Here is a 55938-nt window from a genome sequence, read left to right as displayed (position 1 = left end):
CAATTGCTGGCCATGATGCCCTATTTCCAGATGGCCGTGGGGATGCGCCTGCATTTCCTGATCTTCGCGGCCCTGTCGGGCGTGCCGCTGATGGCGCTGCCCTATGCCAGCAAGGTGGCAGACCTGATCAGCGCCCTGGGGTTGCCGCGTCGTGCGGCGGTACCGGCGGAACGCAGCGGCCTGTTCCTGGCGGATCTCGACCGCCTGTGGGACGAGCGTCATCGCCAGCCGCCTGCGGTCGCGCCGCGCGTGGAGATGCTGAAGGCGGCGGCGCGGCGCACGATGCCCCTGGCGGCCGAGGTCATCCTGCCCAGGACAGGGGGCGGCCCCATCGTGCCGGTCTAGGAAGGGGTGCGGACAAAAAAAGGGAGGCCTCAGCCTCCCGTAAGTTCTCTTCGCATGAAGAAGGTTCTCGTCGCTTCAAATGGCACCTTCGCGCACGTATCGCAAGGATTAGACTGACGGACTATCCCTTTGCGCGGTCGGGTCAATAGAGCTTTCGTCCATTCAGCATCGTGAATGCCGCCGCGCCGATCCCCAACAATGCGGCCGTGGTCAGCCAGGGATGGCGCATGGCGCTGGTATAGGCGCTATGTTCCCTTACATGGCCCTGCCAGTTCGAGCGCTCGTAACCGTCCTTTCCCGGCTTGTAGAGCGCGTCGCCGAGGGGGCGGGGCTCGACGTCGGTGCGCTGCTGGCGGCCCATGGTGGCGGCCATCACCTTGTCCATCAGGCCGGGCGCCAGCTTGTTCATCGTGGTCATCATCTTCCCGCCGCCGCCTACCACCATATCGCGGGTGGGATTGGCTGCGGCGTAGAGGATCGCTTCGGCGACCAGATGCGGGGCATAGACCGGCGACGGCACGCGGGCGGGCTTGCCCATGTAGTTGCGGGCATGCTCGCGGAAGGGCGTATCGATGCCCGCGGGCTTGATCAGCGTCACGGAAACCGGCGCGTTGTCCTGCATCAGCTCGATCCGCAGGCCTTCGGTGAAGCCCATGACGGCGTGCTTGCTGGCGGAATAGGCGGCCTGTTCGGGCAGGCTGACCTCGGAAGCGACGCTGCCGATATTGATCAGCGCCCCCCCTGAGCGGCGCAGATAGGGCAGGGCGATCATCGAGCCATGGACGACGCCCCAGTAATTGGTCTCGAACAGCCGCCGGTGATCGCTGAGCGGCGTGCGGTCCAGGCGCCCGAAGATGGAAACACCGGCATTGTTGACCCAGGTGTCGATGCCGCCGAAGGTTCGCATGGCCGTGTCGGCGATGCGTTGCACGTCGCGGGGATTGGCAACGTCGGCGGGCACGTCAACGCAGCCGGGCCCCTTGCGCCGTAATTCCTCGGACAGGCGGTGCAGGGTTTCTTCGTCGCGGGAGGCGATGACGAGGCGGACGCCGGATTCAGTCGCCATGCGGGCGGTGGCGAGGCCGATCCCGCTGGTTGCGCCGGTGATCACCATGACCTGGCGGTTGAGGGGTTTGAGCTTGACTGTCATGAACGGCTTCCTGCTGGTGACGGCTCACTGGCCGAACACCTCTGCTGACCGAAAGGTTCTGGCGCGCCGCGAGGGAATGGTTGCGGCCGGGACCTTGTGCCGCCACCTTGAGGGGATCGGCCGGGATCGCAGCGAAGGAGGGAGTCATGGGATTGCTGGTGGAGGGAGTCTGGCAGGACAAGTGGTACGACACGTCTTCGACCGGGGGACGGTTCGAGCGGTCTTCCGCCGCCTTCCGCAACCAGGTCGAGGAAGGCGGCAAGTTCCCGCCCGAGGCCGGGCGCTATCACCTCTATGTCTCCTGGGCCTGCCCCTGGGCCCACCGCACCATGATCTATCGCAGCCTGAAGGGATTGCAGGATGCCATCGGCGTCACCGTGGTCGAACCGCTGATGCTGGAAAACGGCTGGGAGATCGCCGAAGGCGCGGACAAGGTCAACGGCGCCACCCGCCTATGGCAGGTCTATGTCAAGGCGGACCCGGATTATACCGGACGGGTCACCGTGCCGGTGCTGTGGGATTGCCGGACGGGCACCATCGTCAACAACGAATCTTCCGAGATCATCCGCCTGCTCGACCGCTGGCCGGGAAGCAAGGGGCCGCTCTTCCGTCCGCCGGAACTGGCCGAGGAGATCGATGCGCTGAACGACGAGATCTATCCCGCCATCAATAACGGCGTCTATCGCGCTGGTTTCGCCACCACCCAGGAGGCCTATGAAGAGGCCTATGATCAGCTTTTCGCCGCCCTGGACCGGCTGGAACAGCGTCTCTCCGACCGGCCTTTCCTATTGGGCGACAAGGTGACGGAGGCCGATTGGCGGCTGTTCACCACCTTGCTGCGCTTCGATCCGGTCTATTACAGCCATTTCAAGTGCAACCGGAACCGCCTGAGCGACTTTCCCGAGCTATGGGACTATACCCGGACCCTCTACCAGATCCCCGGTGTCGCCGAGACGGTGCATTTCGACCATATCAAGACCCATTACTACGCCAGTCACCGCATGATCAACGCCACCGGCATCGTGCCCAAGGGGCCGGAGCTGGATTATTCCGCCCCGACCCGCCGGAATGTGCCCTATTGGACGTAGAAAAGGGCGGTTCCGGCAACGGCACTGACGGCCAAAACCAGGATCATATTTGCCTTCAGTCGCCACAGGGCCAGGAAGGCGGCGACGGCCAGCAGCGCGGACGGCACATCCAGCGTGGCGGGATCGGGCAGCAGCAGGCGCAGGCCGAAACCGCGCCATTCGCCCACCTCGGCGAAAAGGACATGCAGCCCGAACCACAGGGCCAGGTTCAGGATGACGCCGACAACGGCGGCCGTGATCGCCGACAGGGCGGCGCTCAAGTTCTTGTTGCCGCGCAAGGATTCGATATAGGGCCCGCCCAGGAAGATCCACAGGAAGCAGGGGGCGAAGGTGACCCAGGTGGTGATCAGGGCGCCGAAAACACCCGCCACCATCGGATCAAGCATGCCGGGATTGCGGTAGGCGGCCATGAAGCCGACGAATTGCAGCACCATGATCAGCGGGCCGGGAGTGGTTTCGGCCATGCCCAGACCGTCGAGCATCTCGCCCGGCGCCAGCCACCCATAAGTGCCGACCGCCTGCTGCGCCACATAGGCCAGCACCGCATAGGCGCCGCCGAAGGTGACCACTGCCATCTTGCTGAAGAACAGGCCTTCCTGGACATAGACATGCGCCGGGCCCAGCACGGCGGCCAGCACCACCAGCGGCCCCAGCCACAGCAGCAGGCAGATCACGATGATCTTGATGGCCCGGCTGGTGGAAGGGCGCACATGATCCATGCGTCCGGCCCGGATGGCGGCATCGACGATGCCGTCGCTGTCTGCGCTGTCATGATCCTTGATGACCAGGAATTTCTCGGGTTTCCAGTTCTTGCCCAGGAAGCCGATCAGCGCCGCCGCCGCAATGATGATGGGAAAGGCGATGTCGAAGAAGAAGATGGCGACGAAGGCGCCCGCGGCGATGCCGTACATATAGCCGTTCTTCAGCGCCTTGGCGGCGATCTTCAGAACCGCCTGCACCACGACGGCCAGCACGGCCGCCTTGATGCCGTAGAAGATGGCCTCGACCAGCGTGACGTCCTGGAAACCGGCATAGAGGATGCTCAAGGCCAGGATCACCAGCGCGCCTGGCAGCACGAACAGGATGCCCGCCACCAGCCCGCCCAGCGTGCGATGCAGCAGCCAGCCGATATAGATGGCCAATTGCTGGGCTTCCGGTCCCGGTAGCAGCATGCAGTAATTCAGGGCATGCAGGAAACGGTTCTCGCTGACCCATTTCCGCTCGTCCACCACCAGCTTGTGCATCAGGGCGATCTGCCCGGCGGGGCCGCCGAAGCTCAAGAGCCCGATCTTGAGCCAAAGCCAGAAGGCGGTGCGGAAGGGGACGTGTTCGGACGGGGCCAGGGGCGGCGATTGCATCAGGAAGGCCTGCTCTTTCGGGGTAGGCGGACGGGGGCGGATATTAGACCGGTTTTCCTTTGTCTTAAAACGACTTTCGCCCCCAGGAAGAAGGGCCGTCCTTATCCCCCCGTCAGCGGCCAGAAAAACAGCAAGGCCGGCAGGCTGACCGCGATGACGACGATTTCCAGCGGCAGCCCCATGCGCCAGTAATCGCCGAAGCGATATCCGCCGGGCCCGAGGATCAGGGTGTTGTTCTGGTGGCCGATGGGCGTGAGGAAGGCGCAGGAGGCGCCGATCGCCACGGCCATCAGGAAGGCGTCGGGACTGCTGCCGAAATGATGGGCCGACACGACGGCGATGGGTGCCATGACGGCGGCTGTGGCGGCATTGTTCATGAAATCCGACAGCGTCATGGTGACGATCAGGATCAGGGCCAGGGCAATCACCGGCGAGCCGCCCGACAGGTTGTTGATGACGGTGTTGGCGATCATCGCCGCCGTGCCGGTTTCCTCCATGGCCGTGGCCAGGGGGATCATGGCGCCCAGCAGGACGATCACCGACCAGTCGATGGAATCGTAGAGATTGCGCAACGGCACCAGCCGCGTGATCACGAACAGCACGGCGGCGGCGGCGAAAACGATCTGGGCCGGAATACCGGCCAGGGTGGTCAGGGCGATGGCGGCCCCCATGATGGCGACGGCGAGAATGGTCTCGCGGCGCCGGGGGAATTTCAGGCCGCGCTGGACCAGGGGAACGCAATTGAACTGGGCGATGACGTCGGCCAGCCGGTCGCCGCGGCCTTGCAGCAGCAGGACGTCGCCCGCCTTCAGACGCTGGTCTCGCAACCTGTTCCAGGGCAGGCGGCGGCCCTGTCGGGATAGGCCCAGCAGATTGACGCCGAAGCGCGAGCGAAGCTGGATATCCTTGACGCTGCGCTGGTCCAGCGGGCTGCCCGGCCGCACCGCCACTTCCATCATCTCGATATCGGCGGCTTCCAGCGCTTCCTCGCTCATCTTGCGGTCGTCGACCAGCTTAAGGCCGTAGGCGGTGATGAAATCGGTCAGGGCCTGGGGTTCGGCCTCGACCACCAGGATGTCGTCGGCCTTGATGCGGCGCCAGCGGCTGGGCGCCAGGAAGCGTTCGTCGTCGCGCACCAGCCCGATGATCTGCCCGCCCACCTCCGCGAGTTCCTTCTCGAAAGCCGCCAGCGTCCGCCCGACCAGGGTACCGTCGGGGATGTAGATCTCGGTGAAGTAGTTGCCGACGTCGAACAATTCGTTGTCGGTCTTGCTTTGCTGCCTCGGCTTGGGCAGCAGCCGCCAGCCGATCAGGGTGATGAAGGCGATCCCGGCGACGACCACGCTCAGCCCCACGGGGGCGAAGTCGAACATGGCGAAGGGCGCCTTTCCGGCTTGGTCGCGGAAGCCCGAGATGATGATGTTGGGCGGTGTGCCGATCAGCGTCGTCATGCCGCCCAGGATCGAGCCGAAGGAAACCGGCATCAGCAGCAGACCGGCATGAATGTTGTTCTTCTGCGCGGCCTGGATCACCACCGGCATCATCAGCGCCAGTGCGCCGACATTATTCATGAAGGCCGACAGGAAGGCCGCCAGCCCCGACATGCTCAGGATCAGCATGGTCGGCCCCGCCTTCGCGGGCAAGGCGTGGCGCGCTAGGATGTCGATGGCGCCGGAATTGAACAGGCCCTTGCTCAACACCAGCACGGAGGCGACGGTGATGACGGCGGGATGGCCGAAGCCGGAAAAGGCTGTCTCCACCGGAACCTGCCCGACGGCCACGCCGGCCAGCAGGGCCATCATGGCAACGAGGTCATGGCGCCAGCGCCCCCAGATGAACAGCGCCATGGCCCCGAACAGGATGGCGAGAATCGCCCCTTGCGCGAATGTCAATGTTCCTCCCCCTCGCAGCCCCTGTATTCGGAAGATGTGGTGCCGCAAATATGCACCCGAGTGCGCCCCACTGTAAGACGTCCCTCGCGGAAGGGGGAGGATCAGGCCGCCGGGACGCGGCGGAGGAAGATCTTCACCACTTCATAGCCGACCATTCCCACCAGCATGGAACCGGCGAAGATCCAGGCCTCGGCAAGGCCCAGCCCCAACGCCGTCAGGGCCGGGCCGGGGCAGAAGCCGACCAGCCCCCAGCCCAGGCCGAACAGGATGGCGCCCAGCACCAGCGGGCGGTCGATCCGGTTCATTCCCGGTTCCTGGAAGTCCGGGACGGCAAGCGGCGCGCGGCGTTTCCGCCCCAGCACGAAGCCCAGGGCCGCCACGGGAATGGCCGTGGCCATGACGAAGGCGAGGCTGGGGTCCCAGTTCCCCGCCAAGTCGAGAAAGCCCAGCACCTTTTCGGGATCGATCATGGACGAAACCGTCAGGCCCAGGCCGAAGAGCAGGCCGGACAGCAGGGCGAGGAGAAGGGCGGCCATGGTTCAGGCTCCCAGCAGGTGACGGGTGACGAAGACGGTAAGGATGGCCGTCGCCATGAACAGGGCGGTGGCGGCCAGGGACCGGCGCGACAGCCGGGCGAGGCCGCAGACGGCATGGCCGCTGGTGCATCCGCTGCCCAGCCGGGTGCCGAAGCCGACCAGCAGCCCGGCGGCGACGACCATGCCCGGCGTGGCGGCGACGGTGGGCGTGGGGATCGTTCCGCCCAGCAGGCCGTAGAGCAAGGGGGCTGCGATCATTCCCGCGAGAAAGGCGGCGCGCCAGGCGGTGTTGCCCGGCCGGGCCGAAACGAGGCCGCCCAGAATGCCGCTGATCCCGGCGATGCGGCCGTTGCCGATCCACAACAGGGCCGCAGACAGGCCGATCAACAAGCCGCCGATGGCGGCGGAAAGGGGAGTGAAGTTTTCCATGGGCTTTCTACCGTTCCTGGACTTTTATTAAGTTTATCTAATATTTCGGCCCTGCCTGAAATACAAGCGGAATCGGCAATGATTGCTTTGCGGGCTTCTCCTCTGTTGCCTCCTGCCGCTGCTTCTGCAAGGCTGTGCGGCCGCTGCTGGTTCATCTTCCGGCAGGCGGGAAGGAGATGAGGAGAGAGAGATGAGGGGATTGAAGAAGGTTCTGCTGTCGGCGGTCGCGTTCGCGGCGCTGGGGGGCGTGGCGCAGGCGGCACCGGCGGAGAAGGTGAAGATCGGTCTGGTGACCACTCTGACGGGGCCGTCGGCGGTGCTGGGCCAGCAGATCCGCGACGGCTTCCTGCTGTCGGTGCAGCAGAATGGCGGCAAGATCGGCGGCATCGAAGCGGAAGTGATCGTCGTCGATGACGAGCAGAAGCCCGACGTGGCGGTCAACCGTGTGCGCGGCCTGATCGAGCGCGACAAGGTCGATTTCGTCGTCGGCCCGGTCTTCTCGAACATCGCCGTCGCCATGTTCAAGCCGGTGGTCCAGTCCGAGACCTTCTTCATCAGCCCCAATTCCGGCACCTCGAATTTCGCCGGCAGGGATTGCAGCCCCTATTACTTCGTCACCTCCTACCAGAACGACCAGATGCACGGCGTACTGGGCAAGCACGCGCAGAACGAAGGCCTGAAGCGCGTGGTCCTGATGGTGCCGAACTACCAGGCGGGCAAGGATTCCGTGGCCGGCTTCAAGCGCCACTACGAAGGCGAGATCGTGGACGAGATCTACACCTCGCTGGGCCAGCTCGATTTCTCGGCCGAACTGGCGCGGATCGCCGCCCTTCAGCCCGATGCCTTGTTCACCTTCATGCCCGGCGGCATGGGCGTCAACCTGACCAAGCAGTTCCGCCAGGCCGGTCTGGCCGACAAGGTGAAGTTCCTCTCCGCCTTCACCGTCGATGAAACGACCCTGCCGGCGCAGCGCGACGATGCCGTCGGCTTCTTCGGCGGCGCCAATTGGGCGCCGGATTTCGACAACGAACAGTCCAAGGCCTTCGTCGCGGCCTATGAAGCCGCGTTCGACAATGTGCCCGGCACCTATGCCATGCAGGCCTTCGACGCCGCCCAGCTTCTCGACAGCGCCGTGCGCGGTGTCGGCGGCGACCTGTCCGACAAGGACGCCGTCCGCGCCGCCCTGATGAAGGCCGATTTCCCCTCGCTGCGCGGCGAGTTCACGTTCAACCACAACGGCTATCCCATCCAGGACTTCTATCTGGTCAAGGCCGCCAAGCGTGAGGACGGCAAGTACCAGACCGAGATCGTCGAGAAGATCTTCGACGATTACGCCGATGATTATGCCGGGCAGTGCCGTCTGGGGAGCTGATCTTTCCACAAAGGATGTCGGAGCGTTTGCCCATCCTTCGAGACGGCCCTTCGGGCCTCCTCAGGATGAGGGCAGAGCATTTGGAATAGCCTCACCCTGAGGAGCCACGCAGTGGCGTCTCGAAGGGTGGGGCGGGCCCAAAGCGTTCCGGCTTTTTAAGGTTCAGGTGAAGGGAAACGCGCGGATGTCGACCACGCTGTTGGTGGTTCAGACCTTGAACGGGCTGCAATTCGGAATCCTGCTGTTCTTGATTGCGGCGGGCCTGACCCTGGTGTTCGGGGTCATGGATTTCGTCAATCTGGCCCATGGCGTCCAATACATGATCGGCGCCTATCTGGCGGCGACCTTCACCGCCTTGACCGGCAATTTCCTCTGGGGCCTGCTGCTGGCCCTGCCGACGGCGCTGGTGGTCGGCATCATCCTGGAGGTCCTGGTCTTCAGGCATCTCTACGAGCGGGATCATCTCTCGCAGGTGCTGGCGACCTTCGGCGTCATCCTGTTCCTGAACGAGGCGGTCAAGCTGATCTGGGGCGCGGCGCCGCTGGGCGTGCCGGTGCCCGAGATGCTGTCGGGCAATGTGGTGCTGATGGATGGCGTCCTCTATCCCGTCTATCGCCTGGTCATCATCGGCGCGGGCCTGGCCGTGGCCCTGCTGCTGTATTTCGGGGTCAATCATACCCGCGTCGGCATGCTGGTGCGGGCGGGGGCGAGCAATCCGCGCATGGTCTCGGCGCTGGGGGTCAATATCGGGCGGCTGTTCATGATTGTCTTCGGCTTCGGCGCCATGCTGGCCGGTTTCGCCGGGATCATGGTCGCGCCCATCCTGTCGGTGGAGCCGGGCATGGGCGACAACCTGCTGATCCTGGCCATGGTGGTGATCGTCATCGGCGGCATCGGCTCGATCCGGGGCGCCTTCATCGCCGCGCTGCTGATCGGACTGGTGGACACGCTGGGGCGGTCCTTCTTCGGCGACCTGCTGCGCCTGTTCATGCCCGCCGCCACGGCCAGCCAGACGGGCCGGGCCATCGCGCCGATGCTGATCTATATCCTGATGGCGGCCGTCCTGTTCTTCCGGCCCGCCGGCCTGTTCCCGGCGCGGCGGTGAGAAAGGCCGCAAGCATGAACGAAGCCGTCATTCCCTCCGCCGCCTTGCCCAAGGGCCCCTTCGGCCTGCGGCGCAATCTGCTGCCCGCCGTCCTGTTCCTGGCCTTCGCCCTGGCGCCGTTGGCGGTGGCCTTTGGGGCCGATCCCTTCTTCCAGTCGATCCTGATCCGGATCATGATCTTCGCCATCGCCGCCATTTCCCTGGACCTGATCCTGGGCTTCGGCGGCATGGTCAGCCTGGGCCATGCCGCCTTCATCGGCATCGGCGCCTATGCGGTCGGCATCCTCGCCTCGCACGGCATCGAGGAAGCCCATGTCCAGCTTCCCATCACTTTGGCCGTAGCGAGCCTGTTCGCCCTGGTGACGGGCGCCATCTCGCTGCGCACCAAGGGCGTCTATTTCATCATGATCACCCTGGCCTTCGCCCAGATGATCATGTTCTTCGCCACCTCGCTGTCGGCCTATGGCGGCGATGACGGCTTGACCATCTGGACCCGCAGTCAGGTCTTCGGCAGCGATATCCTGGGCAACCGGACGATCTTCTACTACGTCACCTTCGCCGTGATGCTGGGCTGCTACCTGCTGTGCCGGGCCATGGTCGTCTCGCGCTTCGGGCGGGTGCTGCGGGGCAGCAAGGAGAACCCGGTGCGGATGGAAGCCATCGGCTTCAGCCCCTACCGCTTCCAGCTCGCCGCCTATGTGATCGCCGGGATGATGTGCAGCCTCGCCGGTTTCCTGCTCGCCAACCAGGCGGAATTCGTCAGCCCGGCCTACATGTCCTGGCAGCGTTCGGGCGAATTGCTGATCATGGTCATCCTGGGCGGGCTGGGCTCGCTGCACGGCGCGGTGATCGGCGCGGCGGCTTTGCTGCTGCTGGAGGAAGGACTGGCCGGTTTTACCGAGCATTGGAAGATCATCCTCGGCCCGCTTCTGGTCCTCGTCGCCCTGTTCCTGCGCCAGGGCATCCTCGGCCTGCTGACGGGGAAGAAGAACAATGACTGACACACCCTTGCTGCGGCTGGATGGCCTGACCAAGCGCTATGGTGCCTTGCTGGTCACCGACAACGTGACGCTGGATTTCCCGGAAGGCGAATTGCACGCCATCCTGGGCCCGAACGGTGCCGGCAAGACGACGCTGATGCATCAGGTTTCGGGGCTGATCGACCCGGACGGCGGGCAGATCCTGTTCGAGGGGCGGGACGTCACCGCCCTGCCGATGCGCGAGCGGGTGCGCCGGGGCATCGCCCGGACCTTCCAGATCACCTCGATCCTGCCCGGCTTTTCGGCCCTGGAGAATGTGGCCCTGGCGGTGCAGGGGCGGTCGGGATCGAGCTTCCGCTTCTTCGGCATCGCCGCGTCCGAAAAGGCGCTGAACGAGGAAGCGGCCAAGCTGCTGTCGCTGGTCGGGCTGGGCGCGCGGATGGACATCCTGGCCGGGGCGCTTTCCCATGGTGAGAAGCGGGCACTGGAAATCGCCATCGCCCTGGCGACGCAGCCCCGCCTGCTGCTGCTGGACGAGCCCTTGGCGGGGATGGGCAACGAGGAATCGGCCCGCATGATCGAGATCCTCAAGCGCTTGAAGCAGGAGTACACCATCCTCCTGATCGAACATGACATGGATGCGGTCTTCGCCCTGGCCGACCGGGTGACGGTCCTGCTCTATGGCCGCGTGATCGCCACCGACACGCCCGATGCCGTCCGCGCCTCGCCCGAGGTCCGCGCCGCCTATCTGGGCGAGGATGCCGCCTGATGCTCTCTGTTTCCAATCTCGCCGCCGCCTATGGCGACAGCCAAGTCCTGTTCGACATTTCCTTCGAGATCGGCCAGGGCGAGGCCGTGACTCTGCTGGGCCGCAACGGTATGGGCAAGACCACCACGGTCAGCACCATCATGGGCCTGCTCAAGCCTCGCCACGGCATCGTGCGCTTCGAGGATGTGGTGATTTCGGGCCGCAAGCCCTATCAGATCGCCAGCGCCGGGATCGGACTGGTTCCGGAAGGACGGCAGGTCTTTCCCACACTGACCGTCGAGGAAAATCTGTATGCCACCTCGGCCAGCCGCTTCGGTCCGCCAAAATGGACGCTGGACAAGGTGTACGAGCTGTTTCCCCGGCTGAAGGAAAGACGTGGCAATCTCGGCTCGCAGCTTTCAGGGGGCGAGCAGCAGATGCTGGCCATCGGGCGCGCCCTGGCGACCAATCCCAAGCTGCTGATTCTCGACGAGGCTACCGAGGGTCTGTCTCCCCAGATGCGGGCAGAGATCTGGTCCTGCCTGAAGGCCTTGCGCGCCGACCGCCAGGCCATCCTGGTCATCGACAAGAATGTGGATGCCTTGACGGCCTTCGCCGACCGCCATGTGGTGATCGAGAAAGGGCGGGTCCGCTGGACCGGCACCAGCGCGGAACTGGCTGCCGATCCAACGGTGAAGGAGAGATTCCTGCACGTTTGAAACGGTGCGGGAATTAGCCCTCGAAGCCTTCCAGCACGATCTTGCCCTTGGCCTTGCCGCTTTCGATCAGGGCATGGGCGCGGATCAGGTTCTTGGCGTTGATCGTGCCGAAGATGTCGCTGAGCGTGGTGCGCAAGGTGCCGTCGTCGACGAGGCGCGAGACTTCCGCCAGAAGCTTGTGCTGTTCTTCGATATCGGCGGTGCCGAACAGGGAGCGGGTGAACATGAACTCCCAGTGAATCGACACGCTCTTGCGCTTCAGCAGCGAGATGTCGAGGCTGGCCGGATCGTCGATGAGGGCGAGGCGTCCCTGGGGCGCGATGCAGTTCGCGATCTCCGCCAGGTGCATGTCGGTATGGGTGGTCGAGAAGACATGGGCCGGGGCGCCGAGGCCGAGTGCTTCGATCTGCGCCGCCAGCGGCTTGCCGTGGTCGATCACATGATGGGCGCCCAGCGCCTTGCACCATTCCTGGGTTTCAGGACGCGAAGCGGTGGCGATGACGGTGACGTCCGAGAGTTTCCGGGCCAGCTGGATGGCGATGGAGCCGACGCCGCCCCCGCCACCGATGATCAGCACCGCCTTGGCGGCTCCGGGAATGACCGCATTCCGGATGTCCAGGCGGTCGAACAGGGTTTCCCAGGCGGTGATGGCGGTCAGCGGCAAGGCGGCAGCCTCGGCCCAGTTCAGCGAGGCGGGCTTCGGCCCCACGATCCGCTCGTCGACCAGATGATATTCCGCATTGGTGCCGGGGCGGTCGATGGCTCCGGCGTAGAAGACGGCGTCGCCGGGCTTGAACAGGCGCGCTTCGGGGCCGGTGGCGGTCACGATGCCGGCGGCGTCCCATCCCAGGACTTTCCACGATCCCGCTTCCGGCGTCGCCGTCTTGCGGACTTTGGTATCGACCGGATTCACCGAGACGGCGCGGATTTCCACCAGCAGGTCCCGGCCCTTCGGCTCCGGCTTGGGCAGGTCGATATCCTGAAGGGAGGCTTCGCCCGCGACGGGCGAGGGGGTTTGATAAGCTGTCGCACGCATGGCACGTCCTTTCGTTGATAAGGACGCAGATACGGAATATATGCGGAGTGCGCAAGAACGCACATTTTTCTACCATAGTATCAAAAAGGATACCGTGATGCCGCGAGTCCGCCACAAGAGTCTGGATTGCAGTCCGGGTTGTCCGGTCGAAGGCGTGCTGGCCCTGATCGGCGGCAAGTGGAAGGGCGTCATCCTTTACCACCTGCTGGAGGGGACACTGCGCTTCAACGAGTTGCGGCGGCGCCTGCCGAACGTCACCCAGCGCATGCTGACCAATCAGCTGCGCGAGCTGGAGGCCGACGGGCTGGTGATCCGCAAGGTCTATGCCGAGGTGCCGCCACGGGTGGAATACAGCCTGTCGCCGCTTGGTGGCAGCCTGTATCCCGTGATCATGGCCCTGAAGGACTGGGGCGATGCGCATTTCGAGCATCTGCCCACGCGGCAGACGGCGGCGCGGCGCGAAGAGGCCATGCCGGCCTGACGGGGAAGGGGACCCGGCGTTGCCGCCTCAGGGGCAGACGATCTGCTGGGCGACGGGCTGGGGAACGGGAATGTCCAGCAGGCAATGCAGGCCATCGGGGCGGAAACCGAGCTGGGCCTTGCCTTTCAGTTCATAGGCCAGGCCGTGCTCGATCAGCATGCGCCCGAAGCCCTTGCGCGAGGGGGGCTTGACCGGCGGGCCGCCTTCCTCGCGCCATTCCAGGCTCAGGCGCTGGTTGTCGTCCTGCAGGCGCCATGACACATGCACCCGGCCGCCGGGGCAGGACAGCGCACCGTATTTGGCGGCGTTGGTCGCCAGTTCGTGGAAGGCCATGCCAAGGGACAGGGCACCCTTGGGCGGCAGCGTGATCGGCGGGCCGTCGAGGGTGATGTTGCCGCGCTCCTCGTCCCAATAGGGGCGCAGTTCGGCCATCACCACGTCCTGCAGCTCGACGCCGGACCAACTGCGTTCGGCCAGCAGGTTATGGGTGGCAGCCAAAGCCTGGATGCGGCCCCGGAAGGTGCGCATGAAGCTGTCCAGGCTCTGGTTGCCCAGGCGGGTCTGGGCGGCCACGGACAGGACGGTGGCCAGCGTGTTCTTGACCCGGTGGCTGAGCTCGGCCATCAGCAGGTTCTGGTGCTGCTGGGCGCGCACGCGCTCGGTGATGTCCACCACCTCGATCACCGCCCGTCCGCCGTCATCCAGCGGCGAGACCGAGATCAGCACCGGCAGATGGCTGCCGTTGCGGCGGATCAGCACATCCTGGTGGTCGCGCAGGGGGCGGCCCTCGACGGCGCTGCGCGTCACCTCCCAACTGGCGGAATCGGAGGGGCTGCCGTTGGACAGGGTATGGTGCAGGCTGTCGTGCAGCGGTTTATCGGCGATTTCCTCGAGCACCCAGCCGGTCATGGCCTCGGCCGCCGGATTCATGAAGGTCGGCCTGCCTTCGCCGTCGAGCATGAACAGCCCCGCCGTGGCGTTGTCGGTGATGGTGCTGGTGATCTGGGCCTGGATGCGCAGGCGCTGGTTGGCTTCGGCCAGTTCCTCGGCCAGGGCGGCGCGCGCGGCGGCGGCTTCCATTTCGGCGCGCACCCGCATCGCCTCCATTTCCTTGGCGCGGAATTCCTCCAGCAGGCGGCGGTTCTGCTCCAGCAGGAAACGGCGGCGCGTCATGGCGCGCAGGCGGGCCTTCAGTGTCGCCGGCTCGGTGGCCGTGGTGACGTAGTCGTCGGCGCCCTGGCTCAGCAGTTCGGCCAGGGGATCGTCGTCGATCGGCCTTTCCACCACCACCAGCACCGACGGCGGCTGGTCGCCCTCGGCTTCCTTCGTCAGGCGGCAGAGTTCCATCCAGTCCATGTCGGTGAGTTCATGGCTGATCAGGACGTAATCCAGCCCATCCAGCAGGCCGACGGCCTCTTTGCCGGTGGTGCTGCGCAGGACTTCGCAGCCTTCTTCCGTCAGCAGGCCGGGTATCACTTCCTGTGCCAGGCGGCCTTCCCCGATCACCAGGGCGCGGGGGCGGCGCAGGCCGGTACCCAGGCGCAGGATATGCTGGCGCTGCTGGCGCGACTGCCGCAGCAGGTTGCGGACCCGCAGCAGCAGCAGGCTGGAATGGACGGATTTGGGCAGGAAATCGTCGGCCCCGCTATCCAGCCCCAGGCGCTGCGCGGCCGGGCTTTCGTCGGCCGTCAGCATCAGAACCGGGATGGCGATGGTATTGACGTTCAGCCGGATCTGGCGGCAGAGGTCGGCCCCGTCGATGCCGGGCAGGTGGTAATCGACGATGACGAGGTCGGGCAGGCTGCGGTTCAATTCGTCGAAGGCGGCCTCGCCGGTGGCGCAATGGGTGACGTCATAGCCCTGGCGCTCCAGGAACAGGCTGAGACGCAGGGCCTGGGTCGGGGAATCCTCGACAATGACGATGTGCTGTTTTTCACTCATTTACGTTTACGCCCCTCGCCGACGGTCAGTTGGCGGATACGCGGAGCGATGTCCGGCAACGGCAGGACTTCGCGTGCCGCCCCCAGGCGGCAGGCTGCCTGCGGCATTCCGAAGACGACGGCCGTGCTTTCGTCCTCGGCGATGGTCCAACCTCCGGCCTGGCGGAGTTCGAGCAAGCCGCGCGATCCGTCATCTCCCATGCCGGTCAGCTGCACGCCCAGGGCATGAGGCCCCTTGCTGTGGGCAACCGAGCGGAACATCAAATCCGCTGAGGGGCGATGGGCCCCCCAGGGCGGGGAGGACTCGAGACGGATATAATCCTCGACCAGGGTCAGATGGACGTCCGCCGGAGCCACATAGACAACGCCGGGCACCAATTTATCACCATTCGCGCCCATTTGCACCCGCAGCGGGGTGACTTCGTTGAGCCACTGGGTGAAAGCCTCGAGGAAACCGCCCAGCATATGCTGGACCAGAAGGATGGGGCGGGAGAAGTCCTTGCCCAGGCCGTCCAGGATCTGGACCACCGCCTGCGGCCCGCCGGTGGAGGCGGCGATGGCGACCACTTCGCAGCCGTCGTCCGGACAGGGCTGGTGGACGATGGGCTCGGCGGTGAGGCGCCGGCCGCGGATCTGGTGGACCACCTTGACCCGGCTCATCAGGACCAACTGGTCGCAGAGGCGTTTGGCGATGGTCCCATAGGCCCGGTTGCCCAATCCGACCGGCTTTTCCACGACGGTCAGGGCACCGGCGCGCAGGGCCTGCATGGCGATGTTCAGGTCGGGAGCGTGGATGTCGGCGGCCACCACCACGATGGGGGTGGGACGATGGGCCATGATTTCCAGCGTGGCATCGATGCCGCTCATGCCGGGCAGCCGGATATCCAGCGACACCACGTCCGGAGCCACGCGGTCGAGAATGGCCAGGGCTTCTTCGGCGGAACCCACCGCCGCCGCCACCTCCAGCCGGGGATCGTCGGAGATGATGTGGGCCAGGAGGGTCCTTACCACAGTCGAATCCTCGACGATCATCACACGTATTGGCTTCATATCAGCTGCCCGATGGTTTCGAGCAATTCCTTCTGGTCGAATTTACGTTTTACCACATAGGCATCGGCCCCGAGAGCCAGACCTTTGGCCTGGTCTTCGCGCCGTTCCAGCGAAGTCACGAGGATGACTGGGATCGACGACAAGGCCGGATCGGTCTTGATGGCTTGCAACAGGCCGAACCCATCTAGATGGGGCATCTGCACGTCGGTTACCACCAGGTCCACCGGTTCTGCACGCAACGAAGCCAGGGCTTCCATCCCGTCGACGGCGAGACGAACGCGATATCCATGGGCTTCGAGAATGCTTTTTTCCAGGGTTCTTGTGGTCAGGGAATCATCAACCACCAGGACAGTGGGAACCTTTTTGACCGGTGCCCGTTCGGATACTTCCAGCGCGGTAGCGGTGCGCCCGGCCAGTTGCATCAGGCGGAAGGGATTGAGCACCAGGGCCACGCTGCCGTCGTCGAGGATGACGCCGCCGCCCGCCGGGCTGGAGTCCAGCGGCAGGCCGCCCAGATCCTTCACCACCGCATCGCGCAGGCCCTCGAAGGCATCCACCGCAACGGCAAGGCGCCGCTCGCCCCAGCGCAGCACCACGAGATGCATCATCGCACCTTCCGCCTCGACATTGCTGCTCAGTCCCAGCAGCGAGGCCAGGGCGACAAGCTGGATCGGCCCCTCCGGGTTGGGCAGGGCGAGCGCCCCCTCGATGTGAAGAAGCTGGCTGCGCGGGATGCGTAGCAGGCGTTCGGCGCTGCTGGCGGGCAGGCCCCAGGAGCGGCCCTGCACACGCAGCAGCAACAGGCGCTGGGCGGTGGCCGAGAGCGGCACCAGGAGCACGAAGCTGGTCCCGCCGCCGGGCGCTTCCCGCGCCTCGGCGCTGCCATGCAGGCGCATGACGGCTTCGCGCACCACGGACAGGCCGATGCCGCGTCCGGACAGGTTGTTGACGCCTTGGCTGGTGGATAGGCCGGGGCTGAAGATCAGGTCGGCCACGCGGTCGCGGCTGATCGTCTCGGCTTCGGCGGGGGTCAGCAGGCCGCGCGCCGTGGCCGCTTCCAGGATGGCCTCTGGGTCGAGGCCTCGCCCGTCATCCTGGACCACCACCCGCAAGCGGCCCTCGACCGTGGACAGTTCCAGACGGATGGTGGCCGTTTCCGGCTTGCCCTTGGCCCGCCGCTCCTCGGGAGTCTCGACGCCGTGGCTGATGGCGTTGCGCAACAGATGCATGACGGGGGCCTTCAGCCCTTGCAGCACCATGCGGTCGGCTTCGACCTCCAGCCCGGTGGCCCGGAATTCCACCTGCTTGCCATGGTCGCGCGCCAGATCGCGGACCATCTTGCGGAAGCCGCTGAAGATGTTTTCCGCCGGGATCATGCGGGCGCGGCGGACTTCCTCGTGCAGGCTGCGTCCCAGGCGCTGGGATGACCACGAGACGGCGCTCTGGTGCCGCCGCACCTCGCGTCCCAGGCGCTGGGTCACGCGCAGGCGCTGTTCCACCCGGTCCATGTGCTGGGCGAGTTCGGAGCCGGTCGGGATGCCGTCACGCAGCCGCCGCCAGGCATTCTCCAGCTCGCCCAGGGCTTCATCCAGCCGTGCCAGATCGGCGCTCACCCGGTCCTGACGGCGCTGTTCGACCAGCAATTCGGTCACCGCGCCCAGCAGGGAATCCAGCCGTCCGGCGCCGACGCGGACCTGCTCGGCGGTACTTTCGCCCGCCAGTGCCGTTTCCGTGGCGGGCATGGGGGACGAAGACGGCGGTGGCGGTGTCGGGGGCGGGGAGGACGGAGGAGGAGGGGCCGACGACAAGGGGCGGCCGGACAGGACGGCTTCGATCTCGGCCATCAGGTCGGCGGGCGGCGGTGTGTCGGACTCCTCGAGGGGGGCGCTCGCCAGATCCTCGATGGCATCGAGAATCCGGCCGCTCAGCACCGCCACCGGGCCGGGCAAGGGCAACTCGCCTTCCTGCACGCGGGCGAAGAGGGTTTCCAGGCCATGGGCCACGGCCTCGACCGCCCCCAAATCGACGGCCCGGGCCGCACCCTTCAGGCTGTGGGCCTGACGGAACATCTCCTGCATGGCGTCGGCGCCGACCGCTTCGGGCGCCGCCAGCCGGGCTCGGATACCGTCGAGATATTCGCGGTATTCGCTGCGGAAGGCGTCCAGCAGGATTTGTCGGATATTCTCCGTCACAGACGGTATTTCTCCATGTTCCGGGCCAGCGACTCGCCCAGGGTCCGCAGGTTGCTCGAAGCCTTGGCCAGTTCATCGGTGCTGGTGGCCGTCTGCATGCTGGCCTGACGGATCTGGTGCAGGGCCTGGGCGATCTGCTCGAAGCCGATCTGCTGCTGGTTGGTCGCGCCGACCACCTGCTGGAAGGACCCGGCGCTTTCCTGGACGTCGCCGGCCATCTGGCGGATGAATTCCTCGGCCTGCAAGGTCTTCTCGCGTCCCGCCGTGACCCGCTTCAGTGCCTCTTCGGTCAGCATGACCGAGGTGTTGATGCCCTTCTGGGTCTGTTCCAGGATCGAGCGCACCTGCCGGGTGGCATCCTTGGACTGGTCGGCCAGGTTCTTGATCTCGTCGGCCACCACCGAGAAGCGGCGTCCCTGGTCGCGGGCATCGGCGGCTTCGATGGCGGCATTCAGCGCCACCAGGTTGGAGCGTTCGGCGATCTCGTTGACGCTGGCGATGATCTCGCCGACCGTCTGCATGCGCTCGCTGAGGCCGATGATGTTTTCGGCGACGCTTTCGGTCTGGCTGCGGATCGCTTCCATGGCCGCGGTGGAATCCTGCACCGCCTGAAGGCCCGAGGCGCCGGAAGCCGCCACGGTATCGGCGCTGGACGAAACGTCGCGGGCCATGTCGGCCACCTGGCGGGCGGACTGGCTCAGCTCTTCCACCGTGGCCGTGATCTCCTGCACCGCCGCCGCCTGCTGGCGGGTGGTCGCCGCCTGCTCCTGCACCGAGGACATGATGTCGTAGACGGCGGCCGAGAGGCGTTCCGCCGCTTGGCGGCTCTCCTGGGTGAGCATGCGCAGCGAGGACTGCATCTCGTTCAGCGCCCGGGACAGGATCGCCGTCTCATCCTCGCCCTGCACCTTCAAGGGCGGCGAGGTCAAATCGCCGGAGGCGATGGCACGGGCCATGTCGGCACCCCGTTGCAGGGGAGTGACGATGTTGCGGACCAGCATCCAGGTTCCCAGCAGGCCGATCACGGCGGCGCTCGCGCCGAGCAGGACCATCCATGAGGCGATGCGGTTCAGCGCATCGGCGGAGCGGTCGCTGCGCAATCTTGCGCTGTCGTCCGTCAGGGCGAGTAATTGGTCGAGGATGGCATTGGCATCGGACAAGGCGACGGGATCGACCGCATCGGGATTGGCGAGGATCGCGCTCATGGCCTGTTGCAGCTGCGTGGCGATCGTCCGCTGTTCCAGGAATTGCGCGCGTATATCGTCATAGGGAGTCGCATTGACCTGGATGCTTTCGCCCGTATCGGCATTCAGGACGACGGTGCCGCCATTGGCGAGTGCCGAGGCATTGCTGCGCAGGATGTCCAGCCAGACATGGCCACGTCTCGCCTCGCCCGTCTGCAACTGGTGCATAATGTCGATGTAGTAACGCTGCGCCAGATAGCGCTGCCGCCCGGTGACGTAATTTTCCTCGGTGGCGCTTTGCCGCTCGTTGATGGCCATGACCGTGAAGACGACGAGGACCACCAATACGCCGACGAACAACACGCAAAGGGACATCAGCTTGCCGCCGATCCTCAAGCGGTTCCAAAAGGAAAAGGTGGGAGAGGCCTGTTCGGGCATGGGTTACTCCGGCGTATGGCGAGTGGTCAGGAAGTCCAGGTCCAGGATCTGGTCGGGGGCAAGCAGGATGATGCCGTCCGTGGTGACGCCCTGGGTGAAGCGTCCGCCCTGTGGCGGCGGCGACAATTCCCCGAGCCGCATGCTGCCCAGCAGGGCTTCCACCCTGACGGCGACAGGTCCTTGCGGGCGGCGCAGGAACAGCAGGTGCGCCGGGGTGTCGGCCGGCGGCGGGGGCAGGCCCAGCATGCGGTGAAGGTCGAGAACGGGGCGGATGTCGCCGCGCTGGTTGGCCACGCCCAGGAGCATCTCGGGAGCGGCGGGAATCGGCGTGACGCTGGTCAGCGGCGCCACTTCGACCAAGGCGGACAGGGCCAGGGCATAGGAATCCTCGCGCAAGCGGAAGGCCAGGGCCGCTTCCCCCAGGACGGGCTTGATGCCGCGCGGCCGGGCCAGATGCTCGGCGCGTTCGCGGAACAGGCGGGACAGGTCGATCTCGTTGAGCATTACCCTTTCAGCCTTTGCAGATATTGGGCGGCCATCTCGCGCAGCTGCCCGGCGGTCAGGTCAGGCAGTTCCGGCAGGGGAGTATCGGCCTCGCGCCGGTCGGCCAGGGACAAGGCGTTGCGGAAGCTGCGCTGCGCCCCGTTCACATCCTGCCGGTGCAGCAGCAGCAGGGCGAGCTGGTAATGCGGCAGAGGTGAACGGCGGTCAAGGAATACCGATCGCCGCAAGGCGGTCTCGCTTTCGGCGAAACGCCCCGCCTGTTCCAGCAGCAGCGCACGGTAGTAATAGGCCCGGCCGTCCAGCGGATTGGCGCGCAGCATGGCATCGCAGGCGGCTTCGGCGGCGTCCCAGTCGCCCTTTTCCGCCAGTTCCAGCACCAGATGGGGTGCGGGCCTGGGGGCCGGGATGCGCGGCGGCGGCACATCCTTCTGGGCCGTCAAGGCCGATCTGGCCGATTGCCTGGCGGGCTTCTTGGGCGGAACCGTCTTGACGGCCCTGGTCCGTGAAGGCGGAGGGGAGGGCGGAGCCGCCGTCCGGGCAGGAAGCGCGGGCGGGGCGTAACCGGCTTCCTTGCGATAGATGATGGCGCCGGGCAGGCTGAGGGTGTGGAACTTGCGGAACAGGGCCAGATTGGGTTCGGAATGTCCCATGGCGAGCCAGCCGCCATCGGCCAGGCTTTCATGCAGCCGCGCGACCAGCGCCTCGGCCGTGGCGCGGTCGAAATAGATGATGACGTTGCGGCACAGGATCAGGTCGAAGCCGTTTTCGGGCTTGGGCGGCGGATCGGTGACTAGGTTGTGGGGGTAGAACCGCACCATGGACTTGATCTCGCGGCTGATCTCCCATTCGTCTCCGACCTGGTTGAACCAGCGTTCCCGGATCTCTTCGGGCACCGCGCGGAAGGACCAGGGGCCGAAGCGGCCGGTGCGGGCCAGGGCCAGGAATTTCCGGTTGATGTCCGTTCCATGGATATGGATGTTCCAGTCGGCCAGTTGCTTCCCGAAGCGTTCCTTGAGCAGGATCGCCACGGAATAGGCCTCCGGTCCGGTCGAGCAGCCCGCGCTCCAGACATTGATCTGCCGGATCGATTCGTTACGGCGCAGGATGTCCGGAATGATCTTCTGCTCCAGCGCCTCGAACTGGGCGTGATGGCGGAAGAAATAGGTTTCGCCGATGGTCAGTTCGGCGATCAGGATGTCCAGTTCGTCGGAGCCGCCTTCGGTCTCCAGCAATTCGAGATAGGCATCGCAATCGCGCAGACCGGTGGCGAGGAGGCGCCGCATCACCACATCGCAAAGGATGTCGTCGCGGTCGCGGTAGAAGGCCATGCCGGTGCTGCCCACCACCTTGTCCTTCAGCCGGTGATAGGACGGGTCGTTCTGGAGGAATTCCTCGGCCGTGGTCATGGTGCCTGGACATCCAGCAGGGCCAGCCGCGCCTGCTCCTGTTCGCGCAGGCTTTCGATGCGATGGCGCTCGGCCTCCAGCAGCAGGCGCCGGGGATCCAGGCGATGGATGCCGCCATTGGGGGCCGACAGGAAACCGTCGGCGCAGCCGTTGAAGCTGTTCTCGGCCTCGGCGGGCTTCCATACGGAGAGCGGAAGGCGGCGAAGCGCCCGGGCTTCGTCGGCCATGAGGGCCAAGGGCTCGCGCAGCACGATGATGACCGTGGAAAGGGTCGGCGGAACTTCCCGCAGTCCCAGCAGCAGGGCCAGGCGCAGCACCGGGATGGCCTGTCCCCCCAGGTCGAGCATTCCCTGCAGTGTCGCGGGCATGCCGGGAGGGCGCGCCAGGTCGGCCATGGGGACGATTTCCCGCACGCTGTCGGCGGGCAGGGCGCAGACCCTGTCGGAAAGTTGGAATTCCAGATAGGCGCGTTCAGCGTCTTCCGCCATGTTCCGGCATGTCCCTCAGACTTTACAGAAGGTCGCCACCATCAGTTTTTCCAGCTCTGATGGGTCATAGGGCTTGCGCAGCCGGGGACGGTCGCGAAGGTCATCGGGCAGGGCGGCGCCTTCATAGCCGGTGGTCAGAATGAAATCGATGTCTTTCTCGGCGAGGTAACGGGCTACCGGATAGACTGGCGAGCCGTTGAGATTGACATCCAGGATGGCACAATCGAACTCTTCCCGCCGAGCCAAGTCCAGGGCGGAGTCAATATCAGGGGCAGGCCCCAGGATCTCGCATCCAAGATCCTGCAGCACTGCTTCGAGGCCGATGGCGACGAGAAATTCATCTTCAACCACCAGCACCCGCAGTCCACTAAGACTGCTCATAGTATGATTCAATATTGATAAGCATGGTCTCTATGTCTCGCCTTTTTATCGAGGCCGCAACCCATCCAATGGTGGTGGTTTATGGCTATGGGCATAGTCAATAGTCTATGGGCGGGCGCGGTGGCCGGAAAAGGCGGGCGGCGAGACCTCTTTCCAGCAGCCCGGCGGCAGGTCCCGCAGGCACCAATCGCCCACCGCCCAGCGGATCAGGCGCAGGGTCGGCAGCCCCACGGCGGCGGTCATGCGGCGGACTTGCCGGTTGCGTCCCTCGCGCAGGGTCAGTTCGATCCACGAGGTCGGGATATTGGCGCGCCAACGGATCGGCGGGTCGCGCGGCCACAACCAGTCCGGCTCGTCGATCCGGCGCGCCCCTGCGGGCAAGGTTGGGCCGTCCTTCAGCATGAGGCCTTGGCGCAGGCTGTCCAGCGCCTGCTCGCTCGGCAGTCCTTCCACCTGGGCCAGATAGGTCTTGGGCATCTTGTTGCGCGGCTGGGCGATGCGCGCCTGCAAGGGGCCGTGATCGGTCAGCACCAGCAGGCCCTCGCTGTCGCGGTCCAGCCGCCCGGCGACATAGACGTCCTTGACCGGGATGAATTGCGCCAGGGTGTCGCGTCCGTGCTCGCGGTCGGTGAATTGCGACAGCACGTCATAGGGCTTGTTGAACAGGATCACCTTCATGGCGCGGTTCTTTCGGGCGTGTCCATCGACGCGGGCGCTGGCGCCGTCTTCGTCATGTCAAGGAGAGGGGGAAGGGAGGGGCCTGGATTTCCCAGGCTCACCCGGCCAGCTTGTCCGCCGCTTCCGCCAGCCAGCGGCGGAGGGCGGCGACGCTTTCGATATGGTATTCGGCCTTGGTGGGGCGCTCGCCGGGACTGCCGACGCGAATGGTGATCCCGCCCATCCGGCGGACCACGGCAAAGCCGTCTTCGTCGGTGACGTCGTCTCCGATGAAGACGGGGATGCGGCCGGCAAAAGGCGGCCGGCGCATCAGGGTTTCGACGGCGGTGCCCTTGTCATGGCCGTCGGGCCTGATCTCGTAGACCATCTTGCCCGCCAGGATCTGGTAGCCCGAAGCCAGGGCGCAGGCCTTCTCGGCGGCCTGGCGGGCGGCGTCCTGGTGGTGCGGAGCGGTGCGGTAGTGAAGGCCGACCGTCAGGCCCTTGTCCTCGACGAAGGTGCCGGGATGGGTCTCGGCGAATTCCCGCAGCACCGCCAGCATGGCCCGGGTCGTGTCCAGCGTCTGCGGGGGCAGGTCCGGATTCTCGCCCGGGATGTGGAGTTCCAGTCCATGGAGACCGGCGCAGACGGGATCGAGAGGGGCGAGCAGATGGCGGATGGTTTCCACTCTGCGGCCGCTGACCACGGCCAAGGCACCGCCGCTGCCGTCGCGCAGGCGGTTGAGGATCGGTACTAGGCCGGGCGGGACGGTCACGTCATCGGGATTGGGCACGATTTCGATCAGGGTTCCGTCCATGTCGAGGAACCAGGCCCAGTCGGCGCGGGGAATGGGAAGCATATCTCTGCCGTTTCCGGTTGAGGGGAGGCAGGTCAGCCTTTGACCTCGAGGCGCGCGGCGCGCTCCTGCTTCCGTAGCATATATTCCGCCAGGCGCGCCTTGCGATAGGCTTCGGCGATTTTCCGTGTCTCTTCACGATCAGCGGCGAGCTGGCGCTGGCGCTCCTCGCGCTGCTGGGCGGCCAGGCGGCGCTGCTCCTGGATGCGGGCCAGCATGGGGTCGATGCGGGTTTCCGCCGGCGGCGCGGACAAGGCGGCGAAGGTGCCGGGGGTGTTGGTCACCGCGTCCCAGGCGGCCATCAGCTTTTCCCGATAGCGGGCCGCCAGTTCCGGGGTCTGGGAATGGTAATAAGAGGCGGCGGTGGGCCAATGGCCGGTGCTGGCATGCAGGTTCTTCAGGAAGCGCGCGGCATAGGCCACGTTGTGGGCCGGGTCGAAGGCCTCTTCCAGGTTATCGAAGGCATCGGGATGGTAATGCAGGTTGATCTGCATGCAGCCCACATCGATATTACGCACGCCCTTGGCTTTCAGGGCGCGGACCTCGGCAATGGCGGCCTCCTTGGTAGGCAAAAATCTCCCCTTGCCCTCGGCCATCACCGTCCAGGGCCAGGCAATACTTGCCCGGCGTTCGGAATCCCATCGTCCGGATTCGACGATGGAGATGGCGTCGAGAAGATGCTTGGGAATGCCGTTCAGGCGTTCGTGCTTGGCCGTCTGTTCCGCACACAAGGCCCCGGTTTGCTGGGCTTGGGCGGAAAAGGGGGCGGACAGGGCGAAACAGGACAGAAGGGCGGCGAGTGCGATCCTGCGCGTCCGTCGCCTCTGAACCCCCATTTCGCCCTCCTTTGCCTCAAAAAGTTGCTGCGCAATGTTAAGCAATTGCCGTGCCAATGCCTAAAAAGTGCGCTCTGCTGAAAATGCATATCAGCGATGCAGGGGCAAAACTCTAGGATTTCCGCCATTTTTCGGAATCGGTAGCATGTTTGCGAAAGATTCATCTTGCAATGCAGCACCGGAATCAATAACTTTTGCACTGCAGCAAACGGATGGTCCTACGGACTGTCACTTGTCTGCCTTTCTTGGACGTTTCCTCCCTAAACTTGGACCGGGGTCTCCCCGGTCCCTTTTTTTTGCCCGAAACGCGGTAAAAACCCAATTAAAACAACGATCTATGCTCATCTGTGCGTTCGGCCTGGAAAGGGCTGAAAATGGTCGTGTATGTGGGGCTCATTCGCGCAAGGCTGTCTGAATGAAGCGTTCGGCCTTGCCGTTGGTCTTGGGCGTATGGGGCCTGGTGCGGACGTGCTTCAAGCCATGGGCGGCGCAGGCCTTGCGGAACTTGTAGCGCGAACCGTTGTCGGTCATGACGCGGGTAACCGTAACGCCGAGACTGGCGTAATAAGCCGCCGCCGCGTCCAGGAAGGCGACCACGCTTTCCTTCTTCTCGTCAGACATGATCCCAACGCCGAGCCCCCGGGCTAACTGGCCAATCGGCTTGCGTGCCATGACGTCCTGAACGACTAGGCGGTCATCGAATCACAATCCTGCCTTCGGTGCGAAGGTCTCCAGGGTGAGCTGCAAAAGCAGAGGGCGGCTTGCCCAAGATGCGACGGAACATGGTGGAGAATGTCGCCGGGCTTTCGTAGCCCATCTCGAGAGCAATGCTTGTTACGGACTTGCCTTCAGCGAGTTGAGACAATGACATGGTGACACATGCTCGTTGCCGCCATTGCTGGAAACTCAGTCCCGTCTGGGTATGAAACTTTCGACTGAAGGTCCTGCGGCTGACGTTGAGGCGAGCGGCCCACTCCTCCGGCGCGCTATGGATAGAAGGTGCTCGCAGGAAATCCTCGCACAACAATGAAAGCGGGCCTTGGTCGGGCATAGGTAATTGCAGATCAATGCTGGGTGCTTCTGCGAGTTCATGAAGCAGAAGCGATACAAGTGCGGCATCACGTCCACCTTCCTTGTATCGCAAAGGCATGTGCACAGCTTCGAGCAAAAGCTGCCGGAGCAAGGCTCCTACATGCAGAACCTCGCAAGAACGGCCAGGACGCACAGTCAGCTCCGGCTCGATATAGAGGCTGCGAGTGCTTGCTCCTAACATCAGCACCCTATGAATCTCTCCGGCAGGTATCCATACGCCTCGTTGAACTGGAACGACCCAGGTCTGCGACTTCGTATCGACCTTCATGGAGCCACTAACGCTGTAAAGCAGTTGCGCCCGGGAATGCTCGTGCCAGTCCAGCAGCGTGCCATGCGCATAGTCAGTCCCGAGTGCGATCAACGGCACATCGTCAGTCTCGATCGCTACGAGGGGAATGTTCTTGGGCACATATGGCTCCGTTGGCCAAATCTCAAACAACATTGGCCGGCATTCGATTGTGGGTCAAGCCTATGTGCCATTATTATGGCTTATCCCAGTGAAAACAGAGACTTCCTGAATGACTATCTATCTCCTGCTTGCTGTATTCGGTGTTGGATCAGGAATCACCACCGTCTTGTTCGGTTTTGGTGGCGGGTTTGTTACTGTTCCGCTGATATATTTGCTCATTACACATGCCGAGCATTATGGCGCCCTAAAAAGTGAGAATGCCATGCAAATGGCTGTTGCGACATCTACCTGCGTGATGATCGCCACCTCTGCAATCGCAACATGGCAACACGCGAAGCGAGGAAATATCATCACCAGTCAGATTTGGCCCATGGCCGTTTTTATCGGAGTTGGAGCCTTTATCGGAGCTCAGCTCGCGACCATCGTGAGCAGTAATGCCGTGAAGTGGGCCTTTGTTATTTATCTCGGGCTGACAATTATAGACTGTTTGTTGCGCGATGGCTTTATCCGCCGGAACCAAGCGCAAAACCTCGTTTCACCACCGACGGCCATAATGAGCGGCGGGTTTGGTATCGGTATCGGCATCGTTGCAGCATTTCTAGGAGTGGGTGGCAGTGTCATGACCGTCCCTCTGATGCGCCGCCGCGGGATGGATATGACCAAGGCGACGGCAATGGCCAATCCACTTACCGTGCCGGTCGCCTTCTCAGCGACTATTACCTACATGCTCTCGGCTCCCACAAGCCCGATCGCTCAAACCGCGTGGCAAATCGGTTATGTTGATCTTGCCGCGTTTCTGGTTCTCATCTGTGGTGCCCTCGTAGGGATGCGGGCGGCATTACCGATGGTCGGGCGAATACCCGACGCCATACATGCTAAGATCTACATCTTCCTGTTGGTTCTGGTTCTGCTTGCCATGATCATTTGAAACGGTCATCCAACAGGAAAGATGCCCTCTCCATTAAGAGTCATAAGGTGTCGCATCATAAGGTGTCGCAGGATTTGGAATTTTTGCGACAAGCAGACTGCATCGCCACAACCGACAGTTACTGGTTGTGAGGCCTGACCCTAGGGTGCGTTTAATCGCTGTCTTGCCCACGAAATCTCGATGGGCCGTAATTGCTTTCGGTACTATCACGAAGACGATGTCACGATCTGTTCCCGTCCGCTGCATGCCCGGTGGCAGTGCCGTCTTTCTCGCCCTTTTGCCCCACATGTAAACCGCGTGGGGCGGAACGATAGTGTTTCCAAGGGGGGGCAGACCCAAGACCCTGAAGACATCTCCATCCTAAACTTGGACCGGGGTCTCCCCGGTCCCTTTTTTTGCCCGAAGCGATCCGCCCGGCAGGGATGCGTCTGCCGCAGGCTGCTTTTTCATCCTGGGAAATATTTCCGCCAGAAATGGCAAGCGCAGGAAAAGACCGGGCCGCAGACTCTTTCGGTCCGGGGAAAAGCTTATATAATCCACACCTTTACAAAACCATCCCAGCCCTAGGGCCGGGACGGCGGAATCGGGCCGGCCATTCATCCGACCGGGCCATGCGCCATCAAAGGAGGCAAGGAATGATTGATCTCTATTACTGGCCGACGCCGAACGGTCACAAGGTGACCCTGTTCCTGGAAGAGGCCGGACTCGAGTACAAGATCCACCCGGTGAATATCGGGGCCGGCGACCAGTTCAAGCCGGACTTCCTGGCCATCTCTCCCAACAACCGCATGCCCGCTATCGTCGATCATGCGCCCGCCGATGGCGGCGAGCCGATCTCGATCTTCGAATCGGGGGCGATCCTGCTCTATCTGGCCGAAAAGACCGGCTCCTTCCTGCCCCAGGACCTGCGCGGCCGCAAGACGGTCATGGAATGGCTGTTCTGGCAGGTCGGCGGCCTCGGCCCGATGGCCGGGCAGAACCATCACTTCGTGCAATACGCGCCCGAGCGCATTCCCTATGCGATGGAGCGCTACGTCAAGGAAACCAACCGGCTGTACGGCGTGCTCAACAAGCGCTTGGAGGGCCGGGAATTCATCGCCGGCGACGTCTACAGCATCGCCGACATGGCCTGCTATCCCTGGATCGTGCCGTGGGAGCGCCAGCAGCAGGACCTGAACGCCTTCCCCAACCTCAAGCGCTGGTTCGAGGCGATCCGCCAGCGGCCGGCGACCGCCGCGGCCTATGCCAAGGGCGAGCCCTGGAGCAGCGCGAAGCCCATGAGCGACGAGGACAAGAAGGTCCTGTTCGGCCAGACGTCCGATAATGTGAAGCGCTGACGGTTTCAGGAAAGCACGCAAGCGCAGGATGACCTCCTGCGCTTGCGCTTTTGTTTAGGCGGGATCGGGTGAGGCGATGTAGAGCGCCGTCGCCCGCAATTGCGTCATGGTCTGGTACCGCTCGTACTGGGCCAGCACATCGTTGATGAGCTGGTCGCGGGTGAAGCCCATGATGTTGTAGCCGCGGCTGCCGTCCGAGAAATAGGTTCGGGCCTCCCAGCTTTGGGGGCGCCGGGACTCGGGGCGGGTGGCGTCGGCGGCCGACAGCGCCACCAGAAGATGCCGGTGGGGCTTGATGCCGTAGACGAAGCTGCGCACGTCCTCGGCCGGAATGGTCAGGGAGAAGCCGTCATGCTCGTCCCTTTCCACCGAAGCGGCCAGCCCGCGCTTGCGCATTTCCTCGGCGACCGATTCCAGGGCCGGCTTGGCCAGGCTGTCCAGGAAATGGCGGACATCCTGCTGCCGGGGCGTATGCAGGATCAGCCCAAGGCGCTGATGCCAGGACAGTTCCGTTGGTGGCGCGGCGGCGGCAGGCTGCGCTTCCGCCTGGCTGCGGGCGAGGTCGGATCGCATTCCCTTCATCAGCCCGATGGCGAGCAGCACCATGATCACCGTGAAGGGCAGGGCACTGATCAGGGTGACCGTCTGCAAGGCCGACAGTCCGCCCGCCAGCAGCAGTACGGCGGCGGTGAAGCCTTCCAGGCTGCACCAGTAGATGCGTTGCCAGACCGGCGTCTCGTCGGTGCCGCCCGAGGCGATGGTGTCCACCACCATGGAGCCGGAATCGGCCGAGGTGATGAAGAAGATCGCCACGAGGAGGATGGCCAGGACCGAGGCCACGCCGCCCATCGGCAGGTATTCGAAGAACTGGAACAGCGCCACGGAGACATCGGCGGACACGGCTTCGGTGATGGCCCCGGCGGCGACGGTCATGTCGAGGAAAATGGCGGTGTTGCCGAAGATCGTCATCCACAGGAAGGAGAAGCCGCTGGGAATCAGCAGGACGCCCAGGGCGAATTCCCGCACCGTGCGCCCGCGCGAGATGCGGGCGATGAACATGCCGACGAAGGGCGACCAGGCGATCCACCAGGCCCAGTAGAACAGCGTCCACGAGCTCATCCAGCCGCGCGGTTCATAGGCGTAGAGATTGAAGGTGCGGACAAAGAAATTGTCCAGATAGGTGCCGACATTCTGCAGGGCGGCCTGGAGCAGGAAGCTCGTCGGCCCCATCATCAGGACGAAGACCATCAGCAGGATGGCGCAGATCAGGTTCAGTTCCGACAGCCTGCGGATGCCCGTGTCGAGGCCGCTCAGCACGGAGAGCGTCGCCAGGAACATGATCCCGGCGATCAGGAGAACCTGCACCCAGGATTCGTTAGGCAGGCCGAACAGGTAGTTCAGCCCGGAATTGATCTGCAGGACCCCGAAGCCCAGGGAGGTGGCGATGCCGAACAGGGTGCCGCAGATGGCGAAGATGTCCACGGCATTGCCGATGGGGCCGTAGATCCGGTTCTTCAGCAGCGGATACAGCCCCGAACGCACCGTCAGCGGCAGGTTGTAGCGGAAGCAGAAATAGGCCAGGGACAGCCCGACGATGGCATAGATGGCCCAGGCATGGATGCCCCAGTGGAAGAAGGTGATCACCATCGCCGAACGCGCCGCTTCCAGCGTCTGCGGGTCGGCTTCGGGCGGTGCCGAGTAATGGAGGATGGGCTCGGCCACGGCGAAGAACATCAGGCCGATGCCCATTCCGGCCGCGAAAAGCATGGCGAGCCAGGAAGGATAGGAATAATCGGGCTGGGCCTCGTCGGGCCCCAGCTTCAACTGTCCATAGCGGCTGAGAGCCATATAGAGGATGACGAAGACGAAACCGGCAACGGACAGGATGTAGAACCATCCGAAGCCGTCGATGATCGTAGTCTGGATGGCGGAGAAGATAGCTTCCGCTCGGTTGGGGAACAGCACTCCGATCAGGAGGAAAATCCCGATGACGGCGCTTGATCCCCAAAAAACAGGCGGATTCATATTCGCCCGCATGCACAACTCCTTTTCTTGGCTCCGTCGTCAGGGAGGGTGGCAACAGCGGAAAGAGGCATGCTGCCGGGCCTGAAAGGCGCGATCCTTCAGCGGAAGGCTGCCAAGGCGTCCCAGGTCCATTCCGGAAATGACAAGCCGCCCCATGCGGGGGCACAGGAATGGATGACGCGGAGAGAAATATTCTCGAAGGCGGGAGAAACCCGCGCGAAGGAGGGCTTCATACCACATTCGAGCTAGGAATGTAACAGCCGAGATAGCTGATCTATCCGGAACGGGAGATGATTCAAGGGGTGTGAAGGATATTCTGATCCACGCGTGGCGAGGATTTTGCCGTGGTTCTTATATTCTTTTTACATGAAAAGGTTTTTGGGGTTTTATTTATAGAGAAATTTTTTATTGGTGTTCCCCAAAAAAAGAACGGGCCTTTTCTCCTGTGAAAAGGAAAAAAGGCCCGTGACATTGGGTTCATGCCTGGCGCGGCATTCCCGGTCGGCGACCGGCTGCGTTATGCGCCCGGTTCGGGGGATTTGTCGGCGGCGGGATCGGGCATCGGGCTCAACGGGCGGTGCATGATCACCACGTCGACCCAGCGGTTGAACTTCCACCCGACCTCGCGCAGCACGCCTTCCTGGCGGAAGCCCATGGCGCGGTGCAGGTTGATCGATCCCATATTGGCCGAGTCGCCGATCACCCCGATCATCTGGTGATAGCCCAGCGCCGAGCAGCGTTCGATCAGGGCGCCCAGCAGGGCGCGGCCGACGCCCCGGCCCTGGACCAGCGGCCCGACATAGATGGAATCCTCGACGGTGAAGCGATAGGCCGAGCGATGGCGGAAGGGGCCGGCATAGGTGAAGCCCATGATGTCGCCGTCATATTCCGCCACCAGATAGGGCAGGCCGCGCTCCAGCACGGTCCGTCGTCGCGCGCGCATTTCCTCCACCGAAGGCGGCACTTCCTCGAAGGAGGCGCAGCTGCGGGTGACGTAATAGCCATAGATGGCGCAAACGGCGTCCATGTCCTCTTCGGTGGCATCGCGCACCAGGACAGGCAGGAGGGAGGAGGGTGTCATCGCGGCACGAAGTCCGAGGCGGGGAGGGTGGTCAGGGCGGCGATCACCGCCCTCAGGTGATTGGCGAGCCGGGTGAAGCCCTGGCTGCGCTCGTGTGTCTCCTCTACCATGTAGAGGTGACGGTTGATCTCGATCTGCAGGGCATGCACGCCCCGCGAAGGTTGGCCGTAGTGATAGGTGGTGAAGCCGCCGGCATAGGGGGTGTTGCGCACGACGCGGTATCCCTGGCCCTTCAGCACGGATTCGACCGTGGCGCAGAGGCTGGGTGCGGCCGAGGTGCCGAAGACGTCGCCCAGCACGAAATCCACCTGGCCCGAGCCACGCTCCGTCGAACCTGGGGTCGAGGGCATGGAATGGCAGTCGATCAGCAGGCAATAGCCGAATTGCGCGCGCGTGCGCTCGATCAGTCCGGCCAGGGCATCGTGATAGGGGCGATAGAAGCGGGCGATGCGCTGTTCAGCCTCGGCGAAGGTCAGCTTGCGCGAATAGATCTCGGCGCCGCTGGCGACCAGCCGGGCGATGGTGCCCAGGCCGATGGCGACGCGGGGCGAGCGGACATTGGCATGGGGCGGCAGCCGGTCGGCGAACATGGCCGGGTCCAGCTCGTAGGGTTCGCGGTTGAGATCGAGATAGGCGCGCGGGAAGAGGGCGCGGATGATCGGCGCGCCGAATTCGGGCGCGGCAGCGAACAGCTCGTCGACGAAGCTGTCTTCCGACTTGCGAAGGGTCTGCGGATCAAGTGCCGAGGCGGCGACGAAATCCGCAGGATAGTTGCGCCCGCTATGAGGCGAAGCGAAAACCAGCGGAACCGTTTGCCGCGACGGTTCAGTGATGTCGAAGACCTCTCCCTGGCCTTCGGGCGCCTGCCAGCCTTTGTTTGGAATGCTGTCCATGAAACTGATTTAGAGGAATCCCGGCCTTCTGTCATCCCTTCGAACAGTGCCGGAGCCTTTGTGTTCGAAAAGTGAAAAAAAGGTATTGCCAAGCCCTGCGGACAGCGCTAAAAGACCGGCCTCCGCAGCGCACTACACGGCGGCGGCGGACGAAAGGGCGGTTAGCTCAGCGGGAGAGCACTACGTTGACATCGTAGGGGTCACTGGTTCAATCCCAGTACCGCCCACCATCAAAACCCCAAGGGAAACCTTGGGGTTTTGCCATTTCTAGGACCCGCAAATTTTTTTGGTCGCAGCGCTTGTGGGTGCAATGTGGTCGCTAATCCCTGAATAGCGGGCCGGCTCCGCCACAGGCAAAAGGCGGCCGGCGGCCTGGGGCCGCAAGAAGGACGGCCTTCACGTCTTCCACGGATATGCCGGTTCCCCTGGGATAGGCGTTTCAGCCAGGGCTACACCCTATAGTCATAGGCTCGCAAAAAACCATGTTCAGGCCGCTTATATCCGCTGTATAAGGCCGAGAAATTATGGTGGTGAGACATCTGCACCCTGGATTCGAGGATTGTCGCCCGGTCAATGCCTTCGGCTGGGCTGTATAGTATAAGAACACGGAAGTTTTTGTGCCGGATGCAGGGCGGCCGATGCTGGTAAAAGGCTTTCTGTATGCTTTCTTCGCGGCTATCCAACTTACCCATAGTCGTTCGCCTGACTATGGGGTTTGCCGTTCTGATCCTTGTTACCATGGTGATGGGGGCTTTGGCGCTGCGAACCCTCTCGGTCATGTCGACACTGACCGACGAGATCTTTGATCATTCCATGACGGTGATCGACGAGGTCCAGCAGGCGCGGTTGGGCGTCGCCAGGATGTATGGTGAGGGCCAGCGCCTGTTGCAGGTGCTGGGGCCGGAAGATGTCGAGGGCATCGCGGCGCGGCTGGCCGAGCTCGACCGCCAGACGGTCGCCCATCTCGAAAATGTCCGCAGGGTCTACCAGGGCAACCCGCAAGATGTCACCGAGGCCTTGCTGGCGCTGGACGAGCGTCGCCGCGTGCGGCAGGTCAGCCTGCAATTGATGCGCGAGGGCCGCCGCGAAGAGGCCGTCGCCAATGTCCTGAATCACGGCATGCCGGCGGAAGCGGTGGTGGAGCAGAAGGTTGTCGACATCGTCACCTTCGCCCGTGACATGGCGTGGGAAAAGAGGGCTGCCGCCAACGCCGCACGGCAGGAAGCCTTCCTCCACGTGGTCGGGGCTTTGCTGGTGCTGACCCTGCTGGGGTTGTTCCTCGCCGTCGCGATCACGCGCGGGATCGTGGGGCCGCTGGGTATCCTGCGTCACCGCATGCAGGCCCTGGCGGCGGGCGACCTGAGCATCGAGGTGCCGTTCCGCGAGGGCCGCAGCGAAGTCTCGATGATGGCGCGGGCGGTTCAGGTGCTGAAGGATGCGGCCGGGCGGCTGGAGGGCCAGCACTGGGTCAAGGCGCATCTGGCGCAGCTGGGCAAGCTTTTGCAGCAGGCCGCCACCCGCCGCGATCTGTGCCAGACGGCCATCGAAACCCTGGTGCCTCTGCTGAAGGGCGGAGTCGGCGCCTTCTATGTCTGGGACGAGGACGGCAAGGTTTGGCGGCTGACCGGCGGCTACGGTGTCACGGCGGCGCTCGACATCAGGGCCGCCTTCGCACCGGGAGAGGGGCTGGTCGGCCAGGCGGCGCTCGGCGGCAAGCCCATCCTGCTCACCGATCTTCCCGGCGACTATCCCCGCCGCATCAATTCCGGGATGGGCGATGCCGTGCCGGGCCAGGTGCTGGTCGTGCCGCTCATGACCAAGGACAAGGTCGTCGGCGTGATCGAGATCGGCGCCTTCGGTCCCTTCACCGCCGAGCAGCAGGCCCTGATCGAGGAAGCCGCGCCGCTGATCGCGCTCAATCTGGAAATCCTCGAACGCAACGAACATACCCGGCTGCTGCTCGACCAGACCCAGAAGCAGGCCGAGGAATTGCGGGCCTCGGAAGAGGAATTGCGGGCGCAAAGCGATCAGTTGCAGGCGGCCAACGAGGAATTGCGGGCTTCGGAAGAGGAATTGCGGGCGCAGCGCGAGGAATTGCAGGCCACCAACGAGGAGCTCGAGGAAAAGGCCCGGCAGATGGACGAGCAGGCCAAGATCCTGGAGATCGCCAGGATGGAGGCCGACCACCGCGCCCTGGAGCGGGAAACGGCCAGCCGCTACAAGTCCGAATTCCTCGCCAACATGTCCCACGAATTGCGCACGCCGCTCAACAGCTTGCTGATCCTGGCCCGCAGCCTGGCGGACAACGAAGAGGGCAATCTCAGCGCGGATCAGGTGGATTCGGCGCGGGTCATTGAGGAAAGCGGAACGCATCTGCTGCGGCTGCTCAACGACATCCTCGACCTTTCCAAGGTCGAGGCCGGCAAGATGGAGATCGTGGCGAGCGCGATCGAACAGGAGGAATTCACCGAATCCATCCGCCGCCGCTTCCGCCGACTGGCGGAAGCCAAGGGCTTGACCTTCACCGTCGAAGCCGCCGCCGACCTGCCCGCCGCCTGGCGGTCCGACCGGGGCAAGATCGACCAGATCCTCAACAATCTGGTGAGCAATGCCATCAAGTTCACCGAGAGCGGCGGCATCTCCGTACGCCTCGAGCGGCCCAGGGACGTGGCGGCCTTCGCCATCGTCGGCCTCGATGTCACCGAGGCCCTGGCCATCGAGGTGGCCGATAGCGGGATCGGCATTCCGTCCGATCAGTTGAGCCGCATCTTCGAAGCCTTCGAACAGGTGGACGGCAGTGCCAGCCGGCGCTATGGCGGGACCGGGTTGGGCCTCAGCATTTCCCGCAAGCTCGCCCGCTTCCTGGGCGGCGACGTCCTGGTCTCCAGCGTCGAAGGGGAGGGCAGCGTCTTCACCCTGGTCCTGCCGCTGACGCCCGCCTTGCCGGTTCCCGCAGAGCAGGCGGAATCCCCGGCGCTTCCTCCGCCGCCGAAGCCTGCGCCCTTCCTGTCGCCGCAGACGCAGGAAGATGACCGCGACACCCTGACGCCGCAGGACGAAACCATTCTGGTGATCGAGGACGATCCCGCCTTCGCCCGCATCATTTGCGACCTTGCCCGCAAGCGCGGTTTCAAATGCCTGTTGGCCGGCGACGGCATGGCCGGACTCGAACTGGCGAAGACCTATCGCCCGACGGGCATCGTGCTCGATGTCGGTCTGCCTCGCCTCGACGGCTGGACGGTGATGGAGAGGCTGAAGCAGGCTCCAGAGACCCGCCATATCCCGGTGCATTTCATGTCCGCCCATGACGGAGATGGCCGGGGACTCGACCTGGGGGCGGTCGGTTTCGCCACCAAGCCGGTCAGCCGCGAGGTGATCGAGGGCGTGCTGGACCGTCTGCGCCATTCCGGCAAGGCCTCCGAGCCCCGGCGGGTTCTGCTGGTGGAGGACGACCCGGCGACACGCAAGGCGGTGACCACCCTGCTGCGCGGCCGGGAAGTGGAGATCAGCGAGGCAGACTCGGGCGAGAAGGCCATGGAGCTTCTGCGCCAGGGCGGCCGCTACGATTGCCTGATCCTCGACCTGGGCCTGCCGGACATCGACGGCGTCGAATGGCTCGACCGCTGCGTCCGCGAGAATCTGACGCTGCCGCCGGTGGTGGTCTATTCGGCGCGCGACCTGACCGCCGCCGAGACCCTGGCCCTGCGCGAGCATACCGACAGCATCGTCATCAAGGGCGGCCGGGCCCCCGAGCGCCTGCTGGACGAGGTGACGCTGTTCCTTCACAGCGTGCAGAGCCATCTGCCCGAGGGACAGCAGATGGCCTTGCGCGCGCAGCAGGCCAAGCAGGAGGTGGGCAGCGGCTGCACCGTTCTGGTGGTCGATGACGACATGCGGAATGCCTTCGCCCTGTCCAAGGTCCTGCGGGCCAAGGGGCTGAAGGTCCTGATGGCCCAGGACGGCCAGAAGGCCCTGGCCCAGTTGGACGAGGCGCCGCAGGTGGATTGCGTGCTGATGGACATCATGATGCCCGGCATGGACGGCTATCAGACGATGCGGGAAATCCGCCGCCATCCGCGCTTCAAGACCCTGCCGATCATCGCCCTGACGGCCAAGGCGATGCCTGGGGACCGCGACAAATGCATCCAGGCGGGGGCGACCGAATACATGTCCAAGCCGGTCGAGATCGACGCCTTGCTGGCCCTCATGCGCAACCTGGTGATGGCCTGAGATCGTGACTCGTCAAGCCGCCGATGTGCAGGAGCTTGAGATATCGCTGTTCCTTGAAGCCTTGGCGCGGCATCAGGGCTATGATTTCAGGCATTACGCCAAGGCCTCTCTGAGGCGGCGGGTCCTGGCCCTGACGGCGGCGGTCGGGTGCCGCAATGTCTCGGAACTGATCCCGCGGGTCATCCACGAGGAGAATTTCCTGCGCCAGGTCCTGTCGCATCTGTCGGTGCCGGTCAGCGAGTTCTTCCGCGATCCCCCGGTCTTCCGGGCGCTGCGCGAGACCGTGGTGCCGCTGCTGCACAGCTATCCCCGCATCAATGTCTGGCTGGCGGGCTGTGCCAATGGCGAGGAAGCCTATTCCCTGGCGATCCTGCTGCGGGAGGAAGGGCTGCTGGAGCGGACCCAGATCTATGCGACGGACATCAACGACGTGGCCTTGCAGAAGGCGGAGGACGGCATCTTCCCCTCCCGCGACCTTGCCGACATGGAACGCAACTATCGGGAGGGCGGCGGCAAGGCCGATTTCTCGGATTACTACAACGCCAGTTACGGCTTCATCCGCATGGCGGACAGTCTGCGCAAAAACATAGTCTTCGCGCATCACAACCTGGTGTCCGACGGCGTGTTCTGCGAAGTGCAGATGATCATGTGCCGTAATGTCATGATATATTTCGACGAGCAGCTCCAGAATCGCGTCCTGAAACTGTTTCATGAAAGCTTGACCCGTGGGGGCTTTCTATGTCTAGGGAACCGGGAAAGTTTACGGCACACTGACGCCCGGGCAATTTTCACGACCCTTGATCAGGAACTTCGGATCTTTCGGCGCGCCGAGGAGGGCAGGGTATGACGTTTTCTCGGATCTCAGCGACGACGATACTCGCCAAGCCGAAGATATTGCTCGTCGACCGCGATCCCGAGCATCTGTTTTTCCTGGGCGGCAAGCTGAACCGTACGGATTGCGAACTGGTCACGGCGCAGACCGGGAACGAGGTTCTCGCCCGCTGCGTTGCCGAGGATTTCGCCTTGGTCCTGCTGACGGTCGATCTGCCGGAAATGGAGGTTTTCGAGGTGGCGGCGCTGCTGAAGGAGGAGGAAAGCACCCGCCATATTCCGATCCTCTTCATCGACCCCCGCTCCTGCGATTCGGCCAATCGCCATCGCGCCTATGCCGTCGGCGCCATCGACTACATCGAGGGGCCGGTGGACGACATCGTCCTGGCGGCGAAGGTTTCGGCCTTCCTGGAACTCCAGTCCATGCGCATGACGCTGCAACGGCAATTGGCGCGTGGCGAGGCAATGCGGGTGGCGGCGAAGGAAAGCGAATTGCGCTTCCGCCAAGCCTTGACCGATTCGCCCTTTCCCGTCCTGCTGCACGCCGAGGACGGCGAGGTGATCGTCCTCAGCCGCAAATGGTCCGAACTGACCGGATACGCGCCCCATGAGGACCCGTCCATCGCCCTTTGGGTGGCGCGTGCCGACGGCGCCCCGTCGGAGGACGGGCTGAGGCGCGAGGGCCAGTTCCCCATCCATACGGCGGAAGGCCAGCAATTGCTGTGGGATTTCACCTCCGGCAGTCTGGCGCCCTTGCCGGATGGGCGCCGTCTGACCATCAGCATGGCCGTCGACATCACAGAGCGCAGCCGGGCCGAACAGGCGATCGCCAGGGCCAGGCATGAGGCCGAGCGGGCCAATCTGGCGAAGTCGCATTTCCTGGCGGCGGCCAGCCACGATTTGCGCCAGCCGCTCCATGCCCTCGGCCTCTACCTGGAACTCCTGTCCCAGCGCATGCCCGAAGGGAACGAGCCGCCGCTGGTCGCGGCCAAGCAATGCGTGGAAATCCTCAGCGAGCAGTTGAACGACCTGCTGGACGTCTCGAAGCTGGAAACCGGCGCGACCAGCGTGGCCGCCGTCGAATGCCGGATCGGCGACATCCTGGCGAAGGTGATGACGAGCCAGAAGGCATCGGCCGAGGCCAAGGGCATTGTCCTCAGGCTGGTCGAAACCAACGAGGTGGTGCGGACCGATCCGGGCCTGTTCGAGCGCCTCATGCTCAATCTCGTCTCGAATGCGGTGAAGTATACCCCGCGCGGCAAGGTGCTGGTCGGCTTGCGGCGGCGCCAGGGCAGGCTTCGGGTGGAGGTCTGGGATACGGGGATCGGTATCCCGGAAGACAGCCTCCTCGACATCTTCAACGAATTCCACCAGCTGGACAATCCGTCGCGGGACCGGGCGATGGGCAGCGGCCTGGGACTGGCGATCGTCGAGCGGGCGGCCAAGCTGCTCGGCGTTACCATCGACGTGCGTTCCCAGCTCGGCAAGGGCTCGGTCTTCACGGTGTCCTTCCCGCAGCCGGAATCCTGACCGTTCGTCGAGACGAACCGGCATAGCATCGAAGCGGACACGTTCCGGTCCGGAGGGCGAGGCGCGTCCGCTCTTCTCGATGCCGTCTGCCCTTACGCGTTTGCCCCGCCGTCGATCGTGAAGCTGGCGCCGGTCACGCCCCTGCCGTCCGGACCGGCCAGCCAGGCGACGAGTCCGGCGACCTCGGCGGCATCGTTGTAGCGCGGGATCGCCATATAGCTGCGCTGCATGTCCGCGGTCTCACCATCGGCTGGATTCATCTCGGTGTTCGTCGAGCCCGGCTGGACGAGATTGACCGTGATCCCGCGCGGTCCGAGGTCGCGCGCCGCCCCCTTGGTGAAGCCGATCAGCGCGGCCTTGCTCATGGCATAAAGGCTGATTCCGGGTGCCGGAACACGCTCGGCAAGATTGCTGCCGATGGAGATGATTCGTCCTCCGTCCCGCATATGTTTCGCGGCGCTACGCGTCGCGACGAAGACGGCCTTGACGTTCACGTCCATGGTCCGGTTGAAGTCTTCGTCGGAGAATTCCGCAAGGGGCCGCGCCTCGAAGATCCCCGCATTGTTGACCAGTATGTCGATGCCACCGAAAGACGATACCGTCTGCTCCACGGCGGCTTCCACGGCCTGCGCATCGCGATTATCGGCTTTGACGGCCAGGCCCCGGCCGCCTGCTTCTTCGGTTTCGGCGACGAATTGGCGCGCCTGTTCGGCCGAGCGGCTATAGGTCACGGCCACCGCGGCGCCCTGGGCGACCAGACGGCGTGCAATCGCCAACCCGATGCCGCGCCCGCCGCCGGTCACCAGCGCAACCTTGCCCTTCAAGTCCTGCATCTGCCTGCTCCATTTATTTAGTAATCAATATATATATGGATGGAAGGCTTGCCTGCGGCTGTCAAGGAATTTATATATCGACTGCTATAAATAATGAGAGGCAGCATGGCCGCGCGTGGGCGACCAAGACAATTCGATCGGCAAGAGGCCCTTCGCAAGGCGATGGACCTCTTCTGGCGCAAGGGCTTCGACAACACCTCGATTGCGGATTTGACCGATAGGCTGGGCCTGAGCCCGCCAAGCCTCTACGCCGCCTTCGGCAGCAAGGAACAGCTGTTCCGGGAAGCCCTCGACCTTTATGCCCAAACCGATGGCAGCGGCATCTGGAACCATCTTGAAACTGCGCCGACGGCAAAAGAGGCGGTCCACCGCCTCTTGCGCGCGACGGCCGAGCGCTATACCGCCAGCAACCCGGCGCGCGGCTGCATGATCGTCCTCTCCGCCCCGCAGATGGAGGGCGGCAACACGGCGATCTGCGGCGAGCTCAAGGCGCGCAGGCAGGAGAATGTGATCCAGCTCGAGGAGCGGCTGCGGCAGGCGGTCGAAGAGGGAGAATTGACGCCCGCGACCGATGTGGCGGCGCTGGCCTCCTATTTCGCCACGGTGCAGCAAGGGATGTCGATCCAGGCGCGGGACGGCGCGTCCCGCGAGACTTTGCTGGCGGTCGCGGACTATGCCATGGCCGCCTGGGGGACGGCTCCTTGAACGCCGGCCTCAGGCGCGCGGGTCGGTTGCCTGGAAGGAGGGACGGCGGATGATCTCCGCATGCCATGCCGCCAGGCGGGGTGCCGTTTCGCGCCATTGCAGATCCGCATGCCGGAAGGCTACATAATCCAGGGCCGCACCCACCGACAAGGCGCCCAGGCCGAAGCCACCGGCCAGTATTTCCGCCTCTGATTCCAGGGCCGCGATCATCCGGACTGCGGCGGCCATTTGCCGGGCCACCCAACCGGGAGAGCGCTCTCCTTCCGGCCGCCGACTCTCGATGGCGGCGTCGAAGGCGGCATCGGTCAAGGCCTGGGCCATGGCGGCCAGCCGCAATTCCCGCCACCGGGCTTCTCCCTCGGCAGGCAGCAGCCGGGGGCCGGGCAAGACCGCGTCCAGATATTCGGCGATGGCCCAGCTTTCCCCCAGGGACCAGCCGTCATCCGTCTCCAGGCTCGGCACCTTCGAGGCCGGGTTGACGGCAAGAAGATCCTCCGGCGATGCCCAGGGATCGGTCTGCACGACCGCGACTCTTGCCCCGGCTTCCCCCTTTTCCTGCAACAGCACCAGCACCTTGCGGGCATAGGGGGATGTTTTGTTGACGAACAGCTTCATGAGGGCCTCCGGCTGAGATGGTTGGCAATCAGGGCGGAAAGGGCCCCTGCGGCAAGGCAGGCGGCGCCGATGGCGAAGAGAGGGCGGTGATCGCCCCAGGCGGCGAACAGGGCGGAAAGGGCATAGCCGCCCACGACCTGGGTGAGCGCGAAGGCGGCGGTCATGCGCCCCCAGGCGGCCATGTGGCCCGCCGGACCGGCCAGGGATGCCGCCACGCCCGAGGCCAGGGTGACGGAACCGGGGGTCAGCAGGCCGACCAGGAAGGCGGACAGGGCCAGCGCCGGAATGGCGGTAAGGCCGAGCGGTAGGGCGACGGCCAGGGCCTTGACCCCGAGCGCGAGGGCGAAGGCGGGGCCGAAGCCCAGGCGTCCGGCCAGCCACCCGCCGAACAGGGCGCCCAGCATGGCGCCGATGCCGAAGGCGGCCCAGATCACGCCGCCGATCCCGACGCCGAGCCCCAGACCCCGGGCGACGTAATCCGACAGGAACAGGGTATGGGGGACATAGCCGATTCCATCCCCGGCATAGGCCAGGGTGAACAGCAGCAGGGGCGCCAGCTTCGGTGTCGGCGCGGCTTCCGTCCGCTCGCTCCGGGCTATCACCGGCGGCCAGTGCCGCCAGGCCAGCAGCGTGAGGCCCAGCGCCAGCGCGGCCAAGGCCAGCCACACCGTCCCGAGCCCCGCCGGGACCAGGGCCGGTACGCCGAAGCCTGCCAGGACGACGCCGATGCCGATGCCCGAGAAGACGACGCCGATGGCCCGCGGCTTCAGGCCCTTCGGTACGCTCGCCAGCACCGTGGGACCGGCCAGCACGATCAGCACCGCCCCCGTCGCCCCGGCCAGCACGCGCCAGAAGGTCAGCCAGGGCAGGCCGCCATTCCAGGCGCAGGCGGCAAGCGAAATCACCGTCAGCATCATGGCCAGGCGCAGAATGTCCCGGGCCGGCCAGCGCCGCGCCAGGGGGGCGGCGATCAGGGCGCCGAGCAGATAGCCCAGCAGATTGGCCGCCCCCAGGTAGGTGGCGTCGCTGCTGCTCAGCCATCCCTCGGTGACCAGCGCAGGCAGAAGCGGCGTATAGGCGAAACGCGCCAGTCCCAGCCCCAGCAAGGTGGCCGCAAGCCCGGCCAGTGCCGGTGCGAGCCAGACCGGCGCTGCCGCTGTCTGTTCCTGGGGGGCGCTCATCGTGTGTGCCTGCCTCGTCGATCTCGGCATTGTCGGGTCCTGAGACTGTTCAGGTCCCGAGGCTGCCATAGGCTTGACATCATAAAAAGCGAAGAGTTCTGATAACAGCGTTCAGTATTATTGATGGTGTCACATGGACAGCACGGATCTGGCCTTTTTCGCTGCGGTGGTGGAGGAGGGCGGCGTCACCGCAGCGGCCCGCCGCCTCAACTGCGTCCAATCCAACGTGACCGCGCGCATCCGCGCCTTGGAGGCGGAACTCGGGGTGGCCCTGTTTCATCGCAACGGGCGCGGTGTCCAGCCGACGCGGGCGGCGGAAGTGCTGTTGCCCTATGCGCGGCAGGTCGCCGCCACCCTGGCCGAGGCCCGCCTCGCCGTGCGGGATTTGCTGGACCCGGGGGTGGTGCAGGGGCCGCTCGTCATCGGTTGCATGGAAACCACGGCGGCCATGCGCCTGCCCGCGATCCTTGCCGCCTATCACCGCGACTTTCCGCAAGTCGAACTGGCGCTGGAGACCGGCCCCACCGAATTCCTGCTGACCGCGCTTTCCAATTTCAGCCTGGACGCCGCTTTGGTCGCCGGTCCGGTGGAGGATCCCGCTCTCGAGGCCGAGCTGCTCGGGGTGGAGGAAATGGTGATCGCCGCTGCCGCCGCAGGCCCGGCATGGCCGGACTTGCTGTCCCGTCCCGGCTTGGCGGCGCTCAGCTTCCGGCGCGGTTGCGCCTATCGCGAACGACTGCTGGGGCTGCTGTCCTTCCTGAACGCCCGGCATGTACGGATCCAGGAATTCGGGACGCTGGAGGGGATCATCGGCGGCGTGGCCGCAGGGATCGGCGTGGCCCTGCTGCCCCGGATGGCGGTGGAGGGCTCCCGCCTGGCCCATGCCGTCCGCCTATATCCGGTGCCTGCCCCGTGGAACGCGGTTCCCACCGTCCTGGTCCGCCGCCGCGGCTCCCTGGTGACGTCCGCCCTGCGCCATTTCGGCGAATATGCCCGCATCGGCTGGCAGGAGGAGCGGGCGGTCGCGTGACGGCCGCGCTCTATCCCTGGCCGCGGAGGCGGGGTGAGGCCGAGACGGCGAGGGCCGCGACCGCCACGGTCAGGGGGATGAACGAGACCCAGAGGACGGTATCCCAACCATAGGTCGCCAGCACGCCCCCGGATGCGAAGGAGCCGACGGCCATGAACCCGAACACGATGAAATCGTTGATCGACTGCACCCGCGTCCGTTCCTCGGGGCGGTGACATTCCAGCACCAGGGCAGAGGCCCCCAGGAAGCCGAAATTCCAGCCGACGCCGAGCAGGATCAGGCTCAGCCAGAAATGTCCCACCTCCACCCCCGCCAGCCCGGTCACGGCACTGGCGGCGATCAGGGCAAGGCCGGTGACCACGATGCGATTGGCGCCGAAGCGCGAGATCAGCCGCCCGGTGAAGAAGCTTGGGGCATACATTGCGATCACATGCCATTGCAGGCCCAGATTGGCCGTCTCCTGCGGCAAGCCGCAAAGCCGCATCGCCAAGGGGGCGGCGGTCATCAGGAAGTTCATGAGCAGGTAGGAGACGATCCCGCAGGTCACGGCGGTGATGAAGCGGGGCTGGCGCATGATGACGCCGAGCGGCCGACCGGCGGCAGCCTTCCCTCCCGTCGGCACCGGCAACCGGACCCCGAGGAGGACGAGGGCCGAGATGAAGGCGACGGCGGCTTGGGCCAGATATGTCGCCGCGAACATGTAAGGCAGCCACAGATCCATCGTATGGGTGACGAGTTGCGGCCCGATGACGCCCGCGAACACCCCGCCCGCCATGACGGCGGACATGGCCCGTGGGCGTCGCTCGGGCGGGGCACAATCGGCGGCGGCAAAGCGGAATGAAAGCACCACGGCGGCATAGGCGCCGCCGAAGATCATTCCCGCGCAGAACAGCCAGAACGACCCCATGACCACCGCCAAAGCGGAGAGCAGGCCGACGAGGACGCCGCATCCCGTTCCCGTCAGGAAGGCGGCGCGGCGGCCATGGCGCCGGGCAATGACACCGGTGGGCAAGGTGAAGACCGCCATTCCCACCACAAAGATGGAGATCGGCAGGGTCGCCAGCGCAGGATTGGGCGCGAGCATGTTGCCGACGATGGCACCCGTTGCGTACACGACGACCGCGTTTGAACCGGCAAGCGCTTGGGCGACGGTAAGGCGCAGGACGTTGCCCAACTCGTGTTCGTACGAATTTGCAGGCACGCGCTCTGTGTCGGTGCCGGCCTCGGCGTGAGACATGATTTCCTCGTGATGCCGATGGGGCGGTTGCTCGAAGAGTATCTGCCGCCCATTATGAGCGGAAACGGTTTGCACTCAACAGGGCTGACCGATCCCCTCTGCCGTTCCATTGCCTAATCTCCATTCCTCCGTCGTAGCTGACAGCGCTGATGCGACGGTCGAGACAGATGCTTATGGACGAGCGTTTCGTTCGAGAGATCCTCTCCGATGAACGACTGGTCAATTTCCTCTTGGGAACTTACTACGAGCACTGAACGAAGGCGAAGTGAGACCTATCGAACAGGAAAACGGGAATGATTGAGGAGTACCGTCCCGCCTATGGCAGCCTTGCCGCCTTGATTTACAATCTTGATAAGCCTGTCGGGCGCTCCTTTGGCGATATCGAATTCTATCGCAACCGCCTCAAGGCGGCAGGCGCAAGGAATGTGCTCGAACCTGCAGCGGGCAATGGGCGGGCCCTCATTCCTCTGGCGAAGGCCGGCTTCACCATGACCGGCTTCGACAACTCCGCCCACATGCTCGGCTTCCTCAAACGCAACTGCGCCGACCATGGCGTATCCCCAGACATCAAGGATGCCAGCTTCGACGACTTCGAGTTCGACAGGCGTTTCGATGCTCTCGTTCTGCCCGCGGGCTCGTTCCAGCTCCTCTAGGCATCTTGATGACACCGATCTCCTGGGTAGCTGACAAGGTCGGCGGGCTTTTCGGAAAAAAAGATGCACCAGTAATTCCCCCTGAAATGATTCAGGCGGCAAATTCTTTGGGAGCCAATAAGACAGTCGATCTTCCCATAGAGACGATCTATGCGGCAAAACTCCAGGGAACTTCTACTGTCATGCCTGATCTGGAGCCTGCCGTGGCGGCGGCAAGCCGCGCACCCGCCATCCAGGAGCCGCGTCCCATCCGCACGACGGCGGTGGCGGCGGTGGCTGCCGTTGCGGCTACGTCGCCCGTCGCGGCGGCGGCACAGGCCCCGGCACCTGTTACCCAGCACATCCAGATCACGGTAAACCCGGCCCCCGGCATGGACGAGGCCGCCCTGGCGCGCGAGGTCCGGCGGCAGCTTGAACTCGCGCAATCCCACGACCGCGCCGCCGCCCGTAACCGCCTCTATGATGGGACCGAATAATCATGTCCGCGCCTCTCATGGCCTTGGGCCTCTTTACCTTCGGCCTCAGTACCGCCCCCTTCAACGAGATCAAGCGATCCACTCAGGAACGCTGGGAAAGCCGGAACCCGGTCGGTGCGGGACCGACCTACCAGCATCTCGGCCCGGGCGAGGATACCATCACCCTGGACGGCGTTCTGATGCCCGAACTGACCGGCGGCCCGGCCAATCTCGATAAGCTGCGGGCCATGCAGGCCAGCGGCAAGGCGTGGATAATGGTCAGCGGGCAGGGCGAGAACCTGGGCAAATGGTTCATCCAGTCCGTGGATGAAACCCAAAGCCATTTTGCCGGTCCCGGCTTGGCACGCCGCATCGCCTTCACGCTGAAGCTGACCCGCTACTGGGATGAATCCTCCGACCGGCTGGGCAACCTGATGGACAGTATGCCGGAGGCACGATGATCCCGGCCTTCGCCATCACCGCCGACGCCATCGACGTTACCGGGCGCTTGGCCCAGCGCCTGATCAGCCTGCGCCTGACGGACAAGCCGGGAATGGAAGCCGACGAGGTGGAAATCGTCCTCTCCGATGCCGACGGCGCCCTGAACTTGCCCCGCCGGGGTGCCACGCTGCGCGTGGCCATCGGTTGGCAGGGCGAGCTGGTCGAGAAGGGCAGCTTCCAGGTGGACGAGGTTTCCCATTCCGGCCCGCCGGATGTCCTTACCATCCGCGCTCGGGCGGCTCAGTTCCAGGGGCCGCTGAAGGACCAGCGCGAGGAAGCCTATGACGGCCTGACCCTGGGCGAGATCCTGACGGCCATCGCCAGGCGCAACAACCTGGTCCCGGCCCTTGAGGCGGGGCTGGCAGCAACCGTCATCGCCCATATCGACCAGACCAACGAAAGCGACGTCAATTTCCTGACCCGCCTGGGTCAGGACTATGACGCCATCGCCACCATCAAGGGCGATCACCTGCTGTTCATGCCGTCCGGGCATCCTGTGACCTTGAGCGGTCGCCCCCTGACGCCCGTCCATGTCGCTCGGTCGGATACGGATCGTCATGACTTCACCATCGCGGATCGCGGCTCCTATACCGGCGTGCGGGCGAAGTGGCGCTATCTCTTCAGTTCCGCCACCCTCTACGCCATCGCAGGCGAGGAGGGGGGCAGCATGAAGACGCTGAAACGGGACTTTCCGACGGAAGAGGAAGCGCAGGCGGCGGCCAATGCGGAACTGGCGCGCCTGCGCCGGGGGCAGAAGGAAATCCGCCTTTCGCTGGCCAAGGGTCGCCCTGAGATCATCGCCAACCGGCCGCTCACTCTGTCAGGCTGGCGGCCCGAAATCGACAACACCCAATGGCTGGCGGGCGAAGTGGTGCATACCATCGCCGATGGCGGCTATGTCACCGAGGTGACGGCGCAGACGGTGGGGTGAGACTTAGTTGGAAAGGGGAGCGTCTTCGTCTGAAAGTTCATGACGAATGGCGGTGCGGCTCGTCGCCCAGGGGAAAACCGCCGGGTTCGGCCCCGCCGTGCCCTCCGTGCCTTGAGGCAGTTTTTCCGGTGTCAGTGGATGAGCGGACACTGCCAGTGGGGACCGAGATCGGCGGCTATGCGCCCATTCGCGACGTTTCCGACTTGGGGATCAGACGTCTACTTCTCGCCAGAGATGGACATTGGCGAGCGCATCCCCCATCGTGAGTTTGGTACCGTTGTCTACGCAAGCGTTGAAGCCTGGAAAGGGATAAAGACGCGATTGATTTGGTTTATAAAGCAATGGATCTAAATAATGACCAGAGCAATTGATGAAATTGAAAAATTTGAACGGCAATCTGATGCGATTATCGAAAAACTGTCAATCTGGCATCTACCGATACGAAGTCTGCTTTCGCTAATATATCTATCTGCTGATGAAAAATACGTGGGCACTCGATTTAACAGAACGCGCCCACGCAATGACGACGTGGGGACTGAAATAATCACACGCATGTCCTATGTCGCCCGACTCTTTCGCAAATGCTCCCGCGAAGTTGGGGCCGGGATCGATGACGCGCTCAGTGTCGTTGATGATCAGTTCAAGACAGATATCGACCAGTTGTTGGGGTATGCACACTTTTGCGAGATCATGCCCTTGGTGCGGCGAGGCTTCTTCTCTGTCCAGCACGAGCCATCCGTGTTCGCGCTGACCCATCCAGACGAAGAGTTCGTGAAACACGAAGAGAACGACATTGTGATGTCGGAGATGGTCTTGCCTCATGATCGCGAACCGCCTCCATATCCAATCGAGAACTGCAAAATAATGATCAAGGATTGGCCTTACATCCCAGGAGATTCCTTGGTCGAAGTTTTGGATGACGCCTACGAACACTACATCGAGAACGTATTTGAGCTTCCACTTCTTAGTGACGAAGCGTTTGATGAATGTTTTGGCTTTTCACGCAAAGATTTTATCCAAATCCGAGCGGCGCTTATGGCTTACGCCGACTTCTGCTTGGGGATGGCGGATGCTGCAGAACTGCTTTCCGGACGTGCATTCACTCGCCCGCGCCGACAAGCGCTTCAGAGAGAAGTGCGCGAATGGGTGTCGCCCCTTCTGAACAGAAACCACATAATTGGATGCGCCGCAGGTCTATCCGGGGTGGAGCCTGATATGGCGGAACGCATCGTGGACCTCTTCACGATCGATCTAGACAATCTCGACCGATCAGGCGTTGGCGAGGGTTTCTTTCCACCGTTCCTCAGACTTGGGGACGCGCTTCTGTTCTCTCCGCATGCCGTAAAACGAATGATGCCAGAAAGAAACCTTCTGTACGCAACTGTGCGAACAGACAAGAAAAAGTTCGACAATGTGGTCTCACGCCACCTCGAGCCGGCTCTTCTAGAAGATGCAGCCCGGTTCTTGGCGACACTACCGGGCATCGAAGTGGCAAAGAACGTAAATTGGGAGAAAGGAGAACTCGATCTCATCGCGTATCACGAAGCTTCAAACTCGGCGTTTCAAATGCAGGCCAAAGCGGGCGTACCTCCGCAGGGGGCTCGCATGGTGGCTCAGGTCGAGTCGCGGACGCTTGAGGCTGCGAAGCAAATCAGGCGCTTTCTTAGTCTCAGCAGCGACGATAGGGATGCAATTTGTTCGTCTGCGATTGGGCGGAAGGTCTCGGGCGTTGTCTGGAGTAGTGGTGTCTTGGTTCGGACATGCCTTGGCACAGAAAAGGCATGGAATGGGATTAAGGGATATGTTCCGCTGAACCCCGTGCTGTTACGTTCAGCCATAAAAAAAATGGCGACGCACGCGGAGTTTTCATTCGCAAATTTAGGTAATGCAGTTGAAGAGGAATTGGCCAGTCTCCGCGCAAATGCTGTTCTCGGATGGGAGAACAAGAGCTTCGACCTCTTTGGCACTAAGATCGAGCTACCACTGCTAAACCTCAACTACGACGCGATACGGGCCTTCCGGGACGACGCCATGAATTGAGAAGCCAACTTGTTGATTGAGAGCACATATATGGACCAATAGTCACGGCAGCTTTGGCCCGCGAATCAGCCGTTAGTAAGCGCTTCTTTGATGGCGGCTATCGGCCCCACTAAGCCATAGCGGTTGCCGCTCGGCTGGCTGCTTCCAGGTCCGTTTACAACGGTTAAGCAGACATCCGAGCGGCAACCGTTTACAGTCCGCTCCCGCCCATCTCAGCGGGGCCACTTTCTATCAGAGCCAAGCTCTCAACTATGAGTAAATGTGGCAGCTGCCTCTAAATGTGCCGATAGATGTTGACCGACTTAGTGTCTCCGGCATCCGTGCCCCCCTCTCGGCGCATGCCCCATGCGCCACTGACAAAGAAAAGAGGATGGTATGGAGCGCAAAGACCTCGAAGACCTGATCCGGGGCAGCATCAAACCGGCCAAACAGCGGGACCATCAGCAGGGCGACCCGGCTATAGATGCCCTGGCCAAGGGCTGCCCCGAGATCATTGCCAACCGGCCGCTCACCCTGTCAGGCTCGCGGCCCGAAATTGACAACACCCAGTGGCTGGCGGGCGAGGTGGTGCATATTATCGTCGATGCCTGCTATGTCACCGAGGTTACATAGCAGGCGTTCTTGTAATTACTTGTCAGAGAGTTTGTTGGACATATGAATGATCGTTTAAGAAAGAGACTTCAGTCTAAAAAGCATAAGCTCTTCTTTCTTTGTAAAACGTATTTCTAGCAATTTAGTATCTCCTTGAGCTGGGAGCCAGCGGTATTCGGCCGGTCTGTCATCATTTTCTATGCATGAAGATGCAAGTTCGACATATCTCCATCCTTCTCTAACTCCATCCACCTTGAATGATATGGTGTATCCGCCTTGTGGTAAGTTTCCTTTTACGCAGAGACAGTTAGGTGCGGCCATGTTTTTCCTCTTTCTATATTATTAAACAATTTATGGTGTGTTTTTTTGTGTGGCAAATTTTTGTGCTAGTCGGCATAAAGGTATATCTGGGATAATTTCTGAAATTATTAATCAAAAGGTAAATAATGAAAAACAACTAAATAAAAATTTATTTTATTATTGGTGTGAATTAAAAAATAATTTTTACTTAATAATTTATTTTTCTTAAATATAAAAGTATTTTAATTACATTTGCTGCATTTATTTTGATTTTGATATCATTTCGTTTGTTCCGTAATATATTATTTTATGCGAATTGGGAGCCTGATCATAGAGTGTTTCCCTTTCCCTGCTGGCGTCCAATTGGCTGTTGATCTCGTCTTCCTCTCCGGCATCCGTGCCCCCTCTCGGCGCATGCCCATGCGCCACTAACAAAAAAGAGAGAGGATGATATGGAGCGCGAAGACCTCGAGGCCTTGATCCGGGGCAGCATTAAACCAGCCAAGCAGCCGGTTCCTCAACCGGGCGACCCGGCCATCGATGCCCTGGTCAAGCTGGCCATCCTGGCGATCACTGCCGCGACCATGCTGGTTATCGTGACGCGAGTCGTATGATGTTCCCCATCTGCGCCAGGTCCACCGGCGTCGCACTGCTGCGGCGCTGCTCGATGACGAAATCATGCAGGGCCAGCGCCAGTTCCGAGAATTTGGCCGGGCTGGCATAAACGACGTCGCCATCCCTGGTGGCGCCGATCATCGCTTGCAGCACGTCCTGCATCACGTCCGCCCGCAAGGCTCGATTATTATCGGGATGCACGGCCAGATCGGCGCCGCCGCCGGCACATAGCCATTTGAAATCGACCCCGGCCGACCGAGCTAGGCGCCACAGCCCTTCGACCGGCACCTTCACCGATCCCGCCAGCCATTTGTTGAACTGTTCCGTGGTGACGCCCGCCGCCTGGGCGGCTGCGCCTTTGCTGGGAAAGCGCGCCGTCACCACCGCCAGGCGTTCGCCCAGCTCGCGCCGGTAGGTCTCAACATCGTCCATCAGGGCACCGCATCACGATTAAGATCGACATAATTCGCCAAATTGGCGACTATCTTCGCCATTTTCGCTTGCAAATACCGATTTTAATCGGTATCCGTTCAACGATGTTGAAAACATCCCTCGATTTTACTCGAGAGGCAACTATGCACAACGATTGGGCGAGAGAAAAAATCAAGGCGGAACTGGCGCTGAGGGGGCTCAGCCTCAGCAGTGTCGCCCGTAACGCGGGCCTCGACCGCACCGCCGGCACGATCGCCCTGAAGCGGCATTGGCCCAAGGCCGAACAGGCCATCGCCAAAGCCATCGGCAAGAAGCCCGAGGAAATCTGGCCGAGCCGATATCCGACAACGAGTGGCGAGGAACCTCCGTCGTGAAGGTGATCGCCATGCCGAAATCCAGCAACAAGACCCAGTGCCCGCACTGCGAAACCGACTGCAAGACGGTCAAGACCAAGCAGATTTCGCGGATGTACCGGGAAGTCACATATGTCTGCCAGAACCCGAAATGCGGCCATATCTTCGTCGCGTCCGTGACGCCGGTGCGCACCCTCGCACCCAGCGCGGCGCCATGCGATGACGTCCGCATCCCGGTGCTGGCCTAGTCGCTCAACGGGGGATCAGCATGTACCAGACGGCAATACCGGCTTATGGGGCAGGGCAGGGGGCACGACTATCCGCCCCCCATCCTGTCGCCACTCGCTCAGGCCAAGCGCTGTGCTGCCAGTGCGTGACGGGCAGCATCGGCCAGGAAGGCCGAGCGCTTGCCTTCCCCGGCAACCCGGTCGATCTCCTCGATCAGGTTTTCGTCCATGGTGATGTTGATCCGTTTCACCCGGCCCGGCACGCCGACTTCAATCAGCACCCGGACCACTTCCTGTACGTCGGCGTCGATCTCAATCTTGTCCAGCGGGGTCGGATCGGGGATGGGGTCGCCGTATTCGGCCATGACGGCGATATGCCCCGTCAGGGCTTCCTGGCCCATCTCGACCGTTTCCTCGATGCTGTCGCCCGCACTTCCGCAGCCGGGAAAGTCGGGAAAGAAGATGCTATAGCCGGGCTCCTCGCCCCGCTCGATGATGCCCACATAGCGTCGCCGCATGTCACTGTCTCCGCTGTTGGCGGGAATGGTTGCAAAGAAGGGGAAGGAAGCTGCTTATCGCAGCTTCACCCCGGCCTGTTTCTCGATGCTCCTGACGGTCCCGACCTTCATGTCCTTCTTGGGGTGGGGCACCGTGGTGGTTCCTGGCTTTGTCGGGTGGCGGTAGTGGTGATGGCTGCCGTTGACCCTGACCAGATACCACCCATCGGCTTCGAGCCTTCGGATGATCTCTCTGCTGTCCATTCCCCTGTCCTCGTTACTTATGTGTGTATAATACACATAGTTGGCAAGGAGGTGCAAGCGGAAAGATGTGTGTTATACACACAGATCATTGTGCTGCTAATCGGCGGCCTTGATGCTCAGGGCAGCTATGTTCAGTTCGCGGGCGACAGTCATGGAAACTTGGCGTCCATCGACCACGATCTCGTTGCCACCAGCTTGGATCGCATTGGACATCCATTCCAGGCTGTTTTCCCAATCGGGCACAGTGAATTTTGCCAAGGCGACCATGCGCAGAAGGTTCGTGGTGTTCTGTTCCTCGTTCTGGGAAAAGATCAGCATCAATCCCATGGAAGAGGCTTCGTCTTCTATGGCCTGCACTTCGCTGATTGCGGTGCCGGATTTCCCCACCCATTTTTCCTGACCATCGACGGACATTCCCTGTTCCTGGGCGAAGCCGAGTTCGGTGAAAAACTCCAAGGCATTGCTCTTGGAAATGCCGATGCCATGAACAACCAGCGGTTCTATTTCTTCCGTGGAAGCGGTCACAGGAGTAGCCGGAATTGTCTCGACTTTGGTTTCCTCGGTTGTGGCCTGCGCTTGGTGTTGATCTGCTTCGGGCGCCGGGGTGATAGCTACTCCGGCGCCCAATACCACCAGCAGCACAACAAGGGACGAGGCGAAGGCTTTCAGCCGGCTCGGATTCTCCGCTTTGGGCAGAATGAGCTTGGGCTTGATCAGGCTGACCACGACGCCGATCAAGGCTATCAGCGTCAAAAATCCGAAGAGAGCTTCCATAGGTTTTCCCCCTGTAGGTTACGAAATTCAACCCAGAAGGGAACGCTCTTCACCACCAGAAGTCGAGTCTCTCCTTCCATCACTGTTGAATTCCTCCCCTTGCACGGTGGCGCTGCCCGGCCTATCGTAATCATTGAAGGCGTGAGAACCTTCAGGAGCACCAAGAGCGGACAGCCGCCCCGTCAGCCTGCGGCTATTTTTGCGCCCGGAGTTTGTCCGGCGCGCATCTCGCTTCGGCGGGAGGGCGGTGAATACAACACCCTTCGGGGGAATAAGCCCGCTCAAGCCCTGACTCTTGGCAGGTTCCTTGGGTTCTCACCCTCCCGCCACCAGCGGCGCCGTGAGAAGCCCCACTGGTGGTGCGTTACCCACGCCACCAAGAGGGCTTGTGTCATGACCGACATCCCCATACCCGAAGTGCGCCTGCGCCAATTGCTGCGGGTCGCCCGCATGCTGGCCGCCGTCGCCATCACCCGCGCCGACATGGCCGATCGCGCCCGCCTTGCCGGACATTACGAATTCGCGGCCCAGGTCGAGGCCTCGGCCATCGCCATGGGGCGTGAGGCGTTGAGCGCGGTCGTCTTCCTGCAGGACCTGCTGGCGCAGACCGGCCCCGACACCACCGAGACGACCGAAGGCTGAGCCATGCGAGAGGACATCCGCGAGGATGTCCTGCGCCGCCTGAAGTCCGACTTCCGATTCAAGGAACGCGGGCAATGGCTGCAGCAGGGCACCTGCCCCAAGTGTAACCACAAGGAAGTGTTCACATCGGCCGAGACCCCCTGGGTCGTGAAATGCGGCCGCGAGAACAAATGCGGCTGGTCGGCCACGACGAAGGAGCTCTACCCCGACGCCTTCGGCAAGTTCAACGAGCGCTTCCCCGCCACCACCGAAGACCCCAATGCCACGGCCGACGCCTATATGGCCTTCGTCCGCGGCTTCACGCCATCCAAGATCAAGGGCTGGTATCGCCAGGGCCATTATTCCCACCCCAGGGGCAACCGAACCACCGCCACCGTCGTCTTCGATCTGGACCGGACAAACGGCATCTGGATGGAGCGCCTGGTCGAAACCGTGCGCGTCACGGAAGAAGACGGCACCACCGAAGAGCGCAAGGCCAATTTCGTCGGCCCCCACAAGGGCCTGTGGTGGCAGCCGCCCGGCATGGCGGTTGAGGATGGTGACGAGATCTGGCTGGTCGAAGGCTGCCTGGACGCCATCGCCCTGCATATGCACGGCATCAAGGCGGTGGCCACGCTGTCCTGCAACAACTATCCGGCCACCATGCTGGATGCCCTGACGACCAAGGATGTCACCTTGGTTGGGCGCTGGACAATGATCCCGCCGGCAAGAAGTACACCAAGAAGCATATCGCCCGGGCCCACCAGGAAGGATTCAGCAACCGTTGCGCCCTGATCCCGCAGAAGGGCCGGAAGAAGACCGACTGGAACGATTTGCATCTGGCCGGGGATCTGGAGCCGAAGGATATCGAGCGGTATCGCTTCCACGGCGATCTGCACCTGGCGGCGAACGCCATGGAGAAAGGCCTGCTGATCTGGCAGCGCCATGGCTCCCGCGCCTTCGCCGTGAAGCACGATTACCGCACCTTCTGGTGGGAACTGCCCGACGACATCTATGCCGCCAACCTGAAGGCGATCGAAGACGGCACGATCCCTAATCCCGCTTCCGATGTGCCCGACGAGGTGGTGGCGGCGAAAAAGTCGGCCAAGGTCTTCACCATCGCCAATTGCGACATCGAATTCCTGTATTTCCAGCAGAACAAGCTGACCGACGAAAGCTGGTACTATACCCGCGTCCAGTTCCCGCATGGCCGCCACGTCATCAAGAACACCTTCACCGGCGGCCAGGTCGCGGCGGCAGCCGAGTTCAAGAAGCGTCTTCTCTCGATCGCGCCAGGGGCTCTATTCAGTGGCAATACCGGCCAGCTGAACTGGCTGGTCTCGCATTATCTCGATGACATCAAGATCGTCGAAACCACGCCCTTCATCGGCTACAGCAAAGAGCACAAGGCCTGGGTCTTCCCCAGCTTGGCCGTTACAGGCGGGCAGGTCTACGAGCGGAACGAAGAAGACTTCTTCGAGATCGGCAACCTCTCGATCAAGTCCCTCAACCAGTCCCTGCACCTGCATATCGGCGACCAGCGGGAATACCGCCAG

At 63.3% G+C, this 55938-nt stretch carries 56 protein-coding genes, 1 tRNA gene and 1 pseudogene (1 of these 58 only partly in view); 28 read left to right on the top strand and 30 right to left on the bottom strand.

Annotated features, from left to right (window positions below; genetic code table 11):
- On the top strand, positions 1-345 hold the 3' portion of the coding sequence (locus tag EPD66_RS06225) for a polysaccharide pyruvyl transferase family protein (RefSeq protein ID WP_221930891.1). Its footprint begins 780 nt before the window's first position; the window shows 345 of its 1125 coding nt (coding positions 781-1125); the start codon falls outside the window, past its left edge; it ends in the stop codon at positions 343-345.
- Between the two features lie 142 nt (positions 346-487).
- Here the strand turns inward: EPD66_RS06225 and EPD66_RS06220 are convergent, their stop codons facing one another.
- Positions 488-1495: an SDR family oxidoreductase gene (locus EPD66_RS06220; RefSeq protein WP_142847626.1), complete on the bottom strand. Its 1008-nt coding sequence runs from the start codon at positions 1493-1495 to the stop codon at positions 488-490.
- 146 nt (positions 1496-1641) lie between these two features.
- Here EPD66_RS06220 and EPD66_RS06215 point away from each other — a divergent pair, with 146 nt between their 5' ends.
- Positions 1642-2583 (top strand): glutathione S-transferase family protein, encoded by a 942-nt coding sequence (locus EPD66_RS06215; protein ID WP_142847625.1) that lies wholly within the window; start codon positions 1642-1644, stop codon positions 2581-2583.
- Here EPD66_RS06215 and chrA read toward each other — a convergent pair.
- From chrA to EPD66_RS06195, 4 genes are all read right to left on the bottom strand, one after another.
- Positions 2571-3941: a chromate efflux transporter gene (gene chrA / locus EPD66_RS06210; protein ID WP_142847624.1), complete on the bottom strand. Its 1371-nt coding sequence runs from the start codon at positions 3939-3941 to the stop codon at positions 2571-2573. The genes EPD66_RS06215 and chrA overlap by 13 nt on opposite strands.
- Before the next feature lie 101 nt (positions 3942-4042).
- A complete protein-coding gene (locus EPD66_RS06205) occupies positions 4043-5833 on the bottom strand; it encodes an SLC13 family permease (protein ID WP_142847623.1) in 1791 nt (596 codons plus the stop codon).
- A 101-nt stretch (positions 5834-5934) separates the two neighbouring features.
- A complete protein-coding gene (locus EPD66_RS06200) occupies positions 5935-6369 on the bottom strand; it encodes a DUF6691 family protein (RefSeq protein WP_142847622.1) in 435 nt (144 codons plus the stop codon).
- Between the two features lie 3 nt (positions 6370-6372).
- Entirely contained in the window at positions 6373-6798 is a 426-nt protein-coding gene (locus tag EPD66_RS06195) for a YeeE/YedE family protein (protein WP_142847621.1), read from the bottom strand.
- Positions 6799-6988: 190 nt separating this feature from the next.
- On the opposite strand from EPD66_RS06195, the gene EPD66_RS06190 reads away from it, so the two are divergent.
- The 5 genes from EPD66_RS06190 (at position 6989) to EPD66_RS06170 (ending at position 11722) form a co-directional block, all read left to right on the top strand.
- A complete protein-coding gene (locus EPD66_RS06190) occupies positions 6989-8170 on the top strand; it encodes an ABC transporter substrate-binding protein (RefSeq protein WP_142847620.1) in 1182 nt (393 codons plus the stop codon).
- A 184-nt stretch (positions 8171-8354) separates the two neighbouring features.
- Positions 8355-9275 carry a branched-chain amino acid ABC transporter permease gene (locus EPD66_RS06185; protein WP_142847619.1) on the top strand — a complete coding sequence of 307 codons (921 nt, stop codon included), beginning with the start codon at positions 8355-8357 and terminating at the stop codon, positions 9273-9275.
- A gap of 14 nt (positions 9276-9289) precedes the next feature.
- Positions 9290-10276, top strand: a complete 987-nt coding sequence (locus EPD66_RS06180) for a branched-chain amino acid ABC transporter permease (RefSeq protein ID WP_142847618.1) — start codon at positions 9290-9292, stop codon at positions 10274-10276.
- Positions 10269-11024, top strand: coding sequence for an ABC transporter ATP-binding protein (locus tag EPD66_RS06175; protein WP_142847617.1), 756 nt, complete (start codon positions 10269-10271; stop codon positions 11022-11024). Before EPD66_RS06180 ends, EPD66_RS06175 begins: the two co-directional genes overlap by 8 nt.
- The gene (locus tag EPD66_RS06170) at positions 11024-11722 is read left to right on the top strand and encodes an ABC transporter ATP-binding protein (RefSeq protein WP_142847616.1); all 699 of its coding nucleotides are present in this window, start codon (positions 11024-11026) and stop codon (positions 11720-11722) included. Before EPD66_RS06175 ends, EPD66_RS06170 begins: the two co-directional genes overlap by 1 nt.
- A 13-nt stretch (positions 11723-11735) precedes the next feature.
- Here the strand turns inward: EPD66_RS06170 and EPD66_RS06165 are convergent, their stop codons facing one another.
- Positions 11736-12758 (bottom strand): zinc-binding alcohol dehydrogenase family protein, encoded by a 1023-nt coding sequence (locus EPD66_RS06165; RefSeq protein WP_142847615.1) that lies wholly within the window; start codon positions 12756-12758, stop codon positions 11736-11738.
- Positions 12759-12855: 97 nt separating this feature from the next.
- Between EPD66_RS06165 and EPD66_RS06160 the strand changes: the two genes are divergently transcribed.
- Positions 12856-13239, top strand: coding sequence for a helix-turn-helix domain-containing protein (locus EPD66_RS06160; protein ID WP_185961281.1), 384 nt, complete (start codon positions 12856-12858; stop codon positions 13237-13239).
- 27 nt (positions 13240-13266) lie between these two features.
- On the opposite strand, the gene EPD66_RS06155 is transcribed toward EPD66_RS06160, so the two are convergent.
- The 13 genes and pseudogenes from EPD66_RS06155 to EPD66_RS06095 form a co-directional block, all read right to left on the bottom strand.
- Positions 13267-15180 (bottom strand): response regulator, encoded by a 1914-nt coding sequence (locus EPD66_RS06155; protein ID WP_142847613.1) that lies wholly within the window; start codon positions 15178-15180, stop codon positions 13267-13269.
- Positions 15177-16229, bottom strand: coding sequence for a chemotaxis-specific protein-glutamate methyltransferase CheB (gene cheB, locus EPD66_RS06150; protein ID WP_255448386.1), 1053 nt, complete (start codon positions 16227-16229; stop codon positions 15177-15179). The genes EPD66_RS06155 and cheB overlap by 4 nt, the downstream gene beginning before the upstream one ends.
- Positions 16226-18421 carry a response regulator gene (locus EPD66_RS06145; RefSeq protein ID WP_142847612.1) on the bottom strand — a complete coding sequence of 732 codons (2196 nt, stop codon included), beginning with the start codon at positions 18419-18421 and terminating at the stop codon, positions 16226-16228. The genes cheB and EPD66_RS06145 overlap by 4 nt, the downstream gene beginning before the upstream one ends.
- Positions 18418-20043 carry a methyl-accepting chemotaxis protein gene (locus EPD66_RS06140; RefSeq protein ID WP_142847611.1) on the bottom strand — a complete coding sequence of 542 codons (1626 nt, stop codon included), beginning with the start codon at positions 20041-20043 and terminating at the stop codon, positions 18418-18420. The genes EPD66_RS06145 and EPD66_RS06140 overlap by 4 nt, the downstream gene beginning before the upstream one ends.
- A gap of 3 nt (positions 20044-20046) precedes the next feature.
- Positions 20047-20547: a chemotaxis protein CheW gene (locus EPD66_RS06135; RefSeq protein ID WP_142847610.1), complete on the bottom strand. Its 501-nt coding sequence runs from the start codon at positions 20545-20547 to the stop codon at positions 20047-20049.
- Entirely contained in the window at positions 20547-21953 is a 1407-nt protein-coding gene (locus tag EPD66_RS06130; RefSeq protein ID WP_185961280.1) for a protein-glutamate O-methyltransferase CheR, read from the bottom strand. The genes EPD66_RS06135 and EPD66_RS06130 overlap by 1 nt, the downstream gene beginning before the upstream one ends.
- Positions 21950-22441, bottom strand: coding sequence for a chemotaxis protein CheW (locus EPD66_RS06125; RefSeq protein WP_142847608.1), 492 nt, complete (start codon positions 22439-22441; stop codon positions 21950-21952). The genes EPD66_RS06130 and EPD66_RS06125 overlap by 4 nt, the downstream gene beginning before the upstream one ends.
- Positions 22442-22456: 15 nt before the next feature.
- Positions 22457-22822: a response regulator gene (locus EPD66_RS06120; protein ID WP_142847607.1), complete on the bottom strand. Its 366-nt coding sequence runs from the start codon at positions 22820-22822 to the stop codon at positions 22457-22459.
- 105 nt (positions 22823-22927) lie between these two features.
- Positions 22928-23500: an rRNA large subunit pseudouridine synthase E gene (locus tag EPD66_RS06115; protein WP_142847606.1), complete on the bottom strand. Its 573-nt coding sequence runs from the start codon at positions 23498-23500 to the stop codon at positions 22928-22930.
- Positions 23501-23597: 97 nt separating this feature from the next.
- On the bottom strand, positions 23598-24338 hold the full coding sequence (gene otsB / locus EPD66_RS06110) for a trehalose-phosphatase (RefSeq protein ID WP_142847605.1): 741 nt from the start codon (positions 24336-24338) through the stop codon (positions 23598-23600).
- Positions 24339-24370: 32 nt separating this feature from the next.
- Positions 24371-25171 (bottom strand): transglycosylase SLT domain-containing protein, encoded by an 801-nt coding sequence (locus EPD66_RS06105; protein WP_142847604.1) that lies wholly within the window; start codon positions 25169-25171, stop codon positions 24371-24373.
- 396 nt (positions 25172-25567) lie between these two features.
- A pseudogene (locus tag EPD66_RS06100) lies at positions 25568-25795 on the bottom strand (IS481 family transposase); the annotation flags it as partial.
- Positions 25796-25865: 70 nt separating this feature from the next.
- Positions 25866-26672, bottom strand: coding sequence for a helix-turn-helix domain-containing protein (locus tag EPD66_RS06095; RefSeq protein ID WP_255448385.1), 807 nt, complete (start codon positions 26670-26672; stop codon positions 25866-25868).
- Between the two features lie 109 nt (positions 26673-26781).
- Here EPD66_RS06095 and EPD66_RS06090 point away from each other — a divergent pair, with 109 nt between their 5' ends.
- Together EPD66_RS06090 and EPD66_RS06085 are read left to right on the top strand one after the other, a co-directional pair.
- On the top strand, positions 26782-27600 hold the full coding sequence (locus EPD66_RS06090) for a sulfite exporter TauE/SafE family protein (protein WP_142847602.1): 819 nt from the start codon (positions 26782-26784) through the stop codon (positions 27598-27600).
- A gap of 635 nt (positions 27601-28235) precedes the next feature.
- The gene (locus EPD66_RS06085; protein ID WP_142847601.1) at positions 28236-28937 is read left to right on the top strand and encodes a glutathione binding-like protein; all 702 of its coding nucleotides are present in this window, start codon (positions 28236-28238) and stop codon (positions 28935-28937) included.
- Between the two features lie 54 nt (positions 28938-28991).
- Here the strand turns inward: EPD66_RS06085 and EPD66_RS06080 are convergent, their stop codons facing one another.
- The 3 genes from EPD66_RS06080 to EPD66_RS06070 all read right to left on the bottom strand — a co-directional run bounded on the left by EPD66_RS06080 (position 28992) and on the right by EPD66_RS06070 (position 32936).
- Positions 28992-30974, bottom strand: coding sequence for a BCCT family transporter (locus EPD66_RS06080; RefSeq protein ID WP_255448384.1), 1983 nt, complete (start codon positions 30972-30974; stop codon positions 28992-28994).
- A gap of 505 nt (positions 30975-31479) precedes the next feature.
- On the bottom strand, positions 31480-32043 hold the full coding sequence (locus EPD66_RS06075; protein WP_142847600.1) for a GNAT family N-acetyltransferase: 564 nt from the start codon (positions 32041-32043) through the stop codon (positions 31480-31482).
- Complete coding sequence (locus EPD66_RS06070; protein ID WP_142847599.1) at positions 32040-32936, bottom strand: N-formylglutamate amidohydrolase; 897 nt, start codon at positions 32934-32936, stop codon at positions 32040-32042. The genes EPD66_RS06075 and EPD66_RS06070 overlap by 4 nt, the downstream gene beginning before the upstream one ends.
- Before the next feature lie 155 nt (positions 32937-33091).
- Here EPD66_RS06070 and EPD66_RS06065 point away from each other — a divergent pair.
- From EPD66_RS06065 to EPD66_RS06050, 4 genes are all read left to right on the top strand, one after another.
- A tRNA-Val gene (locus tag EPD66_RS06065) sits at positions 33092-33166 on the top strand.
- 430 nt (positions 33167-33596) lie between these two features.
- Positions 33597-37166 (top strand): response regulator, encoded by a 3570-nt coding sequence (locus EPD66_RS06060; protein ID WP_142847598.1) that lies wholly within the window; start codon positions 33597-33599, stop codon positions 37164-37166.
- A gap of 4 nt (positions 37167-37170) precedes the next feature.
- Positions 37171-38013: a protein-glutamate O-methyltransferase CheR gene (locus EPD66_RS06055; RefSeq protein ID WP_142847597.1), complete on the top strand. Its 843-nt coding sequence runs from the start codon at positions 37171-37173 to the stop codon at positions 38011-38013.
- Positions 38010-39527, top strand: coding sequence for an ATP-binding protein (locus EPD66_RS06050; protein WP_142847596.1), 1518 nt, complete (start codon positions 38010-38012; stop codon positions 39525-39527). Before EPD66_RS06055 ends, EPD66_RS06050 begins: the two co-directional genes overlap by 4 nt.
- 92 nt (positions 39528-39619) lie before the next feature.
- Here the strand turns inward: EPD66_RS06050 and EPD66_RS06045 are convergent, their stop codons facing one another.
- Positions 39620-40360, bottom strand: coding sequence for a 3-oxoacyl-ACP reductase family protein (locus EPD66_RS06045; RefSeq protein WP_142847595.1), 741 nt, complete (start codon positions 40358-40360; stop codon positions 39620-39622).
- 162 nt (positions 40361-40522) lie between these two features.
- Between EPD66_RS06045 and EPD66_RS06040 the strand changes: the two genes are divergently transcribed.
- Entirely contained in the window at positions 40523-41065 is a 543-nt protein-coding gene (locus EPD66_RS06040; RefSeq protein ID WP_221930890.1) for a TetR/AcrR family transcriptional regulator, read from the top strand.
- Positions 41066-41074: 9 nt separating this feature from the next.
- On the opposite strand, the gene EPD66_RS06035 is transcribed toward EPD66_RS06040, so the two are convergent.
- Positions 41075-41680 carry a glutathione S-transferase family protein gene (locus tag EPD66_RS06035; protein WP_142847593.1) on the bottom strand — a complete coding sequence of 202 codons (606 nt, stop codon included), beginning with the start codon at positions 41678-41680 and terminating at the stop codon, positions 41075-41077.
- Positions 41677-42861 carry a YbfB/YjiJ family MFS transporter gene (locus EPD66_RS06030; protein WP_185961278.1) on the bottom strand — a complete coding sequence of 395 codons (1185 nt, stop codon included), beginning with the start codon at positions 42859-42861 and terminating at the stop codon, positions 41677-41679. Before EPD66_RS06030 ends, EPD66_RS06035 begins: the two co-directional genes overlap by 4 nt.
- A 133-nt stretch (positions 42862-42994) precedes the next feature.
- Between EPD66_RS06030 and EPD66_RS06025 the strand changes: the two genes are divergently transcribed.
- On the top strand, positions 42995-43891 hold the full coding sequence (locus tag EPD66_RS06025) for a LysR family transcriptional regulator (protein ID WP_142847591.1): 897 nt from the start codon (positions 42995-42997) through the stop codon (positions 43889-43891).
- Positions 43892-43901: 10 nt separating this feature from the next.
- On the opposite strand, the gene EPD66_RS06020 is transcribed toward EPD66_RS06025, so the two are convergent.
- Complete coding sequence (locus EPD66_RS06020; protein ID WP_255448383.1) at positions 43902-45203, bottom strand: MFS transporter; 1302 nt, start codon at positions 45201-45203, stop codon at positions 43902-43904.
- Positions 45204-45421: 218 nt separating this feature from the next.
- On the opposite strand from EPD66_RS06020, the gene EPD66_RS06015 reads away from it, so the two are divergent.
- The 7 genes from EPD66_RS06015 (at position 45422) to EPD66_RS24000 (ending at position 51213) form a co-directional block, all read left to right on the top strand.
- Positions 45422-45781 carry a bifunctional 2-polyprenyl-6-hydroxyphenol methylase/3-demethylubiquinol 3-O-methyltransferase UbiG gene (locus EPD66_RS06015; protein ID WP_142847589.1) on the top strand — a complete coding sequence of 120 codons (360 nt, stop codon included), beginning with the start codon at positions 45422-45424 and terminating at the stop codon, positions 45779-45781.
- 182 nt (positions 45782-45963) lie between these two features.
- Positions 45964-46257 (top strand): hypothetical protein, encoded by a 294-nt coding sequence (locus EPD66_RS06010; RefSeq protein WP_142847588.1) that lies wholly within the window; start codon positions 45964-45966, stop codon positions 46255-46257.
- A 2-nt stretch (positions 46258-46259) separates the two neighbouring features.
- Entirely contained in the window at positions 46260-46697 is a 438-nt protein-coding gene (locus tag EPD66_RS06005; protein ID WP_142847587.1) for a phage tail protein, read from the top strand.
- Positions 46694-47668 carry a contractile injection system protein, VgrG/Pvc8 family gene (locus EPD66_RS06000; RefSeq protein WP_142847586.1) on the top strand — a complete coding sequence of 325 codons (975 nt, stop codon included), beginning with the start codon at positions 46694-46696 and terminating at the stop codon, positions 47666-47668. The genes EPD66_RS06005 and EPD66_RS06000 overlap by 4 nt, the downstream gene beginning before the upstream one ends.
- A 354-nt stretch (positions 47669-48022) precedes the next feature.
- On the top strand, positions 48023-49708 hold the full coding sequence (locus EPD66_RS05995; protein ID WP_142847585.1) for a hypothetical protein: 1686 nt from the start codon (positions 48023-48025) through the stop codon (positions 49706-49708).
- Positions 49709-50083: 375 nt separating this feature from the next.
- Positions 50084-50320: a hypothetical protein gene (locus tag EPD66_RS05990; RefSeq protein ID WP_142847584.1), complete on the top strand. Its 237-nt coding sequence runs from the start codon at positions 50084-50086 to the stop codon at positions 50318-50320.
- A gap of 731 nt (positions 50321-51051) precedes the next feature.
- On the top strand, positions 51052-51213 hold the full coding sequence (locus EPD66_RS24000) for a hypothetical protein (protein WP_185961277.1): 162 nt from the start codon (positions 51052-51054) through the stop codon (positions 51211-51213).
- Here EPD66_RS24000 and EPD66_RS05985 read toward each other — a convergent pair.
- Entirely contained in the window at positions 51191-51646 is a 456-nt protein-coding gene (locus tag EPD66_RS05985; RefSeq protein WP_142847583.1) for a hypothetical protein, read from the bottom strand. The two genes, EPD66_RS24000 and EPD66_RS05985, sit on opposite strands and share 23 nt — an antisense overlap.
- A gap of 143 nt (positions 51647-51789) precedes the next feature.
- Here EPD66_RS05985 and EPD66_RS05980 point away from each other — a divergent pair, with 143 nt between their 5' ends.
- A complete protein-coding gene (locus EPD66_RS05980; RefSeq protein WP_142847582.1) occupies positions 51790-52020 on the top strand; it encodes a helix-turn-helix domain-containing protein in 231 nt (76 codons plus the stop codon).
- Positions 52017-52247 (top strand): ogr/Delta-like zinc finger family protein, encoded by a 231-nt coding sequence (locus EPD66_RS05975; protein ID WP_142847069.1) that lies wholly within the window; start codon positions 52017-52019, stop codon positions 52245-52247. Before EPD66_RS05980 ends, EPD66_RS05975 begins: the two co-directional genes overlap by 4 nt.
- Before the next feature lie 98 nt (positions 52248-52345).
- Here the strand turns inward: EPD66_RS05975 and EPD66_RS05970 are convergent, their stop codons facing one another.
- The 3 genes from EPD66_RS05970 to EPD66_RS05960 form a co-directional block, all read right to left on the bottom strand.
- Positions 52346-52744, bottom strand: coding sequence for a type II toxin-antitoxin system HicB family antitoxin (locus EPD66_RS05970; RefSeq protein WP_142847581.1), 399 nt, complete (start codon positions 52742-52744; stop codon positions 52346-52348).
- Between the two features lie 54 nt (positions 52745-52798).
- Complete coding sequence (locus EPD66_RS05965) at positions 52799-52987, bottom strand: type II toxin-antitoxin system HicA family toxin (protein WP_142847067.1); 189 nt, start codon at positions 52985-52987, stop codon at positions 52799-52801.
- Between the two features lie 96 nt (positions 52988-53083).
- Positions 53084-53761 carry a hypothetical protein gene (locus tag EPD66_RS05960; RefSeq protein ID WP_142847580.1) on the bottom strand — a complete coding sequence of 226 codons (678 nt, stop codon included), beginning with the start codon at positions 53759-53761 and terminating at the stop codon, positions 53084-53086.
- Between the two features lie 393 nt (positions 53762-54154).
- Here EPD66_RS05960 and EPD66_RS05955 point away from each other — a divergent pair, with 393 nt between their 5' ends.
- From EPD66_RS05955 to EPD66_RS05945, 3 genes are all read left to right on the top strand, one after another.
- Positions 54155-54403 (top strand): hypothetical protein, encoded by a 249-nt coding sequence (locus EPD66_RS05955; RefSeq protein ID WP_142847065.1) that lies wholly within the window; start codon positions 54155-54157, stop codon positions 54401-54403.
- Between the two features lie 3 nt (positions 54404-54406).
- Positions 54407-55177, top strand: a complete 771-nt coding sequence (locus EPD66_RS24555; protein WP_142847579.1) for a toprim domain-containing protein — start codon at positions 54407-54409, stop codon at positions 55175-55177.
- Positions 55090-55938 (top strand): toprim domain-containing protein (locus tag EPD66_RS05945; protein WP_370511867.1); only part of this gene is annotated, 849 nt, incomplete at its 3' end. The genes EPD66_RS24555 and EPD66_RS05945, both read left to right, overlap by 88 nt.

It is taken from the genome of Telmatospirillum sp. J64-1 (genome assembly GCF_006980715.1).
GTDB lineage: Bacteria > Pseudomonadota > Alphaproteobacteria > Rhodospirillales > Magnetospirillaceae > Oleiliquidispirillum > Oleiliquidispirillum nitrogeniifigens.
This window is presented reverse-complemented; position numbering and strand designations above follow the sequence as displayed.

Coding starts and splice junctions, on each gene's coding strand:
- EPD66_RS06220 (WP_142847626.1), bottom strand. CDS start 1,495: ATGACAGTCAAGCTCAAACCCCTCAACCGCCAGGTCATGGTGATCACC.
- EPD66_RS06215 (WP_142847625.1), top strand. CDS start 1,642: ATGGGATTGCTGGTGGAGGGAGTCTGGCAGGACAAGTGGTACGACACG.
- chrA (WP_142847624.1), bottom strand. CDS start 3,941: ATGCAATCGCCGCCCCTGGCCCCGTCCGAACACGTCCCCTTCCGCACC.
- EPD66_RS06200 (WP_142847622.1), bottom strand. CDS start 6,369: ATGGCCGCCCTTCTCCTCGCCCTGCTGTCCGGCCTGCTCTTCGGCCTG.
- EPD66_RS06195 (WP_142847621.1), bottom strand. CDS start 6,798: ATGGAAAACTTCACTCCCCTTTCCGCCGCCATCGGCGGCTTGTTGATC.
- EPD66_RS06190 (WP_142847620.1), top strand. CDS start 6,989: ATGAGGGGATTGAAGAAGGTTCTGCTGTCGGCGGTCGCGTTCGCGGCG.
- EPD66_RS06185 (WP_142847619.1), top strand. CDS start 8,355: ATGTCGACCACGCTGTTGGTGGTTCAGACCTTGAACGGGCTGCAATTC.
- EPD66_RS06180 (WP_142847618.1), top strand. CDS start 9,290: ATGAACGAAGCCGTCATTCCCTCCGCCGCCTTGCCCAAGGGCCCCTTC.
- EPD66_RS06175 (WP_142847617.1), top strand. CDS start 10,269: ATGACTGACACACCCTTGCTGCGGCTGGATGGCCTGACCAAGCGCTAT.
- EPD66_RS06170 (WP_142847616.1), top strand. CDS start 11,024: ATGCTCTCTGTTTCCAATCTCGCCGCCGCCTATGGCGACAGCCAAGTC.
- EPD66_RS06165 (WP_142847615.1), bottom strand. CDS start 12,758: ATGCGTGCGACAGCTTATCAAACCCCCTCGCCCGTCGCGGGCGAAGCC.
- EPD66_RS06160 (WP_185961281.1), top strand. CDS start 12,856: ATGCCGCGAGTCCGCCACAAGAGTCTGGATTGCAGTCCGGGTTGTCCG.
- EPD66_RS06155 (WP_142847613.1), bottom strand. CDS start 15,180: ATGAGTGAAAAACAGCACATCGTCATTGTCGAGGATTCCCCGACCCAG.
- cheB (WP_255448386.1), bottom strand. CDS start 16,229: ATGAAGCCAATACGTGTGATGATCGTCGAGGATTCGACTGTGGTAAGG.
- EPD66_RS06140 (WP_142847611.1), bottom strand. CDS start 20,043: ATGCCCGAACAGGCCTCTCCCACCTTTTCCTTTTGGAACCGCTTGAGG.
- EPD66_RS06135 (WP_142847610.1), bottom strand. CDS start 20,547: ATGCTCAACGAGATCGACCTGTCCCGCCTGTTCCGCGAACGCGCCGAG.
- EPD66_RS06130 (WP_185961280.1), bottom strand. CDS start 21,953: ATGACCACGGCCGAGGAATTCCTCCAGAACGACCCGTCCTATCACCGG.
- EPD66_RS06125 (WP_142847608.1), bottom strand. CDS start 22,441: ATGGCGGAAGACGCTGAACGCGCCTATCTGGAATTCCAACTTTCCGAC.
- EPD66_RS06120 (WP_142847607.1), bottom strand. CDS start 22,822: ATGAGCAGTCTTAGTGGACTGCGGGTGCTGGTGGTTGAAGATGAATTT.
- EPD66_RS06115 (WP_142847606.1), bottom strand. CDS start 23,500: ATGAAGGTGATCCTGTTCAACAAGCCCTATGACGTGCTGTCGCAATTC.
- otsB (WP_142847605.1), bottom strand. CDS start 24,338: ATGCTTCCCATTCCCCGCGCCGACTGGGCCTGGTTCCTCGACATGGAC.
- EPD66_RS06105 (WP_142847604.1), bottom strand. CDS start 25,171: ATGGGGGTTCAGAGGCGACGGACGCGCAGGATCGCACTCGCCGCCCTT.
- EPD66_RS06090 (WP_142847602.1), top strand. CDS start 26,782: ATGACTATCTATCTCCTGCTTGCTGTATTCGGTGTTGGATCAGGAATC.
- EPD66_RS06085 (WP_142847601.1), top strand. CDS start 28,236: ATGATTGATCTCTATTACTGGCCGACGCCGAACGGTCACAAGGTGACC.
- EPD66_RS06080 (WP_255448384.1), bottom strand. CDS start 30,974: ATGCGGGCGAATATGAATCCGCCTGTTTTTTGGGGATCAAGCGCCGTC.
- EPD66_RS06075 (WP_142847600.1), bottom strand. CDS start 32,043: ATGACACCCTCCTCCCTCCTGCCTGTCCTGGTGCGCGATGCCACCGAA.
- EPD66_RS06070 (WP_142847599.1), bottom strand. CDS start 32,936: ATGGACAGCATTCCAAACAAAGGCTGGCAGGCGCCCGAAGGCCAGGGA.
- EPD66_RS06060 (WP_142847598.1), top strand. CDS start 33,597: ATGCTTTCTTCGCGGCTATCCAACTTACCCATAGTCGTTCGCCTGACT.
- EPD66_RS06050 (WP_142847596.1), top strand. CDS start 38,010: ATGACGTTTTCTCGGATCTCAGCGACGACGATACTCGCCAAGCCGAAG.
- EPD66_RS06045 (WP_142847595.1), bottom strand. CDS start 40,360: ATGCAGGACTTGAAGGGCAAGGTTGCGCTGGTGACCGGCGGCGGGCGC.
- EPD66_RS06040 (WP_221930890.1), top strand. CDS start 40,523: ATGGACCTCTTCTGGCGCAAGGGCTTCGACAACACCTCGATTGCGGAT.
- EPD66_RS06035 (WP_142847593.1), bottom strand. CDS start 41,680: ATGAAGCTGTTCGTCAACAAAACATCCCCCTATGCCCGCAAGGTGCTG.
- EPD66_RS06030 (WP_185961278.1), bottom strand. CDS start 42,861: ATGAGCGCCCCCCAGGAACAGACAGCGGCAGCGCCGGTCTGGCTCGCA.
- EPD66_RS06025 (WP_142847591.1), top strand. CDS start 42,995: ATGGACAGCACGGATCTGGCCTTTTTCGCTGCGGTGGTGGAGGAGGGC.
- EPD66_RS06015 (WP_142847589.1), top strand. CDS start 45,422: ATGATTGAGGAGTACCGTCCCGCCTATGGCAGCCTTGCCGCCTTGATT.
- EPD66_RS06010 (WP_142847588.1), top strand. CDS start 45,964: ATGCCTGATCTGGAGCCTGCCGTGGCGGCGGCAAGCCGCGCACCCGCC.
- EPD66_RS06005 (WP_142847587.1), top strand. CDS start 46,260: ATGTCCGCGCCTCTCATGGCCTTGGGCCTCTTTACCTTCGGCCTCAGT.
- EPD66_RS06000 (WP_142847586.1), top strand. CDS start 46,694: ATGATCCCGGCCTTCGCCATCACCGCCGACGCCATCGACGTTACCGGG.
- EPD66_RS05995 (WP_142847585.1), top strand. CDS start 48,023: ATGACCAGAGCAATTGATGAAATTGAAAAATTTGAACGGCAATCTGAT.
- EPD66_RS05990 (WP_142847584.1), top strand. CDS start 50,084: ATGGAGCGCAAAGACCTCGAAGACCTGATCCGGGGCAGCATCAAACCG.
- EPD66_RS24000 (WP_185961277.1), top strand. CDS start 51,052: ATGGAGCGCGAAGACCTCGAGGCCTTGATCCGGGGCAGCATTAAACCA.
- EPD66_RS05985 (WP_142847583.1), bottom strand. CDS start 51,646: ATGGACGATGTTGAGACCTACCGGCGCGAGCTGGGCGAACGCCTGGCG.
- EPD66_RS05980 (WP_142847582.1), top strand. CDS start 51,790: ATGCACAACGATTGGGCGAGAGAAAAAATCAAGGCGGAACTGGCGCTG.
- EPD66_RS05970 (WP_142847581.1), bottom strand. CDS start 52,744: ATGCGGCGACGCTATGTGGGCATCATCGAGCGGGGCGAGGAGCCCGGC.
- EPD66_RS05965 (WP_142847067.1), bottom strand. CDS start 52,987: ATGGACAGCAGAGAGATCATCCGAAGGCTCGAAGCCGATGGGTGGTAT.
- EPD66_RS05960 (WP_142847580.1), bottom strand. CDS start 53,761: ATGGAAGCTCTCTTCGGATTTTTGACGCTGATAGCCTTGATCGGCGTC.
- EPD66_RS05955 (WP_142847065.1), top strand. CDS start 54,155: ATGACCGACATCCCCATACCCGAAGTGCGCCTGCGCCAATTGCTGCGG.
- EPD66_RS24555 (WP_142847579.1), top strand. CDS start 54,407: ATGCGAGAGGACATCCGCGAGGATGTCCTGCGCCGCCTGAAGTCCGAC.